Genomic DNA, 51,073 nt, shown 5'->3' on the forward strand with positions numbered 1-51,073 from the left:
TCGCTATGTGACTAGGTGTTTTGTCGCTTGGCGGGTTTCCCCTGTGCCGTGGCGACTCGTAATACTCTACGCAGGTTCAAAACACTTCGCAAGTCGAAAATGACCCCAAAAACCACCCACGGGCGTCCATGCACCCCTTTTTGACCCCAAAAACCACCTTAGTCGAGAATATTTCACCTAGTCATAGGCGGTCAGTGAGGCAGGTCTATGGCTCACATCTATGACCTACTACACCTAAAATTCTTTGAAAAACCTTCAAAACTCCCCCAAATCGCCCTCCCTGACCCCTTTTCAAGGAATATTGCACCCATCTCTGCCCGTTATGCCAGGCGTACACAACCCCTATATAGAGAAGGACATTCACCATGCCAGCCCTATCCCTGCTCGACTTTGCCCTGATTTTCCCGGGTGAACGCCCCGCAGACAGCTTCAAACGCTCTGTAGCGCTAGCCCAGCACGCAGAGAAGCTCGGCTACGAACGCATCTGGTACGCAGAACACCACAACATGCAGCGCATTGCCTCAGCAGCCCCGGCAGTGCTTATTGCCCACGTTGGTGCACAGACCTCAACCATTCGACTGGGAGCTGGCGGCGTCATGCTGCCCAACCACTCCCCTCTCACCGTGGCAGAACAATTCGGCACCCTGGCCGAAATGTACCCCGACCGCATCGACCTGGGGCTGGGCCGGGCGCCCGGCACCGACATGCGCACCCTCGCCGCCCTACGCCGGGACCCGCAGGACGCAGAGAACTTCCCCCAGGACGTCCAGGAACTCGCAGGCTATCTGAGCGGGGACACCCGTGTGCCCGGCGTCCACGCCACCCCGGGGGCAGGGACCAAGGTGCCCCTCTACATCCTGGGCTCCTCCCTCTTCGGCGCTTCCCTCGCTGGCGCCCTGGGCCTGCCCTATGCCTTTGCCTCCCACTTCGCCCCCACTCACCTGGAACAGGCCATAGCGGTCTACCGCGAGCGCTTCACCCCCTCAGAGCAACTAGAGCAGCCCTACGTGATCGCTGCGGCTAACGTGATTGCCGCCGATACAGAAGAGGACGCCCGCGCCCAGCAGGTGATTGCGCACCGGCAGCGGGTGAAGTCCATGATGCGCCTAGATGACCGCGACCTGAGCGACGACGAGCTGGATATGCTGGTCGCTTCACCCCAGGGCCAGCAAATCCTGGACATGCTGCGCTACACCGCGGTAGGCACCTCGGAGCAGGTAGGTGACTACCTCACCCGCTTCGCTGATTCGGTACAGGCCGACGAGCTAATGATTTCTAATCTCTCCCCCAGCACGGAACAGGCCCACCGCGGCCTTGAGGTGCTGGCGCAGGCCATGATTCAGAAGTAGAACAAAGAAAGGTGTAGCAGGCTCGCACTTGCTGCCGACCCTCTCGCTGGTTCGCTGACGCTCACAAGCGATTCACGCCCCGCCTGACGGCGGATTCCATTCGCTCTTGTGTGCTCGCGCGCTCGCACTCGCTCACTTCATCCGAGCCAGCAGCTTCGCTGCGAGCCTGCTACACCCTTAGTATGGGCAACTACCCCTCTAGGAAGGCCAAGACCGCGCGGACGCGGCGGTTGCCGGTATCGGCGGGCAGGTCAAGCTTGTCGAAGATATTGCCCACGTGCTTGGCAACAGTTGCCGGGGAGATAAAGAGTTCAGCTTCGATTTCTGCGTTGGATCGCCCCTGCGCCATGAGCCGCAGGATTTCTAGTTCGCGCGGGGAGAGCCTGGCCAGCTTACCCTCGGTGGGATGGGCTGCCGCATGGGCGGTGTAAGAGGCGGACGCTCCCCCGGCAGTACCTGCCCCGGGGGAGGAAGATGGGGTGGGGGCGTTCGCACCGGAAGTATCGGCAGCGGTGCCCGGCAGTGCCCCGCGTACCTGTCCGGCGGTCTGCCCGCTGCTTGAGGTGCCGCCGAGCAGGTGCTGGACGACGTCCGGGTCGATCACGGTGCCGCCTGCCACCACGGTGTCGAGGGCACGGGCGAATTCTTCGACGTCCCCCACCCGGTCTTTGAGCAGGTAGCCCAGCCCGGCCGCGGAGCGGGCGAAAAGCTCGCGGGCGTAGGCGGTGGTGATGTACTGGGAGAGCACCACGATTGGAAGCCCCGGGTAGGTTTCGCGCAGTTGCAGGGCAGCCTTCAGACCGTCGGACGTGTGGGTAGGTGGCATGCGCACATCGGTAATGACGGCATCGACCCCCTCCCCCGCCATAGCCGCCTCGACGGCGGTGAGCAGGGAGGGGGCGTCCTCGGCTTCTGCAAGCACGGAGTGCCCCAGCGCTCCTAGCACCATCGTCAGTCCCTGGCGGAGCAGGGCGGAATCTTCGGCGAGGATAATGCGCATGGGGCACCTTTCGTGACAACGTTTCACGTGAAACGCTACAGGGTTGTTGAGTCCTTGGGTAGGGGCAGGGCCAGGGTCAGGCGGGTGGGGCCACCGGCTGGGGAATCTACCTGCACCGTGCCACCCAGAGCGGCGGCGCGTTCTACCAGGCCGGCAAGGCCGGTACCGCGAGCGGGGTCAGCGCCGCCGATACCGTTGTCCTCTACCGTAACCACCAGGGACTCCCCCGCTACGAAGGTAGAGAGTGAGACAAACTGGGCCTGAGCGTGCTTGAGGGTATTGGTCAGAGCCTCATTGACGGTGTAGTAGGCGGTGCGCTCGATATCGCGGGGCAGGCGGGCGGGGGCGTCGTAGGTCAGGTGAACCGGCAGGACGCTGTGGCGTACCAGCTCTTCTAGGGCAGCCTTGAGGCCGTGGTCTTCCAGCACCGCCGGGTAGATACCGCGGACGGTGTCGCGCAGGGTCTGCTGGGCGTGGGAGAGCTGGGTGCGGGCCTCGGTGATGTGGTTGAGCAGGGCGGCGGCGCGGGCGTCCTGGGTATCAGTAACCAGGTTCTTGGCTTCCATCTCGGCCAGGCCAAGGCGCAGGTTGAGGTTGACCAGTTCCTGCTGGACGCCGTCGTGCAGGTTGCGCTCGATGCGGCGGCGCTCCCCTTCGAAGGCGTCAACGATGGTGGCGCGGGAGGCGGTCAGGCGGGCCAGTTCGCGTTCCTGTTCTTCGGGGCGGGAGGACAGGATCAGCTTGGAGAGGCTAGCGCCGGTGGCGGCCAGCAGGCCGTTGACGTAGGCAAAGATGATGAGCAGGACGGGGATAGCGGCCAGGAAGACCCACCAGTACTGGGGAGTAACTTCAAAGATTTGGCCGCTTGCGGGAAGAAGGCCCTGGTTGATGTAGTAGTTCATTTCCCCCTGGGAGTAGAGGGAAAGGTACTGCCAGTCGAGGTAGAGCCTGTTCCCTATACCCAGGTAGTAGGCTACTGCACTGGTGCCGACAAGGGCCATGACCTGCAGGCCGAGTACTGCGCCTGCCAGCCAGCCCCAGAGGGCGGTCAGTGCCAGGGAGCCGACCTCGCGCCAGGTGGCAATTTCTTTGAGGCGGAAGAGAGCTCCCTGCCAGAAGCTGGCGTTGGGGTAGTCGACGTGGCCGTTGGCGATCACCCCGTGGCCGGTCTTTGCCAGGCGCCAGCGCTCATAGACCGCGAACCCGATAGCAGCAAAGGGTAGAACCGCGATACCGATAATGGAGGCGGTCAGGCCGGTCACCAGGGAGGCAACAATGCCCTGGGCTACCAGCACGGCAAACGCGATCCAGGGGCCAGCAGTGAAAATATAGAAGGGGTTAGCCATACGGCGCCACAGGCTCTTGACGGGCTTGGGCTGGCCGGCGGGGTCAGTATCAAAGGACGCCGGTGCTTGGCTCCCTGCCGCGGGTGCGGCAGGTGCGGCGTCGTGCAGGGTGTAATCGGTGCTTGTCATGCTTCTATTCTTTCGCTCCAAACCCCCAAGCACAGTGGGGCAGTCTCTACTCTTACCTCACCTGCACCCCACCTGCCAGGTAGAGCTAGCTCTACCCCGGGCGTCCTCACCGCTTCTTCAACACCTTATCGGCACCCACCACTCCGCGCAGCAACTGCGGGTCAATCTGCACGCCCTCGCGCACAATCGACAGCTGGCCGGTAGCCTCCAGCACCACGCACTGCACCTGACTCAGCTGCGAAATACCCGCCTTACGCAGAGCCGCATACACCTCCGCCGGGGCCAGATGCGAGCGCTTCAAATGGCGCACCACAAACTTGCCGTGAGCCATAATCACCCGGGGCTTGTGGTTGATATGCCGGATGCCGGTCACCGACTGCACCGCACCAAAAATACTCTCCAGCAGCATGAGCGTGCCCAGCCCCACCATGCCAGACGCCAGCGTCGGCGGGTGCCCAATAATCACGCGGCCAGCCACCGCACCAAACATAATGATGATGACCGCATCAAAACCGTTCCAGCCGCTCAGCACTCGCACCCCAAAGATACGCACCAGCACCAAAAAGGTCAGGTAGATACCCAGGGCAGAGAGCATCACAATCGGAATACGCCAGGGCTCAATACCCAGATACTCAATCAGAGCAGGGCCCCACCCCTGCGGCGGCTCGAAGATACCCACCGGCCCTACCTATCAGAGAGAGCTGCGGTTAGCTCCTTGACCAGAGCCCCCAGCCGGAAACGCTCGGGTGCAAGAGAGGTAATGCCCACCTCTTCCAGTGGCTCAGCCGTCACCGGCCCCACAGCAGCAGCAATAGTTCCCGTTTTAAAAGCCTCAACCACTTGCGGCAGCACCCCACGAGCAGACGCCACCTCAAACAGGGCAGTCACCGCAGGAGCAGCAGTAAACGTCACCGCATCCAGCTCAGATTTCACCAGGGCATCAATCAGCTCATCCACCAGCTCAGGACGCTCAGGAGCCTCCCACCGGTGCGGCACCACAGCCGTCACCTGCGCCCCCGCAGCCACCAGACGCTCCTCCTGCGCCGCATCCGGCGACCCGTGCTGCTGCACCACCACATGCTTACCCGCAACACCGCGCTCCAACGCCAAATCCACCAAAGCCGACGTGCGCTCCTGCGCCGCCATACCGGCGTCCTCAAACCCCAAACCACGCACCGCACCCCGGCCCTTAGCGCCACGCACCAAAATCGTAGCCCCCGCAAGAGCCTGCCGCAGCTGCTCCTCAAGGCCGCGCTCGCGGGCGGAATCAAACCAGCCGTTCAGGCCGTAACCGGTAGTGACCAGCAGGATGTCGGGGTGGTTAGCAATGATGTGGTCGGTGGCCGCGTGCAGTTCGGTGTCATCTGCCACCGGCACAATGCGGACGGTGGGTGCCACCAGCACGCGCGCCCCCTGCCGCTCAAAGGCCGCAACCTGCTCTTGAATACGACGGGAGGCAGTCACGGCAATGGTCTTACCGGCCAGCAGGCCGGCATCGGGAGCGGCGGACGCGCGGGGTGAGGAAGCTGAGGAAGTCATAACACCAGGGTACCGCCGGGGTGGAAATGACAGAAGAATCCCTACTCCGAGGGACGGTTTTCTAAATACAAGTTCACAGAACTTATTTGGCGAAGATGTTCACCCAGCTCTGGGAAAAACATGAAAGCGAGCGTACCGATAGCCTGGTGCGCCTCCGTAACCTCTTGTAGCCTTCGGCCGGTAAATAAAGGCTCGTGGTGCGCTGCACGGTTACGCACACCATTCACAAGAGCAAGAGCCCGGTCTACTTTCTTTCGATCTGTTTTAGAAGGGAAGGCTTCATGCAGGTACGGCACCCACAAAGTTTTCTCTAACGCCGCCGATGTAAGGTGACGCCAGAACCCAAAAGATAACTCAGCAATAATTTGCCCAGGCAGGGGGTTCGGTAAGCGAGTACGTTTCGCCGCTTCATCAATACTCATACGGTTACGGGCATTCAAGTCTCTTTTCTGCCCATTCCGTACTCGTATCAAAGGCGCTCTTACAGGTGATACAGAATCTAGTAGCCAGTGATTTGAACCAGACCACGAGTCAGAAAGGACACGGTTGTAAGTATTGCGAAGAGCAACTTCGATATGGGCAACATCGTGCATTATTGCCCCTGCCAGCTGAGTATTCCACTCGTACAGACGCAGAGCTAAATCAAAATCTTCCTGGGCGGCGCTCTTATAGGTTTCCCATCTTTCTGCTGAAAGCCACTGCTCTACCCAATAAGTTTCCTGCATCCTAGGCATCACTCCTTTGTGATATGACAATGCCCCGGCGAGAATACTCCAAAACAAGTTTGAAGTAGCGCTCCACCGGGGCTTCTACGCTTCAGAATACCAGCCAATCATTCATTTATCTAGAGCCTCTTAGAGCCCTCGCGCACGCTCAGAGGGGCCATGCGGGCGCCGTGGCGGGCAATGAAGTCGGCAACCCAGGCGGGGTCGGTCTTGGAATACTCGCGCAGGGACCAGCCAATGGCCTTATTGATAAAGAACTCCTTAGAACCAAAGTTGAGGGTGATGACTTCTTCGAGCAGGGCGGTGTTTGTTTCGGCCTTGCGGGGGCGCTGGTGGTCAATAGCTACGCGGCGCACCCACAGGTTGGCGTCCTGTGCCCAATCGAGAATAAGGGCATCGTTGGGGTTGCGCCAGAGAATCTCGCCGACCATGGTGTCGAGGCGGTCAACGGTGTCCCACCAGCTTTTCTCTTCGATGAGATCGCGCAACCAGTCGATGTCTTCAGGTTCGAGGTAGCAGCGCAGGGCGTGTAGATAATCGAGCGCGGCGTACTGGAACTCCCGTTCCGGAGCCTGCCAGCAGGCCTCAACGAAGCTGCGGTCTATGCCCTGAGTCTTCGCTTCTACCCGGGCCTCTGCCAGCAGGGGTTTGATGAGTTCCCGGCGCTGCGGGGTTTTAATTCCCAGGAAGGGGAATTGATTACGCATGTAGGCGGCCATGGGGGCAGCATTGGCGGGATTGGACGCCGCAACCAGGGTTTCATGCAGGGTAGAGAAGTTCATGGGGCTCTTTCAGGTGATGAGTTATCGGGGTTTGCGAACGGGTCTTTTAGTCCACCCTACATAATTCAACAGGTGGGGATATTATTCTACACTTGATGAATTTCATCTACAGGTGGGGAATTTTGGGTAGACTGGGCGTATGGCAGCTCAGCACTCTACTACTTCCGGCTCCCCCCGCGGACGACGCAGCGGCGGCACCCGCTCACGCGACGATATTCTGCGGGCAGCTACTGCCCTCTTTGCTGAACACGGGTTCGAGGGTACTTCTGTTCGGGCTATCGCTGCGCAGGCCCAGGTTGACCCCGCCCTCATTCGGCATTTCTTTGGGTCAAAAGAATCGCTCTTTACAACCCTGCTCAACGAGGCGACGGAACTTTCAACCCGTCAGACCACAACACCCAGCAGCGGCGACCGAGCTACCGATCTTGTCGCGACCTACCTACACCTATGGGAATCACCCGAGACAGGACCGCTGCTTATAGGTCTAGTTCGTTCGGCTCTTGCATCAGCCACGGGGGCACCCGCCATCAAGGAAGCTCTAGCGCGGCACCTTACCCAAAGCTGTGCCGACCCGCTGAAGCCTAGCCTGGATGAGGCGTCCGCGGAGCTCCTAAGCGCCCACCTATTAGGGGTAGCGGTAGGCCGCTACCTTCTACAGCTCCCCCACCTTGCCGCGCTCAGCACCGATGAACTGGTTGAACGCACCGCACCTGCCGTTCGGAGCTATCTTGAGGGGAATTCTCTCTCCCGTAAGACCCGGCCCGCGCCGAAAAAGAAGAACCCCCAGGAGCAGCTGTCGCTGTTTGACGGCCTCTTCTAGCGAGAGGGTCGACTCCTGGGGGCTTATTTTTAGGCTGGGACTAGAAGGTCTCGGTGCCAGTGTAAGAGTCGTGCACCATGTTGGCAAAGCGCGAGTAGTGGCCCTGGAAGGCGACCGCGATAGTCTTGGTGGGGCCGTTACGGTGCTTAGCAACAATGACGTCCGCCTCGCCTGCGCGGGTTGATTCCTTCTCGTAGTAATCCTCGCGGTGCAAGAGAATGACCATATCAGCATCCTGTTCAATAGAGTTATGAACGGTGATGCCGTTGGCGATGAAGTTGTGGTTCCCTAGCACAGTGGCGTCGAAGACCTCTTCTTCCCCCTCGTACTCGATAGAAGTGACGGTGTCCCAGAAAAGGTCATTGACCGCAAGCATGTCGAGCTCAGCAGCATCAAGGACGCTGGCTACCTTTGCTAAACGAGAGCGAGAGGGTGCGCTTTTATAGTAGGCCGAACCACAATACTTTGAACCCATGGCAGCTTGGAATTCACGATGCGTCATTCCCTTCTCAGACAGGATTTTCTTAACATCGTCCCACACCTGTACCGGAGCAGTATCAACGTTGGTGTTAGAGCGAACGCCTTCAGCAGTAATTGCCGCAAGCAGTTTCTCGCAACTCTTAGCGCGTTCCCCGTAAACAGAGATTTCACGCAAGAAGCGGAGCTGTTCATCGCGTCCGGAGATATCGAGACTGTACCCCTGACGGTACTCGCCCTTAATGGTGGTACCGCGAACACGAGTGTTAATACCAAACCGCAGAAGCAGAAGAGACAGCTGGTCCAGCATGACACGAGAAGTTGAGGCGTAGTAGATACGTCCTGAACGCCCGTTCTTATTTACGGTAACAGAGCCGTCAGTTGCCCATAGATGTCTAATAAAGAGGGCAATCTGCTGTTTAGGCAGGGCAAAAACCTGATCTGGAATAAATTTTTCCCACGACCGCTTATCGAAAAGACCTAAATCATCGAGCCATGCAGCGAGCGGATTCCGCTTACCATGGGTTAACTTCTCCGGCGAGCGCAGTCGCAAAGAAGTACAACGCGCTGCTTCGTGAGTATCCCTGACGCTTTCAATTCCGAACTGCTTGTATGCAGATTCAGCAACTATAGAGAGGTTCTCTTCATCAATAGATGCATAACGAATTGGCTGTCGAGCTAAAGCAGATCCGTCACCAATCATGTGAGCCAGCAAAATGACCTGCTCGTCGCTCCAGTGCGTCCGGGCAGACGGCCCGTTAACATGGCGGGGTACGCCCAACCGATCGCCCACTGCAAGCTCACCCAGCCCCTTCCAACCTGTGTAGGTAAAAAAGGGGTGATTGGCGGTAGCGCGCAGGGTCTTACCCGATGCTAGCGTTAGACGATACACAGGTTTCACGCCCGTAGAAAAGACGTGGGTCAGGTGCCGCTCCACGAAACGCATGTCGTCCCCCAGGGACCATACCGGGACGTCCTGAGCGCCCTGCTCAAAAAGTTCACCCATCGTTGTTTCAGCTCCCGTATCAGAGCGAAGCACACGAGTATCGGCAGTCAGACAGCCCGACTCGCGAAGGTCCGATACCTGCGGCTTCTTATCGGTACGCTGCTCAGAGCCACGGTTCAGCTGTGAGAGGGCAATCAGAGGCACTTCGAGCTCCTTAGCCATCAGCTTGAGAGCACGCGAGAACTCCGAGACTTCCTGCTGGCGCGACTCAACCTTCTTACCCGAGCTCATCAGCTGCAGGTAGTCCAGAACAATCAGCTTGAGGTTATTCTTCTGCTTCAGGCGGCGGGCCTTAGCGCGAATCTCCATCAGGGTCATATTGGGTGAATCGTCGATAAAGAGCGGAGCGGAGTCCATCTTGCCCATGGCAGTAGCAATCTTGGCCCACTGATCATCGTCCAGCTTGCCCTTACGCAAATCAGACAGATTGATACCAGCCTCAGCCGACAGAATCTTCATAGCGATTTCGTTGCGGCCCATTTCCAGGGAGAAGAACACCGTGGTCATACCGTGCTTAATGGCAGCAGACCGGGCGATGTCTAGGGCAAACGTAGAATTATGGGTGGGTACAAAAGCGCGAGAAGCCAAGAAAAGATGCTGCTCGTTATCTACCTCAATACAGCGCACCGGCACAGAATCAACAGGCTCCACAGCAACAATGTAGCGAGAGCTTCGCTTAGCGGTCGGACGGGCATCGCGGTCACGGTGCATCTGATTCTTGCGAGACAGAGCAAAAACAGAATCAGAGGAAGAGAAGGTCAGCTTGTAGGCCGTCGACGTAGCCTCGCTACTGCCCTTGACCTTTTTCGTTGCCATACCCGTGCGGTACCCCAAAGAAAGCGCCAGCTCCTGGGTATCGTACGCCAGCTGGCGGTTCGTAACCGTGAACTGAATACACCCGGCATTTGTAACGGTGCCGTCGCTATCGAGCAGCCCTGCCAGCAAAGCTCGGCGCTGCGCTTCAGAGGCCCGCAGGTACTGCATAGGAATGTGCTTATTATTCAGAACGCCCAGAGTGCACAGGCTCTCAACATCTGGTGCCAGAGCAGTCGATTCATCACCTAACCAAATTCCCAGGGTGTAGGGGGCAACCAGCAGGTCAGCTTCGGGCAGCTGGAGCGGGCGGGCATTGGTAATAGAGTGGTTGGCTCGACGGTCAGCCGTCGCGCAGCGAACCGTCTCACGAATCTCAGCGGTGGTGCGCACCTGCGCGCCCACAGACATCCGCACACGCCCCCCGCCTGAACCCGCCAGAGCTGACGAGCGTGCCCGACGGGACGCGCGGGTTTCTGTGAGCCACTGGTGCTCGGCGTCCGCAATGATTTCGGTTCCGTCATCAAAAATGACCTTGAAGCAAGGACGCCCGGTCATCACGTCGGTAGCGTTCGTGACAGTCGTAGGGTGCCCGTCTGCGCCCAGAACGGTGTCGCCCACGCAGATATCGCCCATGGTGGTCCAGCCTGTGGGGGTAGGGATAGGGGTGTCAAGGGCAAGCGCTTTACCCATCGCCGGACGCGCGGCGATCACAATCATCTGCCCAGCCTGCAGGCCGGCGGTGAGCTCGTCAAACTCGATGAAGCCGGTGGGCACGCCGTGGATGCCGCCGTCGCGGGAGCCGTTGGCCTCAATCTCTTCGACCGTGCTATTCATGGCCTCAGAGAGGGGGACGTAGTCTTCCTTGGTGTTGTTGGCAGAGACGCCGTAAATCTCGGCCTGAGCGGCGTTGACCAAGGCCTCGGCCTCGCCGTCGCCGGAGTAGCCCAGCTGAACAATCTTGGTGCCTGCCTCAACCAGACGGCGGAGCATGGCGCGCTCGGCCACAATTTCGGCGTAAAAACCGGCGTTAGCGGCGGTGGGGACGCCCGCAATCAGGGAATGCAGGTAGGCTGCGCCGCCCACGCGGTTCAGTTCACCGCGCTTGGTCAGCTCGTCGGCTACGGTGATGGCGTCCGCCGGCTCGCCGTGCCCGTAGAGGTGGATGATGGCCTCATAGATCATCTCGTGGGCGGGCTTGTAGAAGTCAGCGCCGCCGCCGATGACCTCAACGACGTCGGCGATGGCGTCCTTGGAGAGCATCATACCGCCCAGTACCGACTGCTCGGCGGTGTCGTCGTGCGGCGGTGTGCGGACGAACTCAGACTGGCTCTCAGACAAGGCGGCCCCCTCGGTGGTGAAGAATATGATGAGCTTCTATCATCTCACCTGCGAGCGCCCGGAGACCACCGCTTCGCTGTGAGACTAGATGCTGGTGAGGTAGTAGTAGACGGCAAAGAGGGCATAGAGCAGTACCAGGGTGGGGGCAGTGACTGCTGCGATAAGGCGGGGTATGGAGGGGGCGCGGCGTAGGGCTGCGAGGAGGCAGAAGTAGCCGGGGGCTAGGGCCACGATAGCAAGAAGGATATTGGCGCCGAAAGGGTCGTAGCTGAGTTCTACCCAGTCTTTGGCGACGGGCACTCCTAGGAGGCCGAGGGGAACAGCGAGCAGGTGCGCTACGGGGGCCAGGATGAGGACGACGCCGATAGCCGTCAGAACGGTAGCCGACTTAGCATTGCGGGGGTTGGCGATGTGAAAACCGGCGATGTGGGGTTGGGTGATGTCTGACATGGGATTCTCCTAGGGGTGCAGGGCTGAGCCTTGTAAGAGAAGAGCCCCTACCCAGGCGATGAGCAAGAGAAGGACAACCAGTGCGATGGGGAGCCAGAGCCCCCAGTGGAGTGCCGTCTTGGCCTGACCCCGGTAGATAGCAACCAGGCCAAGAATCAGCCCGAGGTTGTAGAGGGCAATTCCTATAAAGCCTGTGAGGGGGATGAGGATAAAAACAAGGGCCAGGTCAGGTTGGTAAAAGCCTAACGATGCAAACCAGGCAATGAGCGTGAAAGTCGCTAGGCTGAACCCGCCCCAGGTCAGCCAGCAGGCGGCCTTTCCCAGTGGGGAGCTGGTTGGGGTGAAGGTAGCTGTCATGGGTGCCTCCTTGATGTCACAACTGCATTGGTGTGATGGGCTTAACTTTATCTCGGTAGCATGGGTTCTAGCTAGAGTACTTATGTACTAGAGATTGAGCTGGCCAGTGCCAAGAGGGGCTGGTCGTAGCCAGAGAAAGGACGCCGGTGGGCAGCACAAAGAGCAAGGGCAAGGACGCCAAGGAGCAGCTCAAGGGCCTCAAGGCCGAGGTGAAGTACCTCAAGAAGGGGCAGAAGCAGCTGCTCAAGCGGGTGGAGAAGCTGGAAAAGGCGCTCGCCGCCGGGCAGGGGTCGGCGCTCGCGACCTCCCCTGTGCAGAACCCAACCCGCGCCTCAGATGCCGGGGGCAGCCGGGGCGGGGCGGGGGCGTCCTACCCGCAGCCGATGAAGTCGGGCAAGTACCGGGGCGGCTACTCCCACTACCGGGTGACCGAGGTGGGGCAGCTGACGCCCACCGTTATGCGGGTGGTTGCTGAGCCTGCTGACGGCAAGCGGGTTGAGGCCCAGGGGCTGGTGGGTGAGTACATCTACCTGGTGACCGGCAAGAAGGGGGAGGTGCTGCCCGCGCCGACCTTCGAGAAGGGCAAGGCGCGCTGGAGCCAGCCGACCACCACCGCCAAGTACACGGTCAGAAACTTTGACGAGCACACCGGGGCCCTGGAAATTAACATCATGCTGCACGAACACGGGGCTGGGACGACCTGGGCCCGCACCGTTGCCGTGGGCGATAGCGCGCATTTTCTGGGGGCGAAGTCGGGCTATTCCATCAGCGACGACTACGACTTCTACCTGCTGGCCGGTGACGAGAGTGGCCTGCCCGGTATGGCCCGCTGGATTGAGAGTCTGCCCGCGAGCGCCCGGGGCGCGGCCTTTATTGAGGTGCCCGGGGAGGCCTCGCAGCAGGTGATTGCTGCTCCTGAGCATTTTGAGGTGGTCTGGGTGGATTCCACCCGGCGCGGGGCGCTGGCTGAGGCCGTGATGGCTTACCCTCTGCCGGAGGGGTCGGTGTGTACCTGGTTGGCGGGTGAGTCCGGGTCTATTCACCCCCTGCGTATCTGGGCGCGGCGGGAGCTGGGCGTGCCCAAGGGCCACGGCTATGCCAAGGGGTATTGGAAGAAGAAGTAGCCTCCCGCCACGGCAGGGGGGGAAGGGTCTAGCGCAGGTGGATGCTGGCGATGCTGGCCGCTAGTTCGTGGAGGTAAGGACGCGGGTTGCCCAGGGATTCTTCCAGGGTGGCGGCGGTATCGCCCACCACCGAGTAGACGGCCGTGAAACCGGCCTCGCGGGCTTGGCCGGTGGAGAGTTCACTGATTCCACAGACGGCGATAACCGGCAGGTTGCGGGCGGAGGCTTCTGCCGCAACCCCTGCCGGACCCTTGCCCTGGAGGGTTTGCTCGTCGAATTTTCCTTCGCCGGTGATCACAAGATCAGCGCCTTCCAGGGCCCGGTGGAAGCCGGTGAGCTCAAAACAGACCTCAACGCCGGGGCGCATGGTGGCCCCGAGTACCGACAGGCAGGCAAAACCCAGGCCACCGGCAGCACCCGCCCCGGGGGCGGTAGCGAATGTTCCACGTGAAACATTGAGGGCCTCTTCTACCGCATCGGCTAGTTTTTGCAGGTTCTGGTCAAGCTGGGGAACCTGCTCTTTAGTAGCCCCCTTCTGGGGCCCGTAGACCGCAGCGGCACCCGAGGGGCCGCACAGCGGGTTGGTCACATCGCTAGCCATGATAATTTCTACCCCGGCCAGACGCTCATCAAGCCCGGTCAGATCAACTGAAGCCAGCTGCCCCAGCGCCCCGCCGCCGGGGGCAAGGTCGCGCCCTGCGGCGTCCTGAAGTGTCACACCGAGCGCCTGCATAAGCCCCGCTCCCCCGTCGGTGCTGGCCGACCCGCCCAGGCCGATAATGAGCGTCCGCGCACCCGCTCCCACCGCGTGCAGAATCAGCTCACCGGCACCAAAAGAGGTAGCCCGCCAGGTATCCAGCTGGTCTTCGCGCAGGCGGGCAATGCCGCCCGCTTCAGCGATTTCGAGGACGGCCGTGCATTCAGCCTGCGAGTAGGCGTAGCGGGCGGTCACCGGCTGACCAGCAAAGGGGCCCGTGACGGTGCAGGTGACTTCGCTGTAGCCGGCGGCCAGGGCGGCGTCTACGGTGCCGTCGCCGCCGTCCGCTATGGGGCAGGTGATGACCTCACACCCGACAGCCTCCTCTAGCCCGGCGGCGAGCGCCTCAGTGAGCTGGGCACCGGTGAGTGTGCCCTTGAACTTATCGACAGCGAGTAAAACCTTCATGGGTCTATTATGCGCCTCTCTCTAAGAGGTGACCTTCAGCCCCACAATACCTGCCACAATCATGAGCAGGAAGAGCACCTTAAGCAGGGAAACGGGCTCGGTGCCGGTCACCATGGCGTAGAGGACGGTGACGGTTGCACCGACGCCCACCCAAACGGCATAAGCGGTACCGGTGGGCAGCTCCCGCATGGCATAGGCCAGGCCCACCATGCTCAGCACCAGACCCCCGATAAAGACCAGGGTGGGCGTCAAGCGGGTCAGGCCCTCAGATCTACCCAGGGCCGTCGCCCACACAGCTTCAAAGAGGCCAGAAATAATCAAAATAAGCCAGTGCATAAGCAACCATTCTAGGTGCGCACTCGCACAGTTTAAAACGATGAGGCCGGGTCCCCCGACCCGGCCTCATCCATACACACACATTTACACATCGGGGCTAGACCCCATGCAAGAAACACACACTACTGCTTTCTTGAGATTCTCCAGGGCCACCCTGCGGGCGGCTGCTCTTTCGAACCTTGTACCTCTAGTATGGCGGAGCCTTCTTAAGCTCTTATATACCGTCCCTGTGTACAGCCTGGGAATGTGGAGCGGCAGTCTGTCTAGGGTTCTTAGCTCGTGTGCAGAGAGAACCGTGCACACACGCCAAGAAACCTAGACAGCGCCCCAGGCGCGGGTGAAGCCTCCACCCCTCAGCTAGTTCAGCCCACCCTTGCCATAGGACATCCTGCGGTGCAGGGCCTCTAGCGGGCCGGGCTTGCCCGCCGCTTCAAGGGCCACCGCTACGAGAACCGTCACCAGCCACCCGCCTGTGCCAACCAGCAGGAGTACCGAGGCACCGGCGTCCGCAAAGAGCCCCAGGGCAAAGCTGCCAAAGACAACCAAGAAAATTACCGACTGTAGCACATAGCCGGTCATAGACCGCTTGCCCAGGGCGATCAGGGGTCGAAGCGGGGCAGGGACGGGGGCGCCGGCGTCCACACGCTCCTGAACCCCGGCAAGTGCCAGCGCCAGCAGGGCAATAAAGCCCGGGCCACCCAGCACGCCCAGGGTCATGGTGAGAATGCCAAAAATGCCGGTATGCAGCACGCCCAGGGCCTCAAGCCCGGCGGGGATGCCGGTGCCCAGGGAAGCCACCAGGCCCGCCCCGGCCAGCCAGACCAGTACCCGGCGGTGACGCGCGGGCTCAGCCAGCACGCCCTCTCGCGCCAGCACAAACCCCAGCAGCATCAGAGGGAGCAGCATGAAAGCCTGCAGGGGTACACCGAGGAGGCTGCCCAGCAGCACAATCAGGCCGTTAAGCAGTACCGACCAGTAACTTGTGACCTGCAACAAATCACCACTGCCGCCGTTCAGTAGCTCCTGGAGCTGGCCAGAGCCCAGCACCGCCTGAAGCAGGAGCACCCCGGCCAGGGCCACCAGGTTGGTCACAGCAAAGAGCGTTCCAGCGACCCAGAGCAGGACCTTGGTGCGCACCGCAATCAGGCAGGCCATGAACAGGCCAATCAGGCCGTAGGCCAGCATGATGTCGCCCCAGAAGAGAAAGACCATGTGAACAGCACCGAAAATCGCCAGCATGCCGTAGCGGCGGGCGATGACCCCGCGGGCCTTCGGTAGGGGGTAGCCGCGCCGGTAGAGGCTGGCGGCGATTAGCCCCACCCCAAAGCCCAGCAGGGTCGAGAACATGGGGAAGCCGCGGGCATGCACAAAGGAGGTGGTGAACATGATGGTCAGTTTGTCCCAGAAATTACCATCGACGACCCGCCCGGTCATAGACGCCGGGCCGCCCGCAAAGAGCACCCAGGCTGTAGCTACGTTGGCTACCGCAATGCCCCAGAGCATGAGCCCGCGGGCAGCATCGGGCACCAGCATACGCGAGCGGGTGGATGACGCCTGGGCCTGTAAGGGCTGAGGCTGCGGAGCCAAGGCATGCGTGGACTGAGCCTGTGGTGGCTGTCGATGAGAAGGCTGGGTGGGGTGCTCCATTGCGACCTTTCGTGTGTGGGTACCTACTTCTACCCTAGAGAAAACGGAGCTAGAGCGCATCCGCCGGACGGGTGAAAAGAGACCCTCAGCAGTGAAAACAACTTAAACATCGATGGCGAGACCCCCATACTGGTCTCGCCATCGGTGAGTGAAAGCCGGGTTCAGCATTACCCGGTTTTCGAAGCACACACACATTCGCTTCTTGTAGCCTTTCGAGCTGTTATATCCATATAACCGCACTAGGCTTGAACTGGGTTTTGAGTTGCCTGGGAGCAAGCTGGGTATTTTTGCGGACGTCCGTGGGCGCTTCCCGGGTGCGGGCAGGCACCGGCCACCCCGGGGAGCTTCTAGGAGAAGTAGCCAATCAGGAAGAACCAGAGCACCGGGTTAGCCAGCACAGACACCACCAGAATCACGATGAACCAGGCCGTGTGCCGGGCAAAGCGCAGCAGCCCCACCAGGGCCAGCACAAAGGCCAGGGTAGCCGCTACGACAGAAACAGCCATAAACCCCAAGAAGGTGGCCAGAACCGTTGAGGGTGACCCCACGTTCACCACAAAAGCCAACACCAGCGTCAGCACCGCCAGGCCCTCGGTCACCGCAGCTGCAAGCAGCATCTGAGTGCTCTGTGGGCGGCGGGTACGGGTAGAAGAAGGTGTTGATTGTAAAGCCATACCCTCTAGCATGCCAGACTCCCCTGTGAAACCGCACCCGCTGGCCCACGCAAAGACGCCCCGCTCCCCCACCAAGGGGGAACGGGGCGTCCTGATGCTGCTAGAAGCCTAGCGAATAACCCTCAAGAGAATTACTCAGCTACAACGTCCAGCTCAACGTTAGCTACAACATCTTCGTGCAGACGCACGGAAACGGTGTAAACGCCGGTGCGCTTGATAGCGGAACCGAGGTTGATCGCACGCTTGTCGACGGAGCCTGCGCCTGAACCCTCGATGGCGTCAGCAACGTGCTCAGCCTTGACGGTGCCGAAGAGGCGGCCGTCAGCGCCAGCCTTGTGAGCAACAACAACGGGCTTTGATGCCAGAGCAGCTGCGGTTGCCTTTGCTTCTTCGAGGTTAGCCTTGGCGCGAGCAGCGCGGGCTGCGCGGATGGACTCAACCTGCTTTTCGCCACCTACAGTCCAGGTGACTGCGAAGCCGCGGGGCAGCAGGTAGTTACGTGCGTAGCCATCCTTGACGGTTACAACGTCGCCAGCGGCGCCGAGGCCGGTGACTTCCTGAGTAAGAATGATCTTAGCCATGTTCTTCTACTCTCCTATCGATTTAGCGGCCAGCGCCTGAGTAGGGCAGCAGTGCAACTTCGCGGGCGTTCTTGATTGCCTGAGCGATCTTGCGCTGTTCCTGAACGGTCACGCCGGTGACGCGACGTGCACGGATCTTGCCGCGGTCGGAGATGAACTTACGCAAAAGTGCGACGTCCTTGTAGTCGATTACGGTGACGTCAGCAGCCTTCAGGGGGTTCTGCTTGGGTTTGGGCTTGCGGATTTCAGCCTTAGCCATCGTGGTGCTCCTTTTTCTGGTGGGAGCCCGCGGGATAAACCGCGGGATGGATGAATATTTTGTCTTGGTTCAAAGAAGGACGCCCGGCGTCCCTTTCCTTCTGCCGTGCAGGCGGTGCCTGCGCGGGGTTTAGAAGGGGGGTTCGTCGTCTGCGCCGGAGCCCCAGTCGTAGTTGCCACCGGACTGCTGGCCCCAGGGGTCAGCAGCAGGTGCCTGCTGGGCCGGTGCGGCCTGGGGGGCTGCTGCCGGTGCGGCAGGGGCAGCATTGAAGTTGCCCTGCTGTGCGCCACCGGTGTTACCACCGTAGCCGCCCTGGTTGCCGTACCCTGCGCCACCACCGTAACCACCCTGGTTACCGGCGTTGAAGCCGCCACCCTGCTGGTTACCGTAACCGCCACCGAAGCCCTGGTCGCCACCGAAGTTGCCACCTGAGCGCTGGTTGCGGGATACGTTAGCGGAGGCGAAGCGGAGTGAGGGACCGATTTCCTCGATCTCTAGCTCCATGCTGGTGCGGCGTTCGCCTTCTTTGGTTTCATACGAGCGAGACTTCAGACGGCCCTGCGCGATGACGCGCATGCCCTTCTTGAGGGTCTCGGCGACGTTCTCAGCAGCTTCACGCCAAACGCTGGCGCGGAGAAAGAGGGTTTCGCCTTCTTTCCATTCGCCCGATGCGCGGTCGAAGTTGCGGGGAGTCGAAGCGATTGTGAAGTTAGCTACCGCTGCCCCGTTGGGGGTGAAGCGAAGCTCAGGATCGCCGGTCAGGTTACCGATGACGGTAATGACGGTATCGCCAGCCATGTGATGCCTCCAGTCGTAATAAGAGTAAGTATTTGAAGTTTTGCACGGGGGTCTGACATTTTAGTGAACAGGGCCCCGTCTCAAACATTTACTTGGAGGAGATCTGCTGATCTTCCGGGCGGATGATCTTGGTGCGCATGACGGATTCGTTCAGGTTCAGAACGCGGTCCAGTTCAGCAGCAGTCTCGGGGGTTGAGGTGAAGTTAACGACGGCGTAGATGCCTTCGGACTTCTTCTGGATTTCGTAAGCGAGCTTACGGCGGCCCCAGATGTCCATGTTGTCAACGGTGCCGTTGTCCTTGGTGACAACTTCGAGGAACTTGGTGAGGGTGGGCTCTACGGCCTTGTCCTCTACCTCGGGGTTGAGGATAACCATCAGTTCGTATGCACGCATGATTAAACCCCTCCTTTGGGCTAAGCGGCTATGGGATTTCCATAGCAGGAGATTACGTACGGTCTGGCCGGTCTCAGGTGTTGGCCGAGTGCCAGCACAGACTTGACCAACTTTACCGCAGGACGCCCGGTTTGGGCAGGGGTGGCGCGGTTAAAGCGGTGTTGTTCACAGCACCATTAGTAGATGCGGCGGTTAGCGAGGGCGTTGAGGTAGCCGACGCGTACGGGGATGGTGAAGAGGTCCCAGATCATAACGATGACCAGGGGGATGTAGAAGATCCAGCCGATGAAGGGCACAGCCGCGGTGATACCGCCCGCGATGAGGTTACCCACGATGTAGAAGATGCCCATGATGGGCTGGCGCAGGTAGAACTTGTGGGCCCCGAGCCACCAGAGGAAGAAGAAGAGCAGGTAGGCCACCAGGGTGGACTTGGCCTGCACGATGTAGACCGGCTGGCCCTGCGCAAAGGAGCGGGCGCGACCGGGATTGTTAATGTAGGTGGGCTGGTAATGCTGGGGCTGTTCGGGCATGGTCTCCTGCCTTTAGAAGGTGGGCCTAGAGTGAGGCCACAAATTTTTGGAGGGTGGATTTGGAGGCTTCTTCCTCCACGATGGCTTGGCGTAGCTGGGCTTCGCTTTCTTCACTGCCACCAAGGCCCACGCTAATACTTGCTTGGGCTCCATCTGAGACTACCTCAGCGTTGATGTAAAAGGGGATGATTTCTCGTTGGGCTTTACCATCAGCGAGGTAGGTAACCTCGAAGGTCGCCTGGCGGTAGCGTGAGGCCCTCCAGACGCGGGGGTCAGTGCGGTCTGGCACCAGATAGAAGGCAGGGCGGTCGGTGAGTTCCCAGGAGACATCGCTGATAGTAGCTGTGGAGTCCTCCCCGTGGAGGATCGAGGCGGGGCAGCCCGGGGCATCCAACCGTCGAGCGCTTTCGCAACGCTCTAGCCAGGAGGTGATGAGGTTGTTGGTTTCATTCCACATGCGTGGGGACGGGCGCACGTCGAGGGTGAGCTCCTGAGTACTTGTTCCGTCGCCCGGTAGAGGAGCGGTAACGGTATGGTCGGCATGCCTGAGGGTGTAGTAGGAGCTGCTGGGCAGGGTGAATTCGTAGGTGCCAGGCAGGATGGGGATAACCCACTGATACCCGGCCTCTGTTTCTGTACGGCGCGTAACGGGAAGGTCGAGGGACTGGCCGTTGACCTGCACCCCGGCGAGCGCCACCGGCGCGGTGAGGGTGAGGTAGGACTGGGCGGGGGTGGCAAGTTGCCAGCTGTCATTGAAGGGCCCGGTGCGGGGCACCTGGGTGAGTGGCAGGGTGAGCTGGTGGTCTTGCCCGGCAACGGTGGCGAGGACGCTGGCTGTGACCTGCCCGGTGGCGTCCTTGCTGGTGCCGGTGATGGTGTAGTTTTCTACGCGCCCCTGGGCGGCGCGGTAGATGGAGTTGGTGAGGTAGGTGTAGGTGAAGTCGCTGTAGGCACCGCGGTCGATGCCGGCGATGTAGTCGCCGCGTTCGAGGGCGCTCATGTAGCGGTCCACGCTGTCTTCGGGGGTGTGGGTGAGGGAGAGGTAGTTGCCTACAGCGGCGACCAGTATGGCGAGCAGGGTGACAAAGAGGGTGGTGAGGGTAAGGCGGACGCGGACGGTGCGGGCGTCCTTGCGGGTTAGGACGCCGGCGGCGCGCCCGGAGAACTCCCCGACCTGGCCCGGGATTCGGCTTACTCGCTGGATGGAGGTGGTGAAGGTGTCGCGCACAGCCTCGGGACGGGCATGGGAGACGGCACGGGCCAGCCACTGTTCGCCGTCCTTTTTCTTGCGCTCAACCATGGCTCTATTGTAAAGCCAAACAATAAGGGTGGTGACTTCTTTCCCCTTGAGAAGAAGTCACCACCCATGCCAGTCAAGAACTAGCTAGTTTTAGCCGCGGGTATCGGTGAGAGTAAACCGCAGGTAGCCCAGCAGGGCGGGCACAGCGGCCCAGAGGGCAAACCAGGCGCCACCTTCCAGGTAGCCTAAGTCGGCATCTTCACTCAGGTTATAGGTCAAAATAACCCGGCCCAGACCTGACGGCAGGTAGTTGAAGGCATCCGCCACCCACTCAAACTGACCCATAAAAATACTGGCAATAATGGGCAGAATCAGAAGCAGGAAAACCACCAGCACAATACCGCCGGCGTTATTGCGGAAGAGGGCACCAAAGCCAAAGCCCATCCAGGACATAAACATGAAGTAAATACCTGCGGCGACCCAGTTCATCAGCAAACCGGAATTCATCTCCAGCGCCTCACGGATAGACTCATCCAGCACCGGGTAGCCAACCCAGAAAGCAATCGCAGCCAGGGCAAAGCCGATGACGAAAGCATAGAGGGAAATGACCAGGATTTTTGCCAGGTAGAGGGTGCTGCGACGAGGCACAACGGTCATAGAGGTATGAATAGACCGCGTGGCATATTCAGACCCGATGAAGACCGCAGCAATTGAAGCAATCAGCATATTTGCCATATCAATACCCGAAACACCCAGGGCATATGCCATATTGGCAATACTTTCAACACCGGCATTAGTGGACGCCATACCCTGCTCAGCCTGGGCCATGAGCTCCGGGCTGTCCATCATAGAGTTCAGCACCTGGGAATAGAGGGGGGCCATACCCACCATCACCACAGCCAACACCAGGGTCATCACCCAGTTAGTGGTCAGGGTACGGAACTTCAGGGCCTCAGACCGCATAACCCCCAGGAAAGAGAGCTTGCGCCCAGCGAACTGGGAGGCTGACGCAGGAGCAGAAAGGGTAGCAGTCATGATTAGTTCTCCTTAGCGTCGGTTGAAGTCTGGGTCCAGGGGGCTGCAGGGCCACTTGCAGGGCCTGCGAGCGCCGGGGTGGCGCCGTCCTGGCCGGTGGAGGGGGTGAACTCGGCTGAGTGGTATTCGACCTCGTCGCGGGTCATGTTCATGTAGACCTGTTCAAGGGTGGACTTTTGGGGGGTCAGCTCGTGGAGCAGGACGTCAGTGCGGGCAGCCAGCTGGGCCAGGGCGCGGGCGTCAGCCTGCTCAACCATGAGGCCGTCGGTGTCGACGGGGGTGAAGCTGTAGCCTGCCCCGGTGAGGGTCGCTGCGAAGGCGTCGCGGGCGTCGGTGCGGACCAGGACCTTATTGGAGTCGCCGATGGCGAGGAACTCTTCCATGGAGCAGTTAGCCAGGACCCGGCCGCGTCCGATGACGATGAGGTCGTCGGCGGTTTGGGCCATTTCGCTCATGAGGTGGGAGGAGATGAGGACGGCGCGGCCCTCTGAGGCCAGGTGGCGGGCCAGGTTGCGGACCCAGATGACGCCTTCGGGGTCGAGGCCGTTGACGGGTTCGTCCAGGATGATGTTTTGGGGGTCGCCGAGCAGGGCGGCGGCGATACCCATGCGCTGGCCCATGCCGAGGGAGAAGCCCTTGACTTTTTTCTTGGAGACGGCAGCCAGGCCGGTCATCTCGATGACTTCGTCGACGCGTTTCTTGGGGATTCCGTGGGTGAGGGCCAGGGAGCGCAGGTGGGCTACTCCGGAGCGTCCGGGGTGCATGGCCTTGGCGTCGAGCAGGGCACCGACGGAGGTCAGGGGGCTTTTGAGGGAGCGGTAGGGTTGGCCGTCGACGAGGGCCTTGCCTGAGGTGGGGTTTTCGAGTCCCACGAGCATTCGCATGGTGGTGGACTTGCCTGCCCCGTTGGGGCCGAGGAAGCCGGTGACTTTGCCGTTGGGCACGGTAAAACTGATGTTGTTGACGGCGGTTTTAGGGCCGTATTTCTTGGTGAGGTTTTTGACCTCGAGCATGGGTCTCCCCTTGATATGTGTGACTGTTTCACTTTTAACACTAGGGGGTCAGGCTAAAGAAAACATCAGTCTACGGGATGAGTTCTTCATACACCTTAGGAATGAAGCAGATATATGGACTACCGCAGGATCTCTACCAGTTCATCTATCAGGGCTCGTGTTTCAGACCAGTAGCCCTCACTGAGCCGCTGGCTCACGGCAGACTGACTTATCCCAAGTTTTTCAGCTATCTGCTTCTGAGACAACCCCTGACGAGCCATTTCTCCTGCCTGCTGGCGGGTTTCTTGCCGGTCTATTTCAAGACGGGCGAGCAGGCTCAGGGCTCTATCAACCAGCTGAGCTGACGCTACAGACCCAGCGAAGCAGCAGCGTCCTTTTGCTTTTTTAGCCCGCTCAACCGCCCTACGGGCGTACTCAAAAGCGGGCCCGGCCCCTGCCCGAGTTTCTGCAGGTAGCGGGGCATTTACCGGGCCTTCCCCTATGCCCACGTACCAGTGACCGGTACGCACCAGGGCAAGAGCGGTTACAAGCGCAGCAGCTGGGTCGTCGAACACCGCTTGGGCTTCGTCGCCTGCGGTGCGCTGGAATGGACGGACTGGGGCACCGCTACCCTCTAGCCCTTCGACAAGGGTAAAGAGGTCGGGGATTCGATCCTTATCACCGGATGAGCCCACCTGGTCAACAGTCAGAACAAACATAAGATAAGCATATAGCCTTATATATTTATATATAAGGCTATATGCTTATACTCAGGTTTCTGGCCTTACTTTTTGCTCCACTCCAACAGGCGGGCCGTTGCTTTTTCCTTGCCCAGGGCGCCTTCGTCCAGGCGCAGGTTGAGCAGGAACTTGTAGGCCTGTCCCACCTGCGGGCCGGGCTTGATACCCAGAATCGCCATGATTTCTTCGCCGTCCAAATCAGGGCGGATAGCGTCCAGTTCCTCCTGCTCGGCCAGCTCTGCGATGCGGCGCTCCAGGTCGTCGTAGGCGGACGCAATGCGGTTGGCCTTGCGCTTGTTGCGGGTGGTGACGTCCGCCCGGGTCAGCCGGTGCAGGCGCTCCAGCAGGTCCCCGGCATCGCGTACGTAGCGGCGCACCGCAGAGTCCGACCAGCCGGCGTCCCCGTAGCCGTAGAAGCGCATGTGAAGCTCTACCAGGCGGGCAACGGCCTTGATGGTGTCGTTATCGAAGCGCAGCTCGCGCATGCGCTTCTTGGTGAGCTTAGCCCCCACCACGTCGTGGTGCAGGAAGCTCACAGCCCCGTTGCTCTCGAACTTGCGGGTGGCGGGCTTGCCAATATCGTGCATGAGGGCGGCAAAGCGCAGGATGAAGTCGGGGCCGGGCACAGCGCCGTCTGCACCGGTTTCGAGGGCGGCAGCCTGTTCCATGACGGTCAGGGAGTGCTGGTAGACGTCCTTGTGGCGGTGGTGCTCGTCGGTCTCCAGCTTCAGGGCCGGGATTTCGGGTAGGACAAAGGACGCCAGTCCCGACTCCACAAGCAGGTCAACGCCGCGGCGGGGGGCGGTACCGCAGATGAGCTTGACCAGCTCATCGCGCACGCGCTCAGCCGAAATAATCTGAATACGGTCGGCCATATCGACCATGGCCTCAAAAACCTCGGGGGCCAGGTCAATATCCAGGCGGGATGCGAAGCGGGCGGCGCGCATCATGCGCAGCGGGTCGTCAGAAAAGGACGCCTGTGGGGTGCCGGGGGTACGAATAATGCCCTTCTGTAGGTCCTCCTGACCCCCAAAGGGGTCAACCAGTTCAAGGGAGGGCAGGCGCAGGGCCATAGAGTTGATGGTGAAGTCGCGGCGGAAGAGGTCTTCCTTCAAATCTGTACCGAAGGCAACAACCGGCTTACGGGAATCAGGGTCGTACTTTTCAGCACGGTAGGTGGTGATTTCAACCATCTCATTACCCTTGCGGATGCCGATGGTGCCGTACTCCTTGCCGATCTCCCAGGTAGCGTCGGCCCAGCCGTCCACCACAGCCAGGGTTTCATCGGGAGTGGCGTTGGTAGTGAAGTCCAAATCTACCGAGGTTTCCCCCAAAAACAGGTCACGGACGGGCCCGCCCACCAGGGCTAATTCAAAGCCCGCGCGGGCAAAGAGCTCGCCCGCTTCACGTGCTACCGGGTGGATGAGGGAGGTATCAAAAACATGCGCCATAACCCTTCAATCGTGCCAGCAAACCGCACAAGTTACCACTTACACCCTCAACTTTTAAAACATAGCCCCGATATATCGGTTAAGGTAGAGACATGACTTTTCCTATTCCCCGGGCACCGAAGAGGCGGGCTTTCACGCCCGTTGCTGCCATGCCCACGGTTGAGGAGGTCTCTGCAGGCGGCGTCATCGTCAACTTTGACGACCGCAACCTGCCCGTTGCTATCATCGCCCGCATCAACCGCGGCGGGCGCCTGGAATGGTGCCTACCCAAGGGCCATCCCGAGGGGGACGAGTCCAAGGCGGCAGCTGCGGCCCGTGAAATTGAAGAAGAAACCGGTATTTCTGGCGACGTGATTACTTCGCTGGGATCCATCGACTACTGGTTCAATGTGTCCGGGCACCGCGTGCATAAGACGGTTCACCACTTCTTGTTCTCTGCAACCGGTGGCGAGCTAACCACCGAGAACGACCCCGACCATGAGGCGGTTGATGTCGCCTGGGTCAACATCGATGATTTGGGGCGTAAACTCTCCTTCCCCAATGAGCGGCGCATCGCTGAGATTGCCCGTGAGTACATCATTCACCAGCTCTCCTAGCTGACTGAGTAGATAAGGATTCCCGTGGCACGTTCCGGTGCTTTATCCAGCGCAATTATGGCCGCTGGTACGCTCGTTTCGAGGGTTCTGGGCTTCGTCAAAACCTTCCTGATTACTGTTGCTCTCGGTGCCACCACTACCGTGGGCGATATTTTTGAAACCGCTAACACCCTGCCCAACCTGATTTATGTGCTGGTAGCTGGCGGTATTTTTAACGCCGTCCTGGTGCCTCAAATCATCAAGGCTGCCAAGCACGATGACGGCGGCTCCGACTACGTCTCGCGTCTGGTAACGCTGGCGGTCAGCGGTATCGCGGCAGTAACCGCGGTCGTCCTGCTCTTCTCCTGGCCCATTATTGCGGTGATGGGCAGCAAGTGGACGCCCGAGCAACAGCATTTCGGCTGGATTTTCGCCCTCTGGTGCCTGCCCCAGATTTTCTTCTACGGCCTCTACACGGTCCTAGGCCAGGTGCTCAACGCCCGCGGTGCCTTTGGCTGGTACATGTGGGCTCCCGTCCTCAACAATGTGGTAGCTATTGCCGCCCTGGTTGTCTTCATCGTTTCTTTCGGCCCCCAGGACGTCACCACCAACCCGCCCTTCCATAACCTAGAGAGCTGGACGTCTGCCCAGACCCTGGTGCTGGCAGGTTCAGCGACCCTGGGTGTAGCCCTGCAGGCCCTCATTCTCTTTATCCCCCTGCGTAAGGTGGGTCTGAAGCTGCGCCCGAAATTTGGTTGGCGAGGCATCGGCCTGGGCACAGCAGCAAACCTAGCAGGATGGACGCTAGCTACCGGTGCAATCTCTAACCTGGCTTTCATGTACCTCACCAAGGTCGCAGCCGGTGTAATCGGCGCCCGCGAGGACTTCCTCGCCATGGGCGTGCAAATTCCCGGTGTGCAGGCCCTGAACTACTCATCTATGCTCTACTCCCTGCCCCACGGCGTCATTGGCCTCTCCATCGCCACGGTGCTCTTCAACCGCATGTCAGCCGCCTCGCAGGACGACGACCATAGCTCGGTAGCCGCCGCACTCTCGTCCGGCCTGCGTACCGCATCTATCGCCACCATCTTCTGCGCTGTAGCCCTCATCGTCTTCGCCGGGCCCATCGGCATGATCTTCGGCGGCGGCTCCCAGCAAGCAGGCGCAGTGATTGGCCAGACCATCGCCGTCATAGCCCTGGGCGGCCCCTTCCTCACCATCGCCTTCATGATGGGTCGCGTCTTCTACTCCCAAGAAGACGCCAGAACACCCTTCTACATCCAGCTCATCTCAGCGGTTGTTATTGTCGCCATGGGCTTCACCGCCTCTCAGCTGGCTCCCCAATACACCATCTATGGCCTGGCCCTCACCTACGCCCTGCAGAACGTGCTGGCGGTCTATCTAAGCCACCGCGTCCTTGCCCGCCGCCTCGGCGACTACGGGGTGCGTGAACTCGTCTCAACCCACGCCCGCGTCTCCTTCGCATCCATCGGCGCAGGTCTAGCCGGTGCCGCCGCCCTCTACCTACTGGGTGGCTACACCTTCGACGGCTTCGCCTGGGCCTCACGAGGGAGCGCCTTCATCACCGTCCTTACAGGCGGTATCGTCATGGCGGTTGCCTACTACGCCATGCTTATGCTCTTCCGCGTACGCGAGCTCGATACCCTGATGAACCCGATTATGGCGAAACTCGGTATGCACCGCCCCACTGTCCGCCACAAAGGGTAAACTCAGTAACCTAACCAATCACTCACCCATTCGCAACGGGAGGCCCCACTTGACACAGCAGATTCCCCTCAACACCCTGCTGGGAGATCGCTACAAAGTCACCGCGCACCTGCTCGACACAGCCAGCGGCGACACCGTGCTTGAGGGCCTTGATACGGTACTTAACCGCAAGGTCTCCATCGTTGTGGCAGCCCCCGACCACAGCCGTCTATTGGTCGCCAATGCCCGCAATTCCAGCGCGCTTTCCCGTTCCGCTGTGCAGGTGCTCGACCTGGGCAACCACAGCGAGCGCACCTACCTAATCACCTCTCATTCCCGCCCTGACACCCTGCTCGATGTGCTCCTGACCGAGGGCGGCAGCAACTCCGCTGAAGAATTCGGCGAGGAAATCTTTGGTGATACCGGTTCCATGACCGCCCCCAATACCTACGTGGTGGCTAAAGAAAAGCCCGCTGGCCAGGGCCAGGACGCCGGCGCGGCAGCAGGTGCCGCAGCGGTAGCGGGTGCAACCTCCATCTCTGCCACCCGTAACCTCTCCACCGTAGAAGAAGAACCCGCCGACGAGTTCGAAGAATACGACGCCGAAGAAGAGGGCTACTACGAGGGGGACGAACCCACCGAACGCAACGGTGGCATGTGGGTCGTTGGTATCGCGGCCGTCCTGCTGCTCGTTATCGGCGCCGGAGCCGTCTTTGCCAGCCTCGGCGGCATGGTAGATTCTGACGCCTCAAAGCAGGTACTCGACGCCAACGGCACCGCCGTAGCCACCGCACCAGCCAGTGCCTCGGCAAGCGCCTCAGCGAGCGCGTCCGCCTCAGCAACCCCCAGCGAAACCTCCCTGCCCACCCCCAAGATTGAGGGCACCTTCACCCGCACGGTACCGTCCGCTCCCACCCTCATGGCTGAAAGCGATTCCCTGCTGGACAACCTGACCGATGGCAATGCCTCCACCACCTGGCTCTCCCTGGCCTTTGGCTCAGCGAACTTCGGTGGGCTGACCGATTCCTTCTATCTCTCAGCCAAGCTCGATGAGGCAACCACCGTCAACAGCATCACCATCAACCAGGTGTCAGGTGTGGGTGGCGCTTTCACCATCTATGCCAACGACTCAGCCTCCATTGAAGGAGCCACCGAAATCGGCTCCGGTAGCTTCGCAGCCACCGGCGACACCACCGTCCAGCTCAACAAGGACGCCCAGGACGGCAAGACCGAATACATCATCGTCCAGTTCACCAGCGCACCGCAGCTGAGCCAGCCCATCGTATCGGGCTACGTCTACGGCCTGCGACTGGCAGAAATTTCCGTCAAGTAACAGTACACCTACCGCCGGCGGGTGGGTTGGGAATAAACCCCACCCACCCGCCGTTCCATACCCATAGCGCACCAAACCAACACCAAGGAGAACAATGACCGACAACGCACTCGGAGGCCTCTTCGGCGGCGCTGCTGCCGGCATCAACCTGGCAGGAGCAGCCACTACCACTGCCCCCGACGCCACCGCCGAGAGCGGCGACCAGACCGTCCACAACGTCATCATCGTGGGCTCAGGCCCCTCGGGCTACACCGCCGCTATTTACACCGCACGGGCCAATCTCAAGCCCGTCCTTTTTGCTTCTTCTATCTCCCCCGGTGGTGACCTGATGACCACCACCGAGGTCGAGAACTTCCCCGGCTTCATTAACGGCATTCAGGGCCCAGAGCTGATGACCAACATCGGTGCCCAGGCCGAGCGTTTTGGTGCGGATATCCGCTACGAGGACGTTGCCGAGGTTGAGCTGGAGGGCGATGTTAAGAAGGTTATTCTGACCGACGGGTCAGTTCATCTGGCCAAGACCGTTATCATCTCCACCGGTTCTGAGTACCGCAAGCTGGGCGTGGATGGCGAAGCCCGCCTTTCTGGCCACGGCGTCTCCTGGTGTGCAACCTGCGACGGCTTCTTCTTCAAGGAGAAGGCCCTGGCTGTTATTGGCGGTGGCGACTCCGCCCTCGAAGAGGCCCTTTTCCTGACCTCTTTTGCCTCGAAGGTTTACCTAGTTCACCGCCGCGATTCTTTCCGCGCCTCAGAGATTATGGCTCAGCGAGCTCTGGCCCACGAGAAGATTGAGGTCATCTGGGATTCGGTTGTTAAGACTATCGACGGTGGCGAGAAGGTCTCCGGCCTGACCCTGTCGAATGTAAAGACCGGTGAGGAAACCTCCCTGGATGTTGAGGGTGTATTCGTTGCTATCGGCTCAGACCCCCGTACCTCCCTGGTTCAGGGCCAGCTGGACCTGACCGAAGCCGGCACGATCGCCGTTGAGGGCCGTTCTTCTCGTACCTCTATCCCGGGTGTCTTTGCCGCAGGCGACGTCATCGACCCCACCTACCGCCAGGCCATCACAGCAGCCGGTTCAGGCTGCGTCGCAGCCCTGGATGCCCAGCACTACCTCGAGGCCCTCTAAGCCTCCTCTACCCCCTCTACGAAAGGTTATTTATCATGGCACAGCAGGTTACTGACGCTACTTTTGCTGACGAGGTTCTGAAGTCAGACAAGCCCGTCATCGTCGATTTCTGGGCTGAATGGTGCGGCCCCTGCCGCATGGTCGGCCCTATCATCGACCAGCTCGGTGAAGAGTACGGCGACAAGGTCAAGGTACTCAAGCTCGACGTTGAGAACAACCCCGCCACCGCAATGAAATACGGTATTACCTCTATCCCCGCTATCTATGTTTTCAAGGACGGCGAGGTTGCCAAGCAGACCGTCGGCGCTAAGCCCAAGGCTGCCCTGGAGCAGGAGTTCGCGGAGTTCCTCAAGTAGGCTCTGCTTCTTCTCTAGACGCCCCTGACAAGCCCCTCAGCTTCCTGCTGAGGGGCTTGTTTGTGGCCACAGATGACTGCCAGAGACATCAGAAGAGGGTCGGAGTGTTTCACGTGAAACTCAGCAGATTGACCGCCTGATAACTAGGGACGAAGCGCGCAGGATACGAGAAAACGCATGAGCTGTGTTGCATTATCGCGAGTGAAGAGGGTGTCAAGCGCCTGGTTGAACTCTAGCCGTCGAGCAAAGGGAATATTGATGGCGTCAAAGCCATGCGACATTAGCTCTCCTGCCATCATCAATCGGGCGGTACGTTTGTTTCCATCAAAATAGAACTGAGATCGCACTGCGGAACAAAAGTAGGCAAGGGACCGCTCCCGAGGGTCTTCTATCTGGCTTAAGGCAGCCAGGAGGTTTGCGTAGTCTGCTAGAAGTTTTTCCCCGTTCTCACCGTGATCATCGCCGTCAATGACGCCACCTTGAGAGAGGCGCACATTTCCTCCGCCGGTCACAATTCCCTGACCTCGAAAAAGCCCGCTCTCGATAGCTTCATGCCGGGCAACAAGGGCATGAACCTGATTGGAGAACTCCCTGGTTAGTTCAAATGTTCCGGACTCAACATGCTCTGCAACGAAGTTGTAGCCCTCACTCAAGGCAAAAATTTGCTCCTCATCTTCAATGCTTTTCCCGCCCACCGTTACTCCATCGAGCAGGGTAATGACTTCTGGCAGAGTGAAAGCATTTCCTTCTAAGGCTGCAGTATTCCAAATCAGCTCGTTCAAATTGTGTTTAAAACGTGCCACAGCTCGCCCAGGCTCACTAGGCAAGATAGAGGAAGTATCTATAGGGCCGTTCCAAAAAATGCGTCCTGTCGTGTGCCGCTCATCTTGGGGAGCTATAAATCCTTCAGGTTGGGACGGCTGTAAAGGGCTGCCTGAAGGGTTACCGTTGCCCCAATGTATGCGGCGAGGAGGGAGACTCATGGTTAGTTTTCACCCCACTGGCTTGTTATCTGGCGGGCTAATGCTCCAAAGCTAAGAGAGTGCAGGTCAAGTATGCCTTGGACGGGGGAAACTAGGTTTATGCCTCCTTCATAAGTGGCTCCTTCGAGCTCATAGGTTTCAGCCTGCGCTAGAACAATTCCTGCAGGTTGAAAATTTGTGGCTTCGGCCAGGTTTAGAGAAAGATTCTGAGCTGCTAGTTCAAGGTTTTCTGCTACCCAGAGAACAATGGGAGCCAAAACAGCTTGCTTCCCCAAAAGGTGCGAGGCAAGGGGGGCACCAGAAAGAGCCCAGGAGGCTTTGCTTTGATCTCCTGCTGAAGCTACACGCAAGGCAAGTTCGGCTGGTGACATCGAAGGAGCTGGCGCATAGAAACGCACTCCCTGCCGCTGGGCCAGGTTTCCGTAAGGAGCGATTTTTTCAGCAATTTTTTCAGGGTCAAGGGGAGCTTCTGGGGTGGTGGGGATAATTTCCCACCGCTCATAGCGAGTTAACCATTGGGCTACTTCTGGACGAGTTTGAGGCAGGTTTTCTGGCAGGGTAGGGTCGAGAAGATAACGAGCTGCAGTAACAGCCCAGGGGTCTGAGGCTGGCCTGATGGAGCAGCTGAGATCATACCCATGAGCTAGTGCTATTTCACGCAAGGTCGCGGGTGTGGGCTCCGTTTTTTCTTGGGTTATGCGGAGCAAGGTTGAGCGAGCTATACCGGCTTTTCGAGCTGTTTGGGTAGGCTGTTTGACTGCTTCACTAATGAGTTCAGATATATCCACATGCCCCACCCTAAAATATCTGTTGCATACATGCAACAGACGGTGCACGCACGCAACACATATTTTGAAATATCACTCCATTCGTTTCACAAGAATCTTATTTTATTTTCTTTCCAAGAAGACTAAATCCCCACAATAAAAGCACCAGCGGTGCCAGCAGGGTTGATAGAGATGGATAACTTTTTACTACCGCACCCTCAGGGAGATTCTCCCATGTGCAGGTGTACCCTAAAGGAATAACTGAAAAACCTGCTTCACCATAAATGGAATCAAGATTAGTTGGGCACGAGGTAAACGTTTGCGAGAAAATAAACAATTCAGCGCCTACAGCACATATCCATATAAGAAGGGCTGCAAAAAATAATTTATTCGACATATTCCAATCTCTATTTTCAGTTGAAAGTCAGTGATGACTGAGTATATGAATCAGGTTCTGTTTCACGTGAAACGGAGGAATGACCTTTCAATTTAAACAAACTTGATTCTTTAAGGTTGTTTTTATGATTCTAGAGGGTCTTTACCGGGGTCATAGATTAATGAGCTCTCGCGTCCGCTTTTCTGAGATGCTTCATATCCAGCAGATCGGCCGGGAGCAAAAGAAGAACCATATAATTCCAGGGGCTGGGCTAAAGCATCACCCAGCGTCGATTTATTACCAGAAGATATATCACCCTCACTAGCGACAGATTTATTTTTAGAATTTCTCGCTTTAGGATTTTCTTTAATAACCACACGGCGCACAACGGCAACAAAGGCAAAAAACAGTAAGCCGTAAATAATAAAAACACCAAACCAGGCAATAAATTCATAGAAAAAAATTCACGATCACCACCTCCTTGTGATACACCCAGTGTAAAACATGCGGTATTCACATCACCACTTCTTTACGCCCACATTTCACGCCCTCACAGACATTTCACCGGGAAGCAGAAGATGAGAACCCCCTACCAGCAGGGGCCAGGCAAAGATCTGCTGAATGCAACGCAACAAAGAATTCATACGGTTTTGCGCTCTAGCAGCAAAAAATTGGAGCTCTAGAAGCCACTCTCAGCGCCTAACGCGACTTAACCGGCATCCAAGTAAGTTACACCCTCTTTAAGGCCCTCAGACGGCCGTACAGCGCTTTTTCACCTCCCCACAAGCCCAAAAAACCTAGATTTCCGCTCAGGGGCACCCATATACGTCATGTTTCACGTGAAACATAAAGAAGCGGTACCTGCGCTTCGAACAGGTACCGCTTTCAGGTCTCACGGGCAGGCCAGCCAACCCAAACTGACCGATCCCCTACTTTTTCTTGAGCTTGGGATCAATGATGTCAAGAATTCGATTGAGGTCGTCCACCGAGGCGAACTCGATGGTCATCTTGCCCTTACGAGCTCCCAGATTAATTTTGACGTTGGTATCCAGTTTGTCGGCCAAAGCATCGGCCAGATAATCCAGACGTTCTGAGTGGTCCTGCACCTTAGTGGTCTTCTGAGCACGCTCGGGGGCAGCAGAGCTACCAGCTGACACGAGCTCTTCAACAGCTCGCACAGACAGACCCTCATTGACGATTTTCTGGGCCAGAGTCTCAATATCAGCGGCCTTTTTCAGCCCCAGCAGGGCACGGGCATGACCCGAAGAAATGGTACCGGCAGCAACCCGGCGCTGAACCAGGGCAGGCAGTTTCAGCAGGCGGATAGTATTTGAAATCTGCGGGCGAGAGCGACCAATGCGTTGGGCCAGCTGTTCCTGGGTGGTTCCAAACTCTTCCAGAAGCTGCTGGTAGGCGGCAGCTTCTTCTATGGGGTTGAGCTGTGAACGGTGGAGGTTCTCCAGCAGGGCATCCCGCAGCAGGTCTTCGTCCTGAGTCTCACGAATAATCGCAGGAATGGTGGTCAGGCCCGCCCGCTGGGTAGCGCGCCAGCGGCGCTCACCCATGATGAGCTCGTACTTTTCAGCGCCGTCCTCCCGGCTGGGGCGCACAACAATCGGCTGGAGTACGCCGATTTCTTTAATAGAGTGCACCAGCTCCTGCATATCGTGCTCGTCAAAGTCGGTACGAGGCTGCTTACGGTTGGGGTGAATATCGGTGACGTTGAGGGTCGCAAAATCAGCGCCAGGAACAGGCACAAGGCCGTCTCCTGCTGCAGCGGTTTCGTCGCCGAAGAAGAAATCGACAGGACGCCGGGAACCGGTTGCGGTGCGCAGGGCAGCTCCCATGTCTGCCCGCTTCTTCTTTGATGTTTCACGTGAAACGCTCTTCTGGGCGGGGGCAGGAGTCTCTACACCTAGACCCAGATCTAGCTGTTCGCTCTCTACCGACTCGGTGTTTTTCTGCTCCACCGGGGGCTTAGCGCTCTCCGGAATGAGGGCTCCCAGACCCCGACCTAGACCGCGTTTTTTCTCTGCCACATTGACCTCCGTGCTCAAAAGTTTTCTCCACCCAAGTCTAGTGGAGTCAACTGCGCTGCGTAGACCAACGGCGCCCTGTGTAAACACAAGGCGCCGCTATTCTCGCTGAGCTTATCCGAGAGCCCCAGCAGGCTCACGCTCACTGCGAGTCCGCTGGGGCTTTCTGTAAATATTTGCTAAAACATCTTTGATACTGTGTTTATGCCCTTTTTGCCATCTCCATGGCGGCTTTCAAATAAGCCACAGCGCCGGGTGAGATAGGGTCATAGCTCATCACCGTTTGTTGATAGCTGGGGGCTTCAGAGATGCGCACAGACCGGGGAATAGCGGTATCGAGCACCTGATCTGGGAAGTGCTCCCGCACTTCGTCAGCGACCTGGGATGAAAGGTTGGTACGGCCGTCGTACATGGTGAGCAAGATGGTGCTAATGTGCAGCTCTGAATTGAGGTGCTTTTGAATCATGCCGATATTCTTCAGCAGCTGGCTCAGCCCTTCCAGGGCGTAGTACTCACACTGAATAGGAATCAGTACTTCACGAGCAGCACAGAAAGCGTTGATGGTGAGCAATCCCAGGGAGGGTGGGCAGTCAATGAAGATATAGTCCAGGCGGGGAAGGCCGGCTGCTTCGCGGGCTGCCGCGTAATCAGATACAGCGGTCTTCAATCGCGTCTCTCGGGCCACCATAGAGACCAGCTCGATTTCAGCACCCGCTAGATCGATGTTGGCAGGGGCGCACCAAAGGTTCTCGATATCTGGGCAGGGCTGCACAATATCTGCCAGGGGCTTATCGTCAATCAGAACATCGTAGGTTGAAGGAACCTCTACCCCGTGCTCAATGCCTAGGGCAGTAGATGCGTTGCCCTGGGGGTCATTGTCGATCACTAAAACATTCATGCCCTTGAGGGCGAGAGCGGCAGCTAGATTGACAGCGGTTGAGGTCTTACCGACCCCACCCTTCTGGTTGGAGATAGTAAAGATACGAGTCTCATGGGGGCGGCTGAGAGTCTCACTTGCCAGCGCTTCAAACTGTTGCTTGGCAGAGCGGGCCTGTTGGCTGATGGGGTTATTCTGGGCGGACGCAAGGTCAGCACGCTCTAGCTTTTCACGTGTTTCACGTGAAACATGTGAGCCGCGGTCGGGCTTTGCGGAGGCGTCCTGAGGTTCAGGTGGTAACCCAAAATCGGGAATATTGGAGATAGTAGACACCGGCTGTGCTCCCTCGGTAGGTGTGATGGTCTCGCTCATCTAAGGTTACCTGCTTACACCCGGCCGTCTGAATCACTAAATATTAAACACTATTTATAGGTTGTTTAAATAAATATTTCCCCACGTTTCACGTGAAACACTGCTCCAGTTCTATAATCACCAACCATGACCATCATTCGACCAGCCCGCCCAGAAGACGCCGCCAACCTGGCCGTCCTTTCAGCAGAAACCTTCTCTGAAACCTTTACCTACTACCCACCAGAAGACCTAGCCACCTATCTAGCCGAGGCCTACACAGAAGCGGGATATGCGCGTGATATCGCCAGCCCCGACTACGGCATCTGGGTAGCGGAGCAGGGCGGCAACCTCATCGGCTACATAGTAGCGTCCTCCGCCCATCTCCCCCACCCAGAGCTCAAAAGCACTGATGGAGAGATCAGGCGGCTCTACGTGCGTTCTGAGCACCAGGGGCAGGGTCTAGGCTCCCAGCTCCTTGAAAAGGCCCTCCAGTGGCTTCTCAAGGACAAGCCACAGCGCACCCTCTGGCTGGGTGTCTGGTCTGAAAACTATGGGGCTCAGCGCCTCTATAGCCGCTACGGCTTTAAACGGGTGGGCGACTACTACTTCGAGGTCGGCAGCACCCGGGACTTTGAGTTCATCTTCAGAAGGGACCCCCGCTAGGCCCATAAGAAAAAGCCCGGCTCCCCTTGAAAGGGGAGCCGGGCTGTGCCGTCCTCGGGTAAAGGTTAGAGGCTAACGCGCACTACAGTGGTGGGCTCTTCGAGCAGGGACTCACCGGCAACCAAAATTTCGGTCTCGCGAGCGCCGTACTTGTTGAGCTTCTTCTGAGCCTTGGTAATCTCGTCCGCCGCGCTGCGGCCCTTGAGGGCTAGCAGCTGGCCAGTGCCGCGCAGAATCGGCAGGGTGATGTCCAGCAGGCCAACGAGGGCTGAGACGGCGCGGGCGGTCACATAGTCAGCGTCAACCTGGCCTACGGCCTGCTCAGCGCGCGAGCGCAGGATTTCGACATTATCGAGCCCGAGATCGTCCACGACCTCGGTCAGCCAGATAACTCGGCGCTCCAAGGGCTCAATGAGGGTCAGCTGCAGGTCGGGGCGGGCAATGGCCAGACAGAGGCCGGGCAAGCCCGCACCGGAGCCCACGTCGGCGACGCGGGCGCCGTCCTCGATGAACTCCTCAACCACGGCGCAGTTGAGCACGTGGCGCTCCCAGAGGCGGGGAACCTCGCGGGGGCCAATCAGGCCTCGTTCGATGCCGCTGGTAGCTAGGTGCTCCACGTAGCGCTCTGCCAGGGGCAGGCGGTCACCGAAGATCTGGTCGGCAGCTACCAGGGTAGGGCCAGCCAGTTCGGGAAGGTCGGTGGTTGCTTCGTTCATGGTCTAGTCCTCCGCCGGCATGATGACGATATGACGGTCGGGACCAGCGCCTTCGGACTCGGAGTGGAGGCCGTGGGCTGCCACAATGTCGTGTACCAGTTTACGCTCGTAGGAGCCCAGGGGCTCCAGGTGCACGTCGTCACCGGTTTCTTTGACGCGGGCAATGGCGGTTTCAGCCATGTCCACGAGAGCCTTCTGGCGGCCGGCACGATGCTCAGCGATGTCCAGAATCAGGCGGGTGCGCTGGCCGGTGGCAGCCAGCACCGAGAGGCGCACGAGCTCCTGCAGGGCGTCCAGCACTTCGCCGTCTTCACCCACGAGGGCAGAGAGTTCAGTGTTATTGCCGTCCTCGGTTACAACCGAGAGGTAGGTGCGGCCGTTGCGCACCTCGATGTCGATGTCGCCGTCGATGTCTGCGATGTCGAGAAGTTCTTCGAGGTAGTCAGCGGCGATGTCGCCTTCGTCCTCAAAGCCCTGCTCTGCGGCGTCTTCAAGGACGCTGTCTGCGGCGGTTTCTTCGTAGGCTTCAGTCATGGGGTTCCTCCTGTAGCTGCCGCTATTTCTTCTTGTTCTGCTGCTTTTGGCGCTTCTTGCTCATAGGCTGCTGACGCTGGCCGCGGTTGGCACGCTCACGCTGGGCTTCGAGCTCAGCTTCGTGCTCTTCCTTGGTCTTACCAACGGGGGGCAGACCCTTGGCGGCGCGGCGCTCGTTGAGCTCACGCTCGGCCTGAGAACCGGGGGTGGGGTTGTTCTTGATGACCCAGTACTGCTGGCCCAGTGACCAGAAGTTGGAGACGGTCCAGTAGACGAGCACGCCCAGGGGGAAGTTGATACCCGAGATAGCGAAGACCAGGGGCAGCACGTAGAGCATGATCTGCTGCTGGCGGTACATGGGGGACTGCTTGGCGGCGTCCGACATATTCTTCACCGAGAGCTGCTTGGTGATGTAGAACTGGGTAGCGCTCATGAGCACGACCATGATGGCGGCGATGATGATGGTCGCTGCGTGGTTGCCATCGCCGGGGCGCATCATAGTGGAGAAGAGGGGGGCGCCGAAGATGTAGGCGTCGTTGAACTGCTCGACCTTGTCGTTGGAGAGCATCAAGATGCTCTCGTTGTTAGCAGCTGCGCTGGGTACACCGTTGAGTACCTGGAAGAGGCCGAAGAAGATGGGCATCTGCACCAGGATGGGCATGCAGGAGGCCAGGGGGTTGGAGCCGGTCTTGCGGTAGAGTTCCATCTGCTCCTGGGCCATGGCCTGGCGGGAGAGCTGGTCGGTCTTGCCCTTGTACTTGGCCTGGAGCTTGGCCAGTTCGGGCTGCAGTTCCTGCATGCCGCGCATGGCCTTGATCTGCTTCATGAAGAGCGGGATGGTGAGGGTTCGCATGACCAGGGTCAGGCCGATGATGGCCAGTACCCAGGTGACGCCGGACGCGGGGTCCATGCCGATGGCGGTGAAGAGTTCGTGGAATGCCCAGAGAATCGCCGAGACGATCCATTTGAAGGGCCAGAGAATGATGTCGAACATAGTTCTCTCCCTGGCTCGGGTGTGTGAGCCGGTTGTGGTGGACTGCAGCCAGTGCCTGTTAGTGGTTCAGGTGCTGGTGCGGGTGGTTTAGAAGTATTATTTTGGGTTCGGTGCCGGGGGCGAAGGTGCGCCGCCCGGGTGGAACCGGGTCGAGGCCTCCGGTGGCCCAGGGGTGGCAGCGCAGTAGACGGCGGACGGTCAGCGAGAGGCCGCGTATGGCGCCGTGGGTGGTGAGCGATTCGAGCCCGTAGGCTGAGCAGCTCGGATAGTACCGGCAGACGTTGCCGTAGAGCGGCGAGACGATGGCGCGGTAGACCTTGATGAAAGCGATGAGGACGTTCTGGGGCAGGGTGATAGCTGCCTGAACGAGGGTGGTGGGTACGACGAACTCGTGGGGGGCCTGGTTGAGCAGGACGTCTTCGTCCGTGTGAGCCCCGCTGGGGTGCTGATGGGAGGCGCTCATGGCTTAGAGCTCCTCTCGGGCGGTGGCACCGAGTTTTTTGAGGGTAGTGGCCAGCGCGCTGGTCAGGTCTGTTTCGAGGTCGATGTAGGTGGCGGACGCTGCCGGCGGCAGGGCGCGCACAACCACCCGGTAGCCGGTGGGGTTTTCGGCGACGAAGGGAGCGATGATGTCGCGGAGGCGTCGCTTGGTTTTATTGCGGGTAACGGCGTTACCGACGGCCTTGGAGACGATGAAACCGATGATGGTTGGTTCTTCGCCTGTTTTGGCTGTATATAGAACTAAGTTCCGACGCCCTGAGCGGGCGCCGGAACGTGTAGTTGCTGAGAATTGAGCCGAAGCTCGCATCCGGTGCTGTTGTGCCAGCACGTAGTCTCCTTTGTCTTTTCGGTCGCCTCTCGGCGGGCTGCGTGATCACGCTGGCCTGCACAAGGGGCTAGGCCGAGGCGAGGAGATGTGAAGCCTTATGCTGAGAGGCTTGCGCGGCCCTTTGAACGACGGTTCGCGAGGATGGCGCGGCCTGCACGGGTGCGCATGCGAAGACGGAAGCCGTGCTTCTTGGCGCGGCGGCGGTTATTCGGCTGGAAAGTCCGCTTGCTCATTTGGTTACTCCAAAAATGGTTGGTACGGGGGCCAACCTTTCAACAGTTCTTCGAACAGGTTGACGCTTCTTGCTCGTGTGTTAGCTCCGCCGCGTAAGGGGCGGATATCAGGCCTTAGATATAGGCATAGTCCTAGCACACTTTGACTAAACAACTCTAGAAGAGGTTGCGATATAAGGTCAAGCCCGCTAGGGGTAGGTCTTTAATCACAGGCAGGTGGGAGAGTTTGCCCACACCTGTGGATAGCTTGCGAGCGCGCTCGCCCTAGCGAGAGTTATCCACAGGCGCACCGGGGAAAGTTGTAAGTTACAAAAACTGCGGCTTTGAGCTAGCGGTGCGCGGTTTAATCACATACTGTAAATAGGTACTCCCCTCGTTAAATCACAAGTTTTCCACCCTGTGGATAAGATGGTGATAAATCGGTGGGCCCTGCGGCTAAGCTGTGGGTAAGTTTTTTGCGTGACCTGAGATTAAAGGAGAGCCAGTGGGCGATTATATGGACCCGGAGCTTCAGAAGAAGTGGATGCACCTGGTAACTCTGTTGCGGGCAGATACCTCGGTGGCTCAGCGTCACCGCGCGCATATTGGCCTGGCTCAGCCTCACGCTTTTATGGGTAATGTGCTGCTGATTGCGGTGCCGAGCGAGTTTACCCGCGATATTTTTCAGCACGAGCTGAAGGAGACCCTGCAGGAGGCTATTACCGCGACCTTTGGTCAGGGGGTGACCGAGGCTTTCATTATTGATACCAGTCTCGAGAATTCTCCTGAGAAGGTGGCGCTGCCCGCAGCGGAACGTCCTGCTGCTCCGTCTTTCCCTGCGCCCGCTGAGCGGGAGCAGGCTTCCCGTGCCGGTTTCGACGACGCTGCCCACCAGCGTCCGGACGTCGCCCCCGCCTTTGGGCAGGCCCCGGTGGCTCCCGAGTTTGCCCAGGTCAACCACGAGGTAGAGCCCCTTGAAGAGCCTGTTGAGGCAGGCGAGCTGGTCGAGACCCCCGCAGAGCCGGGGGATGTAAAGACCTGGGACTCCACCGCGCGCCTGAACCCCAAGTACACCTTCGATAGCTTTGTGATTGGCCAGTCCAACCGTTTTGCCCACGCGGCTGCCTTCGCGGTGTCCGAAACCCCGGCGTCTGCCTACAACCCCCTCTTTATCTATGGCGGCTCGGGTCTGGGCAAAACCCACCTGCTGCACGCCATCGGCCACTATGCCAAGAGCCTCTACCCCGGTTTGCGGGTGCGCTATGTGAACTCTGAGGAGTTCACCAACGACTTCATCAACTCCATTCGCGACAACAACGGTATTACCTTTAAGCAGATTTACCGCAATGTCGATATGCTCCTGATCGACGATATTCAGTTCCTGGCTGGGAAAGATAGCACCCAGGAAGAGTTCTTCCATACTTTCAACGCCCTGCACAACCACCAGAAGCAGGTGGTCATTACCTCTGACCTGCCGCCCAAGCAGCTGACCGGCTTTGCAGAGCGTATGCGCTCGCGCTTTGAGTGGGGTTTGATTACCGATGTTCAGCCTCCGGAGCTCGAAACCCGTATCGCGATTCTGAGTAAGAAGGCCCAGAACGAGGGTCTTGATGTGCCCGATGACGTGATGGAATATATTGCCTCGCACATCTCCACCAATATTCGTGAGCTGGAGGGCGCGCTGATTCGTGTGACCGCTTTTGCCTCCTTGCAGGGGCAGCCGGTGGATATGCAGCTGGCGGAGCAGGTGCTCAAGGATCTGTTGCTGGACGACGGTGCCCAGGAGATTACGGCCTCGCAGGTGCTGCAGGCGACGGCAGAGTACTTTGACGTGACGATTGATGATCTGCGGTCGAAGTCCCGTAGCCGTACTCTGGTGAACGCGCGTCAGATTGCCATGTATCTCTTGCGAGAGCTCACCGATATGTCACTGCCCCGTATCGGGCAGGAGCTGGGCGACCGTGACCATACCACCGTGATGTACGCAGATCGCAAGATTCGTAACCTCATGGCGGAGCGTCGACCTATCTTTAACCAGGTCACAGAGCTTACCAACCGTATTAAGCAGGGGTCTCGCGACGCATCCTAACCCTAAAAGGCCTAGTCACAGGGTTGTGGATAACTTTGAGATTTAAGGGGTTTTAATGTGGATGTTAAGTGCATGAATATGCAAAGCCTGTGCAGTTCAGTGAATGCATAAATATCCATCCACTATTCATTCACAGTGGAGACGGGTTTTCTGCACAGGCACCCCACAAGCACTTGGTTGAGATTCCGGGGTCAAACGAGGTTTTCCACAGTTTTCACAAGGGTTATTAACACTACGATTCTTAAAGAAAAAACGTCAAATAACAAAAAATCTGTGCTCGTACTGCCGGGCGGGGTTGGGCTCTTGTAATTACAGATTTTCATGAGGGCTCTTTGGTTCAGGGTCACGGCTTGTAATTACAGAAAAATAGCTTTAGCGCCAAGGTAGTCCGGTAGACTGGACACCTGAACTGTGCCCGTTTAAGGGCTTCTCATGTTTAAAGCTTTGGAAGGTGCTCCAGTGAAATTTACTGTCGAACGCGATACTTTGGCCGAGGCCGTCAGCTGGACTGCCCGCTCCCTCTCCCCCCGTCCGCCCGTACCGGTACTCTCTGGCCTACTCATCAAGGCAGCTGCCGGTGAAGTCTCTATCGCCAGCTTCGACTACGAGACCTCAGCTAAGCTCAACATCGCAGCCGACATCGCAGAAGAAGGTGAAGCCCTCGTCTCAGGCCGCCTACTCGCTGATATCTGCCGTTCACTCCCCAAGTCCGATGTGACCTTTGAACTTCGTGAAGGCAAGGTTCATCTCTCCTGCGGTTCTTCTAACTTCAACCTGTCCTCCATGCCCGTAGCTGACTACCCCGAGCTACCTGCCCTCCCGGCAGTTTCAGGTACCGTCGAAGGCTCTGAATTCGCCAAGGCAGTTACCCAGGTATCGGTAGCAGCTTCAAAGGACGATACCCTACCGATTCTGACCGGCGTCCGTGTAGAAATTGAGGGCGACCAGATCACCCTGCTGGCTACTGACCGCTACCGTCTGGCCATGCGCGAACTGACCTGGAACCCCGCAGACGCTTCTATCTCTACCGCAGCCCTGGTCAAGGCTAAGACCCTGTCTGAGGTCGCTAAGACCCTGGGCGGGGCAGGGGACCTGTCCATTGCTCTATCTGACACCCACGAACTCATTGGCTTCGAGTCTGACTCCCGCCGTACCACCAGCCTGCTGGTCGATGGCGAGTACCCCAAGATTCGCTCCCTCTTCCCCGAAGTCACCCCCGTGCACGCCATCGTCCGCACCTCAGACCTGTTGGAAGCCGTCCGCCGTGTCTCCCTGGTCGCTGAGCGCAATACCCCCGTCCGCCTGGCCTTCAGCCAGGGCCAGGTCACCCTGGACGCCGGTACCGGCGAGGACGCCCAGGCAACCGAGGTGCTGCAGGCCCACCTGCGCGGCGACGACATCACCGTAGCCTTCAACCCCAGCTACCTCTCCGAGGGTCTGCACACCTTCGCGGCCAACAAGTTCGTGCGCTTCTCCTTCACCGACCCCCGCAAGCCCGTTGTGCTCTCTGAGCAGGACGACTGGCAGGCTGAGGACGAGAAGAACTACCGCTACTTGCTCATGCCTATCCGCCTACAGAACCAGTAAAACTGCAGGTCAAACCGCTATCTCAAGGAGGGCGCGCTGTACATCGACCACCTTTCGTTGATGGACTACCGCACCTACCAGCTCCTGACTCTCCCCCTCACCCCCGGCGTCACCGTCTTTCTCGGGTCAAACGGGGTGGGCAAAACCAATATCGTTGAAGCCATCGACTACACCGCGCAGCTGGCTTCTCACCGGGTTAGTCAGGACGCCCCGCTGGTACGTGTGGGCGCTGATCGCGCCTACATCCGCACCCGCACAGTTCGCGGCAACCAGCAGACCGTCCTTGAGTTTGAACTAGCCCCCGGTAAAAGCAACCGGGTGCGCATCAACCGGGCGGCGCCCGTCCGCGCCCGTGAAGCCCTGGGTGTCACCCGCACCGTGCTTTTCTCACCCGAGGATTTGCAGCTGGTGAAGGGGGACCCCGCCGGGCGGCGCCGTTTTCTTGATGATCTGGCGGTATCCCTGCGCCCCTCCGTTGCCGCCTACCGGGCGGACTATGAGCGGGTTTTGCGTCAGCGGAATTCCCTGCTCAAGTCCATGCGCTCGCGGCGCAGCACCGGGACCGAGGACGCCTACACCCTGGAGGTCTGGAACAAGCAGCTGGCGGACGCCGGTGCCCACCTTCTGCAGGCCCGGCTGCGCACCCTGGCCCTGCTTCTGCCGCAACTACAGAGGGCCTATACCGAGCTCACGGACGGCTCTAAGAGCGTGAGCCTGGTGTACGACTCCACTGTTTTCCCGCCGATTTCAGCTAACCTTCTGCCCACCGCAGCCCTGATGGGGGTAGATGATCTGCGGGAGGCTATGCTGCGCGGTTTTGCCGAAAAGCAGCGGGAAGAACTGGAGCGCGGCGTGACCCTGGTGGGCCCCCATCGCGATGACCTTGCCCTGGAACTCGGTGGCATTCCGGTCAAGGGCTTTGCCTCCCACGGGGAAAGCTGGTCGTATGCCCTGGCTCTGAAGCTGGCCTCCTGGTATGTACACCTGGCAGATAATGACGCCCCCGGGTCCTCGCCGATTCTGATTCTCGACGATGTCTTTGCTGAGCTTGATACTGCCCGGCGTCATAAGCTGGGTGCTATTGTGGCCGGGGCTGAACAGGTATTGGTGACCTGTGCTGTAGCAAGTGATATCCCTGAAGAACTGGGAGAGATTACCCTGGTAAGAGTCGAGCCCGGTAGTGCCCGAGTGGAAAGCTCCCCACTAGGTAATATTCCAAATAAGGAATAATTGGGCAGCGGGGTAAATATGGTTGATTCAGAATATGATGTAGAAGCAGTGGATGCTCCCCATGCCCTGCTCAGCCGCATACGAGCTGCGAAAGAAGCCCGCGGTGAACACCGCGTGCAGGGTGCAGCTGGGCGAAAAATCATCAAAGACTTCGGGCGGGTGATGAATGCTGAACCCGGTACTAAAGTCCGCCGCTATACCTCAACAGAAGCAAGCGGCCAGCTGGGTGGCTACACCGGGGCTGGCCCCAGTGCTCGAGACCCACAGAGTCTGGGCGGTCTGCTAGATCGCGTCATCATGGAAAGAGGCTGGACCACTCCCCTAGCTGTTTCATCGGTCATGGCCCGCTGGGATAAGTTGGTCGGACCCCAGATTGCCTCGAAGGCCGCCCCCGAAAGTTTTGAAGACGGGGTCATGACCGTGCGCTGTGAATCCACTGCCTGGGCCGTACAGATCCGCCAGATGAAGTACGACATCATGCGCCGCTTCAACGGGGAGTTGGGAGACGATGTCGTCAAAGACGTGCGCGCCTTTGGGCCAGCAGCCCCCTCGTGGAAAAAAGGACGGCGGGTTGCACCCGGCGGCCGCGGCCCCCGTGATACCTACGGGTAGAAAACCCAAGAGTGCAAATTACAAAAATCGTTTCTGCGCCCCTGACCCCCTGACCCTGTGAGAACCCACAGCATCGGGGTTCCGGGCGCTCTAGCAGCGAGCTAGGGCTCTTCTGGCCCTAAGTACCCCTCTAAAACATCACAAAACAGGTTCAAAAATAGCCCTGTGCGGTAGAATTGAGAGCAGAATACGCGCGCCTACCCGCCCGTACAGTAGCCCTACCCCGCCGCCTTGAGCGCGGGCGTCCGCGCTGAACGGCCGCCGGTGCGAGACCGACCATGCAAGGAGCCTAACTACCTGTGGCAACTGAAGAAACCTCTCACGAATACGGCGCCGCCGACATCACGGTCCTTGAAGGCCTTGAAGCCGTGCGCAAGCGCCCCGGTATGTACATCGGTTCAACCGGCGAACGCGGCCTGCACCACCTGGTCTACGAAGTTGTTGATAACTCCGTCGATGAGGCCCTGGCAGGGTACGCCGACCTGATTGAGGTCGTCATTCAGAAGGACGGCGCAGTACGAGTTGCCGACAACGGGCGAGGCATTCCCGTCGATGAGCACCCCACCGAAAAGAAGCCCACCGTCGAGGTCGTCATGACCATCCTGCACGCCGGTGGTAAGTTCGGCGGCGGCGGCTACGCGGTCTCCGGCGGCCTGCACGGCGTGGGTATCTCCGTTGTTAACGCGCTCTCGACCAAGGTCGAAACCGAGGTACGCCGCCAGGGCTACAAGTGGCACATCAGCTACGCCAACGGCGGCCACACCGTCAAGCCCCTCACCCGCGGGGAAGCAACCGACGAAACCGGCACCACCCAGACCTTCTACCCCGACCCCGAAATCTTCGAAACCGTCGAATTCGATTTCGAGACCCTGCGCGCCCGTTTCCAGCAGATGGCCTTCCTGAACAAGGGCCTGACCATCCAGCTCACCGACGAACGCGAGCTGCACGAGGGGGATGAAGTCACCGGCGAAGAGAAGCCCGAGAAGCTGCCCCTCAACCAGGTGGGTGCCGATGCCAACGGCTACAAGACCGTCACCTACATGTACAAGGACGGCCTCTTCGACTACGTGAACTTCCTGAATACCTCCAAGAAGCTCACCACCGTGCACGATGACATCATCGCCTTCGAAAGCGAAGATACCGACCGCATGATGAGCCTGGAAGTGGCCATGCAGTGGACCACCGCCTACAAGGAATCGGTGCATACCTACGCCAACACCATCAACACCCACGAGGGCGGCACCCACGAAGAGGGCTTCCGTACTGCTCTAACCACCCTGATCAACCGCTTCGCCCGCGACAACAAGCTGCTGCGCGAGAAGGACGACAACCTCACCGGTGAGGATGTCCGCGAAGGTCTGACCGCCGTGGTCTCTGTCAAGATCTCTGAGCCCCAGTTCGAGGGTCAGACCAAGACCAAGCTGGGTAACTCCGAAGCCAAGGCTTTCGTTCAGCGCGAGACCATGGACCAGCTGGGCGACTGGCTGGAACGTAACCCCGGTACCGGTAAGGAAATCGTCCGCCGCGCTATCACCGCAGCCCAGGCCCGCCTGGCTGCCCGCAAGGCCCGCGAAACCACCCGCCGCAAGGGTCTGCTTGAAACCGGCTCCATGCCGGGCAAGCTCAAGGACTGCTCCTCCAAGGACCCCTCAATTTCAGAGATTTACCTGGTGGAGGGTGACTCCGCGGGCGGTTCAGCCGTGCGCGGCCGCAACCCCGAAACCCAGGCCATTCTGCCCCTGCGCGGTAAGGTGCTGAACGTCGAGCGCGCTCGCCTCGACCGCGCCCTATCCAATGCCGAAATTCAGTCACTGATTACCGCCTTCGGCACCGGTATCGGTGAGGACTTCGACATCGAGAAGGCCCGCTACCACAAGGTTGTCCTGATGGCGGACGCGGACGTGGACGGCCAGCACATCACCACCCTGCTGCTAACCCTGCTCTTCCGCTACATGCGTCCGCTCATCGAAGCCGGCTACGTCTACCTGGCCCAGCCCCCGCTGTACCGCATCAAGTGGTCCAACGCCCCGCACGACTACGTCTTCTCTGATGCCGAGCGCGACGCTGCCCTGGAAGCCGGCTACGCCAAGAACCAGCGCATCCCCAAGGACAACGGCATCCAGCGCTACAAGGGTCTGGGCGAGATGGACTACACCGAGCTCTGGGATACCACCATGGACCCCGAGCGCCGCACCCTGCTACAGGTCAAGATGGAAGACGCCGCAGCGGCTGACCAGATTTTCTCCGTGCTGATGGGTGAGGACGTCGAGGCCCGCCGAGAATTCATCCAGCAGAATGCAAAGGACATCCGCTTCCTTGATATCTAAGGCTTTTAGCGTGAATTAAGCGCTATATAGCCAACATGGAATATAAAAATCAAGGACGAAAAACGAGGAACTTATGAGCGACGAGAACACCACCAGCTCACCCCAGCCCATTGAGGGCGATATCGTTGCAACCGACGCAACCCCGGCACCTGCCGGCGGTAACGTTGAGGTTGTCGACCTGCGCTCCGAGATGGAGCGCTCCTACCTGGATTACGCCATGGCCGTCATTATCGGCCGCGCCCTGCCCGACGTGCGTGACGGTCTCAAGCCCGTGCACCGCCGCGTCATCTACGCCATGTACGACGGCGGCTACCGCCCCGAGCGCTCCTTCAACAAGTGCGCCCGCGTGGTCGGTGAAGTCATGGGTCAGTACCACCCCCACGGCGACGCCGCTATCTACGACACCCTGGTCCGTCTGATCCAGGACTGGGTCATGCGCTACCCCCTGGCTCTTGGCCAGGGCAACTTCGGATCCCCCGGTAACGACGGCGCTGCAGCCCCCCGTTACACCGAAACCAAGATGGCCCCCCTGGCCCTCGAAATGGTGCGAGACATCAACGAGGACGCCGTGGACTTCCAGCCCAACTACGACGGCAAGAACCAGGAGCCGGTCGTCCTGCCCTCCCGTATCCCCAACCTGCTGGTCAACGGCTCATCAGGTATTGCGGTCGGTATGGCCACCAACATTCCGCCACACAACCTGCGCGAGGTCGCCGACGGTGTGCAGTGGTTCCTGCAGAACCCCGACGCTTCTAACGAAGAGCTGCTGGAAGCCCTCATCGCCCGCATTAAGGGCCCTGACTTCCCCACCGGCGCTACCATCCTGGGCCACAAGGGCATCGAGCAGGCCTACCGCACCGGCCGCGGCTCCATCACCATGCGCGCAGTGGTCAACGTCGAAGAAATTCACGGACGCACCTGCCTGGTCGTCACCGAACTGCCCTACCAAGCCAACCCCGATAACCTGGCCATCAAGATCGCCGAACTGGTCAAGGACGGCAAAATCACCGGCATCGCTGACCTGCGCGACGAAACCTCCGGCCGCACCGGCCAGCGCCTGGTCATCGTCCTTAAGCGCGACGCTGTGCCCAAGGTGGTGCTGAACAACCTCTACAAGCACACCCAGCTGCAGGAGAACTTCTCCGCCAACATGCTGGCGATTGTGGACGGCGTGCCCCGCACCCTTTCTCTCGATGCCTTCATCCGCCACTGGGTCAACCACCAGCTCGAAGTTATCGTCCGCCGCACCCGCTACCGTCTGCGTCAGGCCGAAGAAGAAGCGCATATCCTGCGCGGCCTGCTCAAGGCCCTGGACGCCCTCGACGAGGTTATCGCCCTGATCCGCCGCTCCCCCACCGCCGACGACGCCCGCACCGGCCTCATGGACTTCCTCGACATCGACGAAGCCCAGGCCCAGGCAATCCTGAACATGCAGCTGCGCCGCCTGGCCGCCCTGGAACGCCAGAAGATCCAGGACCGCCACGACGAGCTCATGCGCATGATCGACGAATACAACGCAATCATTGCCTCTGAAGACCGCCAGCGTGCCATCATCTCCGAAGAACTGGCCGAAATCGTCGGCCGATTCGGCGACGAACGCCGCACCAAGATCCTCATGGGTTACGACGGCGACATGTCCATGGAAGACCTCATCCCCGAGGAAGAAATGGTCGTCACCATCACCCGCGGCGGCTACGTCAAGCGCACCCGCAGCGACCAGTACCGCTCCCAGCACCGCGGCGGCAAGGGCATCAAGGGTGCCTCCCTGCGCGGGGACGACGTCGTCCAACACTTCTTCGTCACCTCCACCCACTCCTGGATTCTCTTCTTCACCAACCTGGGCCGCGTCTACCGCACCAAGGCTTACGAGCTCATGGAAGCCGGCCGTGACGCCAAGGGCCAGCACGTGGCTAACCTGCTGGCCTTCCAGCCCGAGGAGACCATCGCCAAGGTCATGGAGCTCAAGTCCTACGAGGATGCCCCCTACCTGATTCTGGCCACCAAGAACGGCCTGGTGAAGAAAACCGCCCTGTCGGACTACGACACCAACCGTGCCGCCGGCGTCATCGCCATCAACCTGCGTGACGGCGACGAGCTGGTCTCAGCCCAGCTGGCCAGCGCCGAGGACGACCTGCTGCTGATCTCCCGCCAGGGCCAGTCCCTGCGCTTCACCGCCTCAGACGAGGCCCTGCGCCCCATGGGTCGCGCAACCTCCGGTGTGACCGGCATGAAGTTCCGCGACGGCGACGAACTGCTCTCAGCCAACGTCGTCACCGACGACTCCTTCGTCTTCGTGGTCACCGCTGGCGGCTACGCCAAGCGCACCCAGGTCGACCAATACCGCGTACAGGGTCGAGGCGGTCTTGGCATCAAGGTCGCCAAGCTGGCAGAAGACCGCGGCGAGCTCGTCGGTGGCCTGATTGTGGGTGAAGAGGACGAGGTCATGGTCGTCATGCAGTCCGGCAAGGTCGTGCGCACCTCGGTCTCAGAAGTACCGGCCAAGGGCCGCGACACCATGGGTGTCATTTTCGCCAAGCCCGGCAAGAACGACGAGATCCTCGAAGTTGCCCGCAACTACGAGCGCAACATCGATGAGGCAGACGACACCGACGAAAACGGCGCCGAAAGCCCCGAAAAGCCGGCAGATGAAGTACCTTTAGAAAACAACACCACCCCGGCAGTAGCCGACACCGCAGACGCACTTGGAGGTAAGAGTGAGCACTAAAAGCACCGGAACCGCACCGCGGCCAGCGCCGCGAGCCGGCACCCCGCGCGCTGCCCAAGGTAAGGCACGCCCCCAGAGTGCGGCGTCCGCAGGTGCCCAGCGCAAGCCGCTGGTGCGCCCCGCCCCCCGCTCCAAGATCCGTCGCGCTCGCCTGGTCGTTGCCAAAGTAGATACCTTCTCGGTCGCCAAGCTCGTCTTCCTGCTCTCGGTCGCCATCGGTATCGCTACCGTGGTTGCAGCCGTTATTCTCTGGCTCGTCATGCAGGCCACCGGTGCCTTCCAGAGCCTCAATGACCTGCTGACCCTGCTCGGTACCACCGGTGACGCCGTAGACATCTCTCAGTACCTCTCACTGGGGCAGGTAGCTCTCTACAGCACCATCATCTCCGTAGTGAACGTCGTGCTCTTTACCCTGCTCGGCACTCTTGCAGCCATGCTCTACAACGTAGCAGCCAAGCTGGTGGGCGGCGTGGGCGTGACCCTCACCGACGAATAAACACCGAGTAAAACCCTCATCTAGCCCCGTGGCACCCTGTTTTTTCAGGAAGCTACGGGGCTTTTTGAACCCCTGTGAGGTACTGTGTCTCAGAACACTCTATTTCGATTTGGCAAGGTGCTAAAACCTGTGTAAAGTTATATCTCGTTCTGATGAACACCAAGGGCGTATAGCTCAGACGGTTAGAGCGCTACACTGATAATGTAGAGGTCCCAGGTTCAATTCCTGGTACGCCCACTCACCTTGGTCGAAAGGTTGACATGAAGAAATTTATGGCAATCACGCTCGCTGCATTAGCAACAGCGATAGCGGCAAAGAAAGCCAAGGATTCTCAGGAGAATAAAAAAACTTGGGAAGAAGCTACAGATAAAATTTCATAGGTAGCACCCGATGGGGGCGTGGCGCAATTGGTAGCGCACCTGCTTTGCAAGCAGGGGGTTAGGGGTTCGAGTCCCCTCGCCTCCACTCT

52 protein-coding genes and 2 tRNA genes are annotated in these 51,073 nt (G+C 59.3%); 19 read left to right on the top strand and 35 right to left on the bottom strand.

Annotated elements, in window-relative coordinates; all coding sequences use genetic code 11:
• The first annotated feature begins 365 nt into the window (after positions 1-365).
• The gene (locus ACED88_RS09225; RefSeq protein WP_449109427.1) at positions 366-1,349 is read left to right on the top strand and encodes an LLM class flavin-dependent oxidoreductase; all 984 of its coding nucleotides are present in this window, start codon (positions 366-368) and stop codon (positions 1,347-1,349) included.
• A 190-nt stretch (positions 1,350-1,539) separates the two neighbouring features.
• Here ACED88_RS09225 and ACED88_RS09230 read toward each other — a convergent pair whose 3' ends face one another.
• The 6 genes from ACED88_RS09230 to ACED88_RS09255 all read right to left on the bottom strand — a co-directional run bounded on the left by ACED88_RS09230 (position 1,540) and on the right by ACED88_RS09255 (position 6,870).
• Positions 1,540-2,349 (bottom strand): LuxR C-terminal-related transcriptional regulator, encoded by an 810-nt coding sequence (locus ACED88_RS09230; RefSeq protein WP_449109428.1) that lies wholly within the window; start codon positions 2,347-2,349, stop codon positions 1,540-1,542.
• Between the two features lie 35 nt (positions 2,350-2,384).
• On the bottom strand, positions 2,385-3,824 hold the full coding sequence (locus tag ACED88_RS09235; protein ID WP_449109429.1) for a histidine kinase: 1,440 nt from the start codon (positions 3,822-3,824) through the stop codon (positions 2,385-2,387).
• A gap of 106 nt (positions 3,825-3,930) precedes the next feature.
• Positions 3,931-4,503: a DUF421 domain-containing protein gene (locus ACED88_RS09240; RefSeq protein ID WP_449109430.1), complete on the bottom strand. Its 573-nt coding sequence runs from the start codon at positions 4,501-4,503 to the stop codon at positions 3,931-3,933.
• Between the two features lie 5 nt (positions 4,504-4,508).
• Positions 4,509-5,363: a uroporphyrinogen-III synthase gene (locus tag ACED88_RS09245; RefSeq protein WP_449109431.1), complete on the bottom strand. Its 855-nt coding sequence runs from the start codon at positions 5,361-5,363 to the stop codon at positions 4,509-4,511.
• Between the two features lie 41 nt (positions 5,364-5,404).
• Positions 5,405-6,088: an Abi family protein gene (locus ACED88_RS09250; protein ID WP_449109432.1), complete on the bottom strand. Its 684-nt coding sequence runs from the start codon at positions 6,086-6,088 to the stop codon at positions 5,405-5,407.
• Between the two features lie 119 nt (positions 6,089-6,207).
• Positions 6,208-6,870, bottom strand: coding sequence for a DNA alkylation repair protein (locus tag ACED88_RS09255; protein WP_449109433.1), 663 nt, complete (start codon positions 6,868-6,870; stop codon positions 6,208-6,210).
• Between the two features lie 139 nt (positions 6,871-7,009).
• On the opposite strand from ACED88_RS09255, the gene ACED88_RS09260 reads away from it, so the two are divergent.
• Complete coding sequence (locus ACED88_RS09260) at positions 7,010-7,690, top strand: TetR/AcrR family transcriptional regulator (RefSeq protein WP_449109434.1); 681 nt, start codon at positions 7,010-7,012, stop codon at positions 7,688-7,690.
• A gap of 40 nt (positions 7,691-7,730) precedes the next feature.
• On the opposite strand, the gene ACED88_RS09265 is transcribed toward ACED88_RS09260, so the two are convergent.
• From ACED88_RS09265 to ACED88_RS09275, 3 genes are all read right to left on the bottom strand, one after another.
• Positions 7,731-11,327 (bottom strand): replicative DNA helicase, encoded by a 3,597-nt coding sequence (locus ACED88_RS09265; RefSeq protein ID WP_449109435.1) that lies wholly within the window; start codon positions 11,325-11,327, stop codon positions 7,731-7,733.
• A gap of 84 nt (positions 11,328-11,411) precedes the next feature.
• Positions 11,412-11,777, bottom strand: coding sequence for a hypothetical protein (locus tag ACED88_RS09270; RefSeq protein WP_449109436.1), 366 nt, complete (start codon positions 11,775-11,777; stop codon positions 11,412-11,414).
• A gap of 9 nt (positions 11,778-11,786) precedes the next feature.
• On the bottom strand, positions 11,787-12,134 hold the full coding sequence (locus tag ACED88_RS09275) for a hypothetical protein (protein WP_449107150.1): 348 nt from the start codon (positions 12,132-12,134) through the stop codon (positions 11,787-11,789).
• A 146-nt stretch (positions 12,135-12,280) separates the two neighbouring features.
• Between ACED88_RS09275 and ACED88_RS09280 the strand changes: the two genes are divergently transcribed.
• A complete protein-coding gene (locus tag ACED88_RS09280; protein WP_449107151.1) occupies positions 12,281-13,258 on the top strand; it encodes a siderophore-interacting protein in 978 nt (325 codons plus the stop codon).
• Between the two features lie 28 nt (positions 13,259-13,286).
• Here ACED88_RS09280 and ACED88_RS09285 read toward each other — a convergent pair whose 3' ends face one another.
• From ACED88_RS09285 to ACED88_RS09350, 14 genes are all read right to left on the bottom strand, one after another.
• Positions 13,287-14,423: a glycerate kinase gene (locus ACED88_RS09285; protein WP_449109437.1), complete on the bottom strand. Its 1,137-nt coding sequence runs from the start codon at positions 14,421-14,423 to the stop codon at positions 13,287-13,289.
• 21 nt (positions 14,424-14,444) lie between these two features.
• Positions 14,445-14,759: a DMT family transporter gene (locus ACED88_RS09290; RefSeq protein ID WP_449109438.1), complete on the bottom strand. Its 315-nt coding sequence runs from the start codon at positions 14,757-14,759 to the stop codon at positions 14,445-14,447.
• A 357-nt stretch (positions 14,760-15,116) separates the two neighbouring features.
• Entirely contained in the window at positions 15,117-16,406 is a 1,290-nt protein-coding gene (locus ACED88_RS09295; protein ID WP_449107155.1) for a DUF418 domain-containing protein, read from the bottom strand.
• 347 nt (positions 16,407-16,753) lie between these two features.
• Positions 16,754-17,080 carry a hypothetical protein gene (locus ACED88_RS09300; RefSeq protein ID WP_449107156.1) on the bottom strand — a complete coding sequence of 109 codons (327 nt, stop codon included), beginning with the start codon at positions 17,078-17,080 and terminating at the stop codon, positions 16,754-16,756.
• A 131-nt stretch (positions 17,081-17,211) separates the two neighbouring features.
• Positions 17,212-17,661: a 50S ribosomal protein L9 gene (gene rplI, locus ACED88_RS09305; RefSeq protein WP_449107157.1), complete on the bottom strand. Its 450-nt coding sequence runs from the start codon at positions 17,659-17,661 to the stop codon at positions 17,212-17,214.
• 22 nt (positions 17,662-17,683) lie between these two features.
• Positions 17,684-17,920: a 30S ribosomal protein S18 gene (gene rpsR / locus ACED88_RS09310; protein WP_004005948.1), complete on the bottom strand. Its 237-nt coding sequence runs from the start codon at positions 17,918-17,920 to the stop codon at positions 17,684-17,686.
• A 129-nt stretch (positions 17,921-18,049) separates the two neighbouring features.
• Positions 18,050-18,718 carry a single-stranded DNA-binding protein gene (locus tag ACED88_RS09315; RefSeq protein WP_237207639.1) on the bottom strand — a complete coding sequence of 223 codons (669 nt, stop codon included), beginning with the start codon at positions 18,716-18,718 and terminating at the stop codon, positions 18,050-18,052.
• Positions 18,719-18,806: 88 nt separating this feature from the next.
• A complete protein-coding gene (gene rpsF / locus ACED88_RS09320) occupies positions 18,807-19,112 on the bottom strand; it encodes a 30S ribosomal protein S6 (protein WP_135011322.1) in 306 nt (101 codons plus the stop codon).
• Positions 19,113-19,288: 176 nt separating this feature from the next.
• Positions 19,289-19,642 carry a TM2 domain-containing protein gene (locus ACED88_RS09325; protein ID WP_237187013.1) on the bottom strand — a complete coding sequence of 118 codons (354 nt, stop codon included), beginning with the start codon at positions 19,640-19,642 and terminating at the stop codon, positions 19,289-19,291.
• Between the two features lie 25 nt (positions 19,643-19,667).
• Positions 19,668-20,942 carry a hypothetical protein gene (locus ACED88_RS09330; protein ID WP_449107158.1) on the bottom strand — a complete coding sequence of 425 codons (1,275 nt, stop codon included), beginning with the start codon at positions 20,940-20,942 and terminating at the stop codon, positions 19,668-19,670.
• Positions 20,943-21,032: 90 nt separating this feature from the next.
• A complete protein-coding gene (locus ACED88_RS09335) occupies positions 21,033-21,917 on the bottom strand; it encodes a hypothetical protein (protein ID WP_449107159.1) in 885 nt (294 codons plus the stop codon).
• Between the two features lie 2 nt (positions 21,918-21,919).
• The gene (locus ACED88_RS09340) at positions 21,920-22,930 is read right to left on the bottom strand and encodes an ABC transporter ATP-binding protein (protein WP_449107160.1); all 1,011 of its coding nucleotides are present in this window, start codon (positions 22,928-22,930) and stop codon (positions 21,920-21,922) included.
• 119 nt (positions 22,931-23,049) lie between these two features.
• Entirely contained in the window at positions 23,050-23,628 is a 579-nt protein-coding gene (locus ACED88_RS09345; RefSeq protein WP_449107161.1) for a helix-turn-helix domain-containing protein, read from the bottom strand.
• A gap of 65 nt (positions 23,629-23,693) precedes the next feature.
• Positions 23,694-25,100 (bottom strand): CCA tRNA nucleotidyltransferase, encoded by a 1,407-nt coding sequence (locus ACED88_RS09350; RefSeq protein WP_449107162.1) that lies wholly within the window; start codon positions 25,098-25,100, stop codon positions 23,694-23,696.
• Positions 25,101-25,192: 92 nt separating this feature from the next.
• Between ACED88_RS09350 and ACED88_RS09355 the strand changes: the two genes are divergently transcribed.
• From ACED88_RS09355 to trxA, 5 genes are all read left to right on the top strand, one after another.
• Positions 25,193-25,696: an NUDIX domain-containing protein gene (locus tag ACED88_RS09355; RefSeq protein ID WP_237197713.1), complete on the top strand. Its 504-nt coding sequence runs from the start codon at positions 25,193-25,195 to the stop codon at positions 25,694-25,696.
• A 24-nt stretch (positions 25,697-25,720) separates the two neighbouring features.
• Positions 25,721-27,403, top strand: coding sequence for a murein biosynthesis integral membrane protein MurJ (gene murJ / locus ACED88_RS09360; RefSeq protein ID WP_449107163.1), 1,683 nt, complete (start codon positions 25,721-25,723; stop codon positions 27,401-27,403).
• A 49-nt stretch (positions 27,404-27,452) separates the two neighbouring features.
• Positions 27,453-28,715: a serine/threonine protein kinase gene (locus ACED88_RS09365; RefSeq protein WP_449107164.1), complete on the top strand. Its 1,263-nt coding sequence runs from the start codon at positions 27,453-27,455 to the stop codon at positions 28,713-28,715.
• A 94-nt stretch (positions 28,716-28,809) separates the two neighbouring features.
• Positions 28,810-29,844: a thioredoxin-disulfide reductase gene (trxB, locus tag ACED88_RS09370; protein WP_449107165.1), complete on the top strand. Its 1,035-nt coding sequence runs from the start codon at positions 28,810-28,812 to the stop codon at positions 29,842-29,844.
• Between the two features lie 35 nt (positions 29,845-29,879).
• Positions 29,880-30,200: a thioredoxin gene (trxA, locus tag ACED88_RS09375; protein ID WP_185173759.1), complete on the top strand. Its 321-nt coding sequence runs from the start codon at positions 29,880-29,882 to the stop codon at positions 30,198-30,200.
• A gap of 143 nt (positions 30,201-30,343) precedes the next feature.
• Here trxA and ACED88_RS09380 read toward each other — a convergent pair whose 3' ends face one another.
• From ACED88_RS09380 to ACED88_RS09405, 6 genes are all read right to left on the bottom strand, one after another.
• On the bottom strand, positions 30,344-31,003 hold the full coding sequence (locus ACED88_RS09380; RefSeq protein ID WP_449107166.1) for a hypothetical protein: 660 nt from the start codon (positions 31,001-31,003) through the stop codon (positions 30,344-30,346).
• A gap of 182 nt (positions 31,004-31,185) precedes the next feature.
• Complete coding sequence (locus ACED88_RS09385; protein ID WP_449107167.1) at positions 31,186-31,971, bottom strand: helix-turn-helix domain-containing protein; 786 nt, start codon at positions 31,969-31,971, stop codon at positions 31,186-31,188.
• Between the two features lie 97 nt (positions 31,972-32,068).
• Positions 32,069-32,347 (bottom strand): hypothetical protein, encoded by a 279-nt coding sequence (locus ACED88_RS09390; protein WP_449107168.1) that lies wholly within the window; start codon positions 32,345-32,347, stop codon positions 32,069-32,071.
• Positions 32,348-32,469: 122 nt separating this feature from the next.
• Entirely contained in the window at positions 32,470-32,703 is a 234-nt protein-coding gene (locus tag ACED88_RS09395; RefSeq protein WP_449109439.1) for a hypothetical protein, read from the bottom strand.
• 552 nt (positions 32,704-33,255) lie between these two features.
• Positions 33,256-34,365, bottom strand: coding sequence for a ParB/RepB/Spo0J family partition protein (locus ACED88_RS09400; RefSeq protein WP_449107169.1), 1,110 nt, complete (start codon positions 34,363-34,365; stop codon positions 33,256-33,258).
• A 199-nt stretch (positions 34,366-34,564) separates the two neighbouring features.
• On the bottom strand, positions 34,565-35,611 hold the full coding sequence (locus ACED88_RS09405) for a ParA family protein (RefSeq protein WP_449107170.1): 1,047 nt from the start codon (positions 35,609-35,611) through the stop codon (positions 34,565-34,567).
• A gap of 126 nt (positions 35,612-35,737) precedes the next feature.
• Between ACED88_RS09405 and ACED88_RS09410 the strand changes: the two genes are divergently transcribed.
• Positions 35,738-36,253, top strand: a complete 516-nt coding sequence (locus tag ACED88_RS09410; protein ID WP_449107171.1) for an N-acetyltransferase family protein — start codon at positions 35,738-35,740, stop codon at positions 36,251-36,253.
• A 65-nt stretch (positions 36,254-36,318) separates the two neighbouring features.
• Here ACED88_RS09410 and rsmG read toward each other — a convergent pair whose 3' ends face one another.
• The 6 genes from rsmG to rpmH form a co-directional block, all read right to left on the bottom strand.
• On the bottom strand, positions 36,319-36,969 hold the full coding sequence (rsmG, locus tag ACED88_RS09415; RefSeq protein WP_449107172.1) for a 16S rRNA (guanine(527)-N(7))-methyltransferase RsmG: 651 nt from the start codon (positions 36,967-36,969) through the stop codon (positions 36,319-36,321).
• A gap of 3 nt (positions 36,970-36,972) precedes the next feature.
• Positions 36,973-37,503, bottom strand: a complete 531-nt coding sequence (locus ACED88_RS09420; RefSeq protein WP_449107173.1) for a Jag family protein — start codon at positions 37,501-37,503, stop codon at positions 36,973-36,975.
• 22 nt (positions 37,504-37,525) lie between these two features.
• Positions 37,526-38,497 (bottom strand): membrane protein insertase YidC, encoded by a 972-nt coding sequence (yidC, locus tag ACED88_RS09425; protein ID WP_237205117.1) that lies wholly within the window; start codon positions 38,495-38,497, stop codon positions 37,526-37,528.
• A gap of 58 nt (positions 38,498-38,555) precedes the next feature.
• Positions 38,556-38,960, bottom strand: coding sequence for a membrane protein insertion efficiency factor YidD (gene yidD, locus ACED88_RS09430; RefSeq protein WP_449107174.1), 405 nt, complete (start codon positions 38,958-38,960; stop codon positions 38,556-38,558).
• Positions 38,961-38,963: 3 nt separating this feature from the next.
• Positions 38,964-39,326: a ribonuclease P protein component gene (gene rnpA, locus ACED88_RS09435; protein WP_449109440.1), complete on the bottom strand. Its 363-nt coding sequence runs from the start codon at positions 39,324-39,326 to the stop codon at positions 38,964-38,966.
• A 95-nt stretch (positions 39,327-39,421) separates the two neighbouring features.
• Entirely contained in the window at positions 39,422-39,559 is a 138-nt protein-coding gene (gene rpmH, locus ACED88_RS09440; protein WP_083091541.1) for a 50S ribosomal protein L34, read from the bottom strand.
• 496 nt (positions 39,560-40,055) lie between these two features.
• Here rpmH and dnaA point away from each other — a divergent pair, with 496 nt between their 5' ends.
• From dnaA to ACED88_RS09490, 10 genes are all read left to right on the top strand, one after another.
• Positions 40,056-41,627: a chromosomal replication initiator protein DnaA gene (dnaA, locus tag ACED88_RS09445; protein ID WP_449109443.1), complete on the top strand. Its 1,572-nt coding sequence runs from the start codon at positions 40,056-40,058 to the stop codon at positions 41,625-41,627.
• Between the two features lie 459 nt (positions 41,628-42,086).
• Positions 42,087-43,214, top strand: coding sequence for a DNA polymerase III subunit beta (gene dnaN / locus ACED88_RS09450; protein WP_449109441.1), 1,128 nt, complete (start codon positions 42,087-42,089; stop codon positions 43,212-43,214).
• 36 nt (positions 43,215-43,250) lie between these two features.
• Positions 43,251-44,444 (top strand): DNA replication/repair protein RecF, encoded by a 1,194-nt coding sequence (recF, locus tag ACED88_RS09455; protein WP_449109444.1) that lies wholly within the window; start codon positions 43,251-43,253, stop codon positions 44,442-44,444.
• An 18-nt stretch (positions 44,445-44,462) separates the two neighbouring features.
• Positions 44,463-45,056 carry a DUF721 domain-containing protein gene (locus ACED88_RS09460; protein ID WP_237198221.1) on the top strand — a complete coding sequence of 198 codons (594 nt, stop codon included), beginning with the start codon at positions 44,463-44,465 and terminating at the stop codon, positions 45,054-45,056.
• Positions 45,057-45,355: 299 nt separating this feature from the next.
• A complete protein-coding gene (gene gyrB, locus ACED88_RS09465; RefSeq protein WP_237198222.1) occupies positions 45,356-47,383 on the top strand; it encodes a DNA topoisomerase (ATP-hydrolyzing) subunit B in 2,028 nt (675 codons plus the stop codon).
• Positions 47,384-47,456: 73 nt separating this feature from the next.
• On the top strand, positions 47,457-50,108 hold the full coding sequence (gene gyrA / locus ACED88_RS09470; RefSeq protein WP_449109442.1) for a DNA gyrase subunit A: 2,652 nt from the start codon (positions 47,457-47,459) through the stop codon (positions 50,106-50,108).
• Complete coding sequence (locus tag ACED88_RS09475) at positions 50,098-50,604, top strand: DUF3566 domain-containing protein (protein ID WP_237187036.1); 507 nt, start codon at positions 50,098-50,100, stop codon at positions 50,602-50,604. The genes gyrA and ACED88_RS09475 overlap by 11 nt, the downstream gene beginning before the upstream one ends.
• Positions 50,605-50,767: 163 nt before the next feature.
• Positions 50,768-50,841 (top strand) — tRNA-Ile (locus ACED88_RS09480).
• Positions 50,842-50,864: 23 nt separating this feature from the next.
• A complete protein-coding gene (locus ACED88_RS09485) occupies positions 50,865-50,984 on the top strand; it encodes a DLW-39 family protein (RefSeq protein WP_237205123.1) in 120 nt (39 codons plus the stop codon).
• Between the two features lie 12 nt (positions 50,985-50,996).
• Positions 50,997-51,069 (top strand) — tRNA-Ala (locus tag ACED88_RS09490).
• Positions 51,070-51,073 lie beyond the last annotated feature (4 nt).

This window comes from Rothia sp. 11273D007AR, from assembly GCF_053547255.1.

Excerpts from the sequence above, each read along its gene's own strand:
- ACED88_RS09225 (WP_449109427.1), top strand. The coding sequence starts at position 366 with ATGCCAGCCCTATCCCTGCTCGACTTTGCCCTGATTTTCCCGGGTGAA.
- ACED88_RS09230 (WP_449109428.1), bottom strand. The coding sequence starts at position 2,349 with ATGCGCATTATCCTCGCCGAAGATTCCGCCCTGCTCCGCCAGGGACTG.
- ACED88_RS09235 (WP_449109429.1), bottom strand. The coding sequence starts at position 3,824 with ATGACAAGCACCGATTACACCCTGCACGACGCCGCACCTGCCGCACCC.
- ACED88_RS09245 (WP_449109431.1), bottom strand. The coding sequence starts at position 5,363 with ATGACTTCCTCAGCTTCCTCACCCCGCGCGTCCGCCGCTCCCGATGCC.
- ACED88_RS09250 (WP_449109432.1), bottom strand. The coding sequence starts at position 6,088 with ATGCAGGAAACTTATTGGGTAGAGCAGTGGCTTTCAGCAGAAAGATGG.
- ACED88_RS09255 (WP_449109433.1), bottom strand. The coding sequence starts at position 6,870 with ATGAACTTCTCTACCCTGCATGAAACCCTGGTTGCGGCGTCCAATCCC.
- ACED88_RS09260 (WP_449109434.1), top strand. The coding sequence starts at position 7,010 with ATGGCAGCTCAGCACTCTACTACTTCCGGCTCCCCCCGCGGACGACGC.
- ACED88_RS09270 (WP_449109436.1), bottom strand. The coding sequence starts at position 11,777 with ATGTCAGACATCACCCAACCCCACATCGCCGGTTTTCACATCGCCAAC.
- ACED88_RS09275 (WP_449107150.1), bottom strand. The coding sequence starts at position 12,134 with ATGACAGCTACCTTCACCCCAACCAGCTCCCCACTGGGAAAGGCCGCC.
- ACED88_RS09285 (WP_449109437.1), bottom strand. The coding sequence starts at position 14,423 with ATGAAGGTTTTACTCGCTGTCGATAAGTTCAAGGGCACACTCACCGGT.
- ACED88_RS09290 (WP_449109438.1), bottom strand. The coding sequence starts at position 14,759 with ATGCACTGGCTTATTTTGATTATTTCTGGCCTCTTTGAAGCTGTGTGG.
- ACED88_RS09295 (WP_449107155.1), bottom strand. The coding sequence starts at position 16,406 with ATGGAGCACCCCACCCAGCCTTCTCATCGACAGCCACCACAGGCTCAG.
- ACED88_RS09300 (WP_449107156.1), bottom strand. The coding sequence starts at position 17,080 with ATGGCTTTACAATCAACACCTTCTTCTACCCGTACCCGCCGCCCACAG.
- rplI (WP_449107157.1), bottom strand. The coding sequence starts at position 17,661 with ATGGCTAAGATCATTCTTACTCAGGAAGTCACCGGCCTCGGCGCCGCT.
- rpsR (WP_004005948.1), bottom strand. The coding sequence starts at position 17,920 with ATGGCTAAGGCTGAAATCCGCAAGCCCAAACCCAAGCAGAACCCCCTG.
- ACED88_RS09315 (WP_237207639.1), bottom strand. The coding sequence starts at position 18,718 with ATGGCTGGCGATACCGTCATTACCGTCATCGGTAACCTGACCGGCGAT.
- rpsF (WP_135011322.1), bottom strand. The coding sequence starts at position 19,112 with ATGCGTGCATACGAACTGATGGTTATCCTCAACCCCGAGGTAGAGGAC.
- ACED88_RS09325 (WP_237187013.1), bottom strand. The coding sequence starts at position 19,642 with ATGCCCGAACAGCCCCAGCATTACCAGCCCACCTACATTAACAATCCC.
- ACED88_RS09330 (WP_449107158.1), bottom strand. The coding sequence starts at position 20,942 with ATGGTTGAGCGCAAGAAAAAGGACGGCGAACAGTGGCTGGCCCGTGCC.
- ACED88_RS09335 (WP_449107159.1), bottom strand. The coding sequence starts at position 21,917 with ATGACTGCTACCCTTTCTGCTCCTGCGTCAGCCTCCCAGTTCGCTGGG.
- ACED88_RS09340 (WP_449107160.1), bottom strand. The coding sequence starts at position 22,930 with ATGCTCGAGGTCAAAAACCTCACCAAGAAATACGGCCCTAAAACCGCC.
- ACED88_RS09345 (WP_449107161.1), bottom strand. The coding sequence starts at position 23,628 with ATGTTTGTTCTGACTGTTGACCAGGTGGGCTCATCCGGTGATAAGGAT.
- ACED88_RS09350 (WP_449107162.1), bottom strand. The coding sequence starts at position 25,100 with ATGGCGCATGTTTTTGATACCTCCCTCATCCACCCGGTAGCACGTGAA.
- ACED88_RS09355 (WP_237197713.1), top strand. The coding sequence starts at position 25,193 with ATGACTTTTCCTATTCCCCGGGCACCGAAGAGGCGGGCTTTCACGCCC.
- trxB (WP_449107165.1), top strand. The coding sequence starts at position 28,810 with ATGACCGACAACGCACTCGGAGGCCTCTTCGGCGGCGCTGCTGCCGGC.
- trxA (WP_185173759.1), top strand. The coding sequence starts at position 29,880 with ATGGCACAGCAGGTTACTGACGCTACTTTTGCTGACGAGGTTCTGAAG.
- ACED88_RS09390 (WP_449107168.1), bottom strand. The coding sequence starts at position 32,347 with ATGTCGAATAAATTATTTTTTGCAGCCCTTCTTATATGGATATGTGCT.
- ACED88_RS09405 (WP_449107170.1), bottom strand. The coding sequence starts at position 35,611 with ATGAGCGAGACCATCACACCTACCGAGGGAGCACAGCCGGTGTCTACT.
- ACED88_RS09410 (WP_449107171.1), top strand. The coding sequence starts at position 35,738 with ATGACCATCATTCGACCAGCCCGCCCAGAAGACGCCGCCAACCTGGCC.
- rsmG (WP_449107172.1), bottom strand. The coding sequence starts at position 36,969 with ATGAACGAAGCAACCACCGACCTTCCCGAACTGGCTGGCCCTACCCTG.
- ACED88_RS09420 (WP_449107173.1), bottom strand. The coding sequence starts at position 37,503 with ATGACTGAAGCCTACGAAGAAACCGCCGCAGACAGCGTCCTTGAAGAC.
- yidC (WP_237205117.1), bottom strand. The coding sequence starts at position 38,497 with ATGTTCGACATCATTCTCTGGCCCTTCAAATGGATCGTCTCGGCGATT.
- yidD (WP_449107174.1), bottom strand. The coding sequence starts at position 38,960 with ATGAGCGCCTCCCATCAGCACCCCAGCGGGGCTCACACGGACGAAGAC.
- rpmH (WP_083091541.1), bottom strand. The coding sequence starts at position 39,559 with ATGAGCAAGCGGACTTTCCAGCCGAATAACCGCCGCCGCGCCAAGAAG.
- dnaA (WP_449109443.1), top strand. The coding sequence starts at position 40,056 with ATGGACCCGGAGCTTCAGAAGAAGTGGATGCACCTGGTAACTCTGTTG.
- ACED88_RS09460 (WP_237198221.1), top strand. The coding sequence starts at position 44,463 with ATGGTTGATTCAGAATATGATGTAGAAGCAGTGGATGCTCCCCATGCC.
- gyrA (WP_449109442.1), top strand. The coding sequence starts at position 47,457 with ATGAGCGACGAGAACACCACCAGCTCACCCCAGCCCATTGAGGGCGAT.
- ACED88_RS09485 (WP_237205123.1), top strand. The coding sequence starts at position 50,865 with ATGAAGAAATTTATGGCAATCACGCTCGCTGCATTAGCAACAGCGATA.